Here is a 54604-nt window from a genome sequence, read left to right on the forward strand (position 1 = left end):
TCCACTGGGCGAGGAACTCCGCCAGCACTGCGGGATTTCCTGGGCGATTTCCCGAAAGGTCCGCCAGGAACCGACCCACGATGCCTCGTCGTCGGAGCGAGGGTGAACAGCGAGCCGCCCGGAGCCCTGATCGCACGGCAGCCGCCGAACAGAAGCAAGGCTGGGATCGCCGCGACGTACGCGGGCTACTTGACCTGCCTTGCGGCCGAAGTTTCCGCCAACGTCATCATGGCAAAGACCGGCCACAAATCCCTGCGCAGCGTCGCCCCCTACGTCAACCCGGCCTCGCCGCCATCCACCAGGCTACCGAACACTCTCTCCAGCCCACGACGCTGCGGGCTCTGACCAGCCGCTCAGGACGGAATCGTAATCTCCGGTGCTCTGGCATGCCCATCAGCGGAGTGCGCTGAGACAAGGTTAGGTCGAGGTGTTCCCAGGTGGCCTCCAGCCGGCCCATTGGGTCGCGTCGACAGCTTGGATGAACAACTCCGTGCATTCTGGCAAGGCAAGCGGAGCGCCGGGTTTCATATCGCCGAGGAAATGCACGATTCCGACATCGTCGAGGGCTCGCTCCGCGTAGTGGTTCCAGCCTGAGGGCAATACCGTCCAGCGATGCTGGAGTACGACATTGAAACCGTACTGATCGTGCTGATTCCACCGGTTCTGGATGAGCAGCCGGTGCCGGTTCTCCTGACATTGCCGGAGAACCCGCTCACCGATGTTCTCTGTCCGCCAGCGCGCCAGGTCGATCACCATCACACCGGCATTGAAATATGGGGCGTCGGGATCGAGTCCGATCTCCTGCCAGTGACTGATGGCATCGCTTATCACCGACACCAGATCACCCACGGCAGCGATCGGGTTCCCGTTGAGTGGCCAGCTCCACAGCGATCTGAGGTCCTTCAGGATCACGGTATCGGAGTCGATGTAGACGGCTCGCTCAACCGTTTCAGGATAGATCCTCGCGAGCAGACAGCGAAAATAGTGCGGGTCAAGAATCAGCGGTTCCGGCTCGACTCCCCAACGCCGGTAATTATCCGAATGCATCGAGACCCACCGTACGGTGATTCCGTCGGTGACGGCTTCGACGCGGGCCCGGTCTGCGGCTGATACCCCCACATGCATGATGGTGAGCTCGAGTTTGGTTCCCGGGTCCCGTCGCGCGGCAAGCGACCAAGCCATGGCCGCCACATATGGCAGGTACGCCTCATCCGTCGCGGTCGCGATGTGGACGACGGAATCTGCGAGGTGATCGCCGCCGTCTCGGCGAGCTTCCTGTCGAGCTTGCGCCACTATCGGCCTTTCTGAACTGCCGAGGTCGGACCAGGACGATCTTCCACACTTCTCGGCAATGGCGCAACAGTCGATCTCCAAGGGGCCTTCGCAACGGACATGGTCGATTCCCTCCAGAACACTGTGACGTGAGGCCGGCAGGTCCCGCTTGAGGTTCCGGGATCCGCGCGCTGCCGCGAGGCGGCAGCAAGGTGCCGTCTTCCGCCCAGGCTCGACTGACGCGGCCGACCGGCTCCGGCTGACTGTGTCCCCGCCATCGCGCCGCCGTCACCGAGCACCTTGTACTCCCTGTCGGCCGGCTCGCTTCGCCGGATTCAAAGCCAGCCCGGATGAGTGCAGGGTCGAGCTGCGCCGCACCCGGCCGGCTTGGCATCGCAAGCAGGCAGGTCGCAGAGCCCTCCGGCGAGCGGGCCTTGCCCCGCCGTCACCGTGCTCGGCCACCAACTCGCGGCCATACCCGATCCTGCGCCTTCAGCCCGAAAACCGTCAGCACCGGACCCGGTGAGCCTGGCAAAACACTCGCCACGACCAGGACCCCCTCCCATCAAGCCGACAAGGCCCGATCGCTGATGGTCAGGCCCTACTCGAGCATCTCGGCCGGCTCATCTCAACGATCTACGCATCCGCCGTTATCACGCTGGAAAACTGGCGACACTCGAATACCCGACTCAACAGTCGGCAACCCTGATTCAGGTGTGCGTGAACCTCACGACGGCCTTCGATCCCTCGAGCGCGACCACCTCGAACGATAGTTTGTTGAAGGTGGACGCCCCACCCTGGTTCGGGGTCTGCCCCGTGGCTGACATGACCATCCCGGATGGCGAACTGGACTGAAAATCGACGCCGGCGGGCGAGACTGCGGTGATGTCCAGCGAACTCATCCCGAGGCCCTTGGTGAGGCGGATCGTCACCGGCCCGGTCACCAGGATTTCGCAGTCGCCGTCGGCGCAGGCGCGCAGGTTGGTCCCGTCCGCCGCCGCTGGGAAAGGCTTGAGCGCCGTACTGGTTTTGGGGACGGCGCTACTCGATGCCGCGCTCGCGCTGGTGCTTGCCGGGACCGAAGACGACGGCGGCGTAGCCGACGGTGCGGTCGTCGAGCCACCACACGCGGCCGTGGCCCCGGCCACGGCCAGTACCGTGAGGGCCGTCCTGCCCATCATGTGCCGCATACGGGGATGCTAACCCGATCGGCAAGGGACCGGTCCCGGAAAGACCGTGAACCCATCACCGAAGCATTGACTTCGTTCCTGTGCTACGCCGCCAAGCCGGGCAACGACACCACACCCGCACACCAGGAAAAACCTTGGACGGCAACGGCTACAGCTCCCTGCACAACGCCCCCGACGACCATTCCCGCCTGGCCTACAGCGAAATCCTGTCCGACGAGAAAGAGACCGCCGTCGAGTTCTGGCAACGAGCGCAGACCTTCTTCGCCAGCAACGGAATCACCGTCCAGCGAGTGCTCACCGCACCCTGCTCGACGAATGGGCCTACGCCCAGCCCTACACCAGCGAGACAGAACGCCGCAACGCCTACCCACGATGGCTAGCCAACTACAACCACCACCGCGGCCACACCGCACGCAACGGCCAACCACCCGCCAGCCGCGTTTATAGCACCGCACAGCTTCCCCGGGTGGCCGGCCGCCACCTTGGGTCTCCAACATCCGGCGAGCGGCGCGGGCCTTCAGGTCAGCGTGTGAGTGGGACAGCGATCCGGCCGGGGAACCGCGGGTTCTCCGCTTCGTCAAGCATCGCGGCGGCAACGGTGTCCCGGCTCACCATGATGCGGAAGATGCTCTTGGGAGAGGTATCGAGCCCCACGGTGCGCCGGTCCGGGCTGATCGGTTTGTTCGTCAAGGGTCCGGCGTGGAAAACCGTTCCGCCGGCTTCGGTGACCACGGCGTCCGACTCGACCTTGTCGGCGACCTCCGCTCCGAGTCCTTTGAGGACCAGCCGGTTGAGCGCGCTTGCCACCGCGGCCGAGGGACCTGTGCCGTAAGCGCCCAGCCAAATGACGCGGGCGCCCGACGCCACCGCCGACCGAGCGCCCGCGGTCAGCACGCCCGGCTTCGTCCCCTTGGGCACACCCAGTCCGGACAGCACCAGTTCACTGCCTTCGAGCGCCGAGTCGATTTCGTCAGTGTGGAACACGTCCGCGACGATCTTGGTCAGCCCCGGGGTGTTCGGAACGGTGATCCGGTCGGGATTGCGGGCGATGGCCCTGACGATGTGGCCCCGTTCGAGTGCCTGCCGGGTGAGGGAGAGTCCGGTCGGGCCGGACGCGGCGAGAACAGTGAGGTGCATGACAATCTACTCCTGAGGTCGAGGGGTGAGTCCTTGCACGTGCGGAGTCCCACCGCGGCAACTCCCAGTCGTCCAGCGGAGCATCGGGCGTAATCTGCCGAGCCGGATTTCAGTCGAGGATGTTCAGCTGTGCCGATGTATCCGGGGCATCGACCGGATCGAGGTAGAAGCGGACCGCTCCGGCTCGGCCGTCCTCGACCCGGATGATGACTGTGCCGCGGATGGTCTCGACGACCCCGTCGGCCCGCGTGCCGATCATCTCCCACTCCGTCCACACCCGGTCACCGTCCACCACGGAGTCGATGACCCTGGCGTCCAGGCCGTTGGAATACCGGGCGAAGATCGTCGTGTAGTTCGCGCGAACCTGGTCGGCACCGCGGAAGGAACGATCGGGGTGCAGCGGCATCACGCAGTCGAAGTCGTCGGTGTAATTGGCCACCAGCTTTTCGACGTCACGATCGGACATCGCCGCGGCCATTCGAAACGGAACGGCGCGCACGTCGTCAGTCGATGCACTCACTTCTCGCCCGCCTTTGCCTGCGGACCCCGCAGCGATCGCGTAAAGCTCGGGGTTGCCCGCGAAAGGGGCCTTCCGTACCACCCGGATGCGCCTCAGCCGCCATTCATCATCGACCCGATGCAGGTCGACGTGCCAGAAAGCGCGCACGACGAGCCAGTCGAGCTCGTCGGTGGGAACGTGGTGGTAGGCCAACACGAAACTACGGTAGGTAGCGCGGTCGCCCTCAAGCTCGACGATGACGTTGGAGGTCGAATGGTGAGTACTCTGAAACCCTCCCAGTACCGCCCGGACGGCGGCCACGAAATCATCGGCACTCATTTCTTGCGGCGGCGCGCCCAAGTGTTCGGAAACGTCCATTGTGACGGTGTCGGCGAGGATCGCACGCAGTCCGTCCCAGTCCTTGAGATCCTGCGACCAAGCGAAACGGGCCACGGTCTCGGCGACCGCGACCCGGTCGGCGAGGTGATTCATATCAGTCATGAAAATTCCTTCATCGAGAACACGATCGGTAAGAAATCGAAAGAGGAGCGCGTGTCAACACAGCTTCGCGCGCGCTGTCTCCGCCTTCCTGGTACTCATTCTTCCGGTTCTCGGCCGCCGTAGCAGGGGCCAGGATGTCCCCTCCTGGCGGATGCCGCTGATATTCTTCGGTCATGCCGGACGCGAGCACTTTGGGAACCGTGTTGCGGGAGCGACGTGAACGCACCCGACCCGAACAAGTGGGTGTCGTCGGTCACGGCCGCAGGCGCACGGGCGGCCTGCGACGGGAAGAGCTCGCCGAATTGGCCGGCGTGTCGACGGATCACCTGAAACGCATGGAGCAGGGTCGTCGGCACCCCTCGCCCAGCGTGTTGAACGCCTTGGCCCGAGCACTCCGGGTGAGCAGGGCGGAGTACGAGCACTTGTGCACGCTGGCCGGTTACGCGCCAGTAGAAGGACAGGTGCCACGGCGGCTCAGTGATGGCGCGCGCCGGCTCGTGGACCGGGTAGAGAGCACGCCGGTGTGCGTGCTCGACGCCACGTGGACGGTCGTCGGCTGGAACCGGGCTTGGGAAGCGCTGGCCTGCGGGGTGCCCTCGCTCCACCCGCGCGAGGGCAACATCCCCTGGCGGGTGTTCGTTGGCCAGGGCGGCCGGGTGAGGCGGTCGCCGGGTGACCACGCGCGCTTCCAGCGCCTGCTGGTGGCCGAGCTGCATGCGGCCTCGACCCGCTACCCCGCGGACGAAGACCTGGCGTCGTTGACCGCCGACCTCCAGCGCGCCAGCGCCGCCTTCGCCGAGCTCTGGGCGAGCACGCCCACCGCCGGGCAGCACGACAGCCAGATGCTGCTGCAGCACGAGGACCTGGGACAGATCGCACTGGACTGCGACACCGTCCACATTCCCGACGGCGATCTGAGGGCGGTGGTGTTCACGGCAGACCCTGGCTCGGCCGGCGCGGACGCCGTTGCCGATCACGAACACTTCGGCCGGTGATCACTTCCCAGCGCTGCTTCGCCCCCGTGGCGGGTCTATCCCGTGATCGGTGTTTCCGGCGTTGTTGATCAGTAGGTTTCGGCTCCCGGCCAGCGATCACCGAATGTGATGGCGAAGGCGTTCAGTACGGGCTTCCAGCGCATCGTCCATCGGGCGCGGCCTGCCCCGGTCGGGTCCAGGCTGCGGGTCACAAGGTACAGACACTTCATTGCGGCCTGCTCAGTCGGGAAGTGCCCTCGTGCGCGGATCGCCCGCCGGTAGCGAGCATTCAATGATTCGATCGCGTTGGTGGAGCAGATCATGCGCCTGATCTCGATGTCGCAGTCGAGGAATGGCACGAACTCGTCCCAGGCGTTACGCCACAGTCGAATTATCCCTCGATATTTCGCACCCCATTTCCCTTCGAGTTCATCCAGCGCGGCCATCGCGACGTCAGGATTGGGGGCTGTGTAGATGGATTTGATGTCTCGTTTCACCGCGTCCCAATCCCGACGAGAAGCGAGCCGGAAGGTATTGCGGATCAAATGCACGATGCACGTTTGGACGATGGTTTGCGGCCACACGTTTGTCACGACTTCCGGCAGCCCCTTGAGGCCGTCGCAGACGAGGAAAACACATCCCGGACGCCGCGGTTCTTCAGATCGATCAGCACGCTCATCCAGAACTTCGCGCCTTCACCGCCGACGCCCATCCACAGTCCGAGCACGTCCTTCCGCCCGTCCACGGTGACACCGATAGCGGCGTAGACAGGCCTGTTGGCGACCTGCCCGTCGCGGACCTTGACGTGGATCGCGTCGATGAACACGGCCACGTATACCGCGTCGAGCGGCCGTCCGGCCCAGTCCTGCATCTCGGCGACGACCTTATCGGTGATTCGCGAGATCGTTGTCCCCGGCCGTCATTCCCTTCGCATATAACGACAACACGATCTCATCCACCTCGGTAAGCCGTCGTTGCCGTTTCTTCACGATCTGCGGCTCGAACGTGCTTTCTCGATCCCGAGGCACGTTAATGCCAACCTCGCCCGCGGCATCCGAAACCACCGTTTTAGGCCGAGTTCCGTTCCCGATATTCGTCGAACGCGGTCCGGCTCGACCTGGTTCTTCTCGTGCCCGAGGTGCTCGGTCATCTCCTCGTTCAGTGCGCTTTCCAGCACATTTTTGGTGAACAGCTTCAGCAGACCGTCCGGGCCGGTCAATGCCAACCCTCGTGCCTTCGCCTCGGCCACCGTCGCCGCCGCGGCGGCCTGCTCCGGCGACAGCTCCCGCGCCGGCTTGGACTCACGCTTGCGTGGACTCACAAGGTCCGATGTCATCACTCACAGTGCCCATCTCGCCGGACCTCAGCCCGGCGTGTCGGGCCGGGAAACACCGATCTTGGAACAGTCCCGTGCGTTTGGCGCGTCCGTCTATCGGTGTTCGTATCGACGTGACCGGCGTTCGCTCGTATGCATGAGTCATGCATGATTTGCGGACTGGGAATCTGTTGGGGTGCCGCGACACTGGCGGTCGCTGACTGTCGATGTTCGAAGTCGACTGCACGAATGTCCGAAGTCCTGTGCACTGTCTGCCGAGTACGCCTGGTCTTAAAACTGCTGGTCAGTGGACTCTGTCCGACCTATGCGGCATGAGCGTGGTAACGCCTGAGCACCGTGTTCGAGGCACGGGCGGGAGTCAGCGCCCTCGACGTCGCCGTTCCGGCTTCGATCCAGCTCCATCCCGGCCCGTTGCGCCGGACCTGGTTGGTGGTTTGAGGTCGTCTAGGCCGACCGCGATCGCTGTGGGAAGCGCATTTGTATCGGTGCCGGCTTCGAAGGCCCGCAGGAGGTAGGCGGTAAGCCGCTCGCAGGCCGCACGGGGATCCGGGACTGCCGCAGCCACACCGTCGTTGGCGAGAATGGTGAGAATGATGTCACCGGGCTCGAAATCCGCGCGCAGTCGTCCGGCCACCTGGGTTCGCCGGACGAGTTCCTCTAGAAGCGTCTCGACCGCCCTCCGCCCGGAGCGGACCGACGACTCGTCGGTGACCCGGGTAGTCAGGACCACGGCGAACGAGCGGTCCGAGGAAAGGGCCATCGCCATCTTCCGTACGACCGTGCAGAACCCACGCCATGGATCGGGATCCCTGAGACCGGCGGAGACCATGTTCACGCAGTGCTCCACGTGATCGGCGAAGACCTCGTCGATCAGCGCCTCCTTGGTCGGAAACCGCCGGTACAGGGTTCCCTGGCCGACCCCGGCCCGCCTGGCGATCTCGTTCATCGGTACGTCCAGCCCGTCGGAGGCAAAGGCCGCCCGTGCCGCGGCGACGATGCGCACGCGGTTCTGGATCGCGTCCGCTCGCAGGTGTGGCCCCCCGTCCGTGTTCATGTGGAGGAGTGTAGCGGAAGTGGACAGCCATGTCCGGTTCGAGTAGCCTTCGTAAGTGGACAGCGAAGTCCGCTTACGAAAGGGGACCGCAATGACGCACGCACACGACACCGTCGACCACCCACTGCCAGAGCGCGCCGAGGGCCAGATCCTCGCGAATGAACACTTCGTCGACCGGCTCAGCGAGGGCAGTTACCAGGCCGTCCCGGGTTTCGACGGCCTGGAACAGCGCACGTTCGGCATCTGGAAGGGCACCGAGGGCCGGTACGGGATGTACAGCATGCGTGTGGTCGAGGGATTCACCGGCACTGGTGAAGTGCCCTGGCATACGCACTCGTCGGACCAGATGGAGTACATCGTCGAGGGGTGGATCGTGGCCGAGTACGAGGGCATCGGCACGGTCCGCCTGGAGAAGGGCGACGCGATCTTCGAGCACTCCGGCAACCGCCATCGCCAGCTCGAGGTGTCGCAGGACTTCGTCAGCCTTCAGGTGCTCATCCCGGCCGAGATGTCGACCACGTTCTACCGGTGGGATCAGGCCGGGGGATGCTTCCAGCACGCGACTGTGCCGCACCCTGAGCTCACACCGGGTAAGGACACTGCGGAATGAGCTCAGCCAGTCCGCAGCTCGGCTGCGTGCGCTACCGGGTCGCCGGGCCCGACGGGAACATCCCCACCGGACCCGGCTCCGGTGTCACAGTCGATGAGCCACCGGCCCGCGAGCCCCCGACGGCCAGCCCGACCAGCAGCAGAGCCACGTTCAGAAGCAGCGCACCGGTGTAACTGCCGGCCGCCGCACGGATGGCGCCGGTCAAATAGGACCCGACGAACCCGCTCACGTTCCCGACGGAGATCACCAGCGCCAGACCCGATGCGGTCGCCGCACCGCTCAACCCGACGGTGACGATCTGCCAAAACTGAGGCATCGCCGTGTAGACGCCGGCGACGCTGATGCAGACGGCCGCGCCGACCAGCGGTCCGCTGGCCGTGAAGGTGGCGGCCAGCAGAGCCAGCGCGCCGACCGTCATCGGTACGGCGGTCGCGAATACGGGGCTGCGCCTACGGATGCAGCGTGGCCCACGCGATCATCGCCACGACGGCGGGGATCGCGGAGAGCAGCGCCTGCTCTACGACAACCTGTTCACCCTCGACCCGAACGAGACGGTCGCGGACGAACCGACCGGCGGTGAGCTGCTCGTCAAATTGATGCACGTTGCGCATGCCGGCGGCTGGCCGAACTTGCCCGCGCAGATCGACGCGACCGACTCCCGCCTGACGACGACGATGGGCTGGCTCGACGCGCTGAGCTGCGATGAAGAGCTCACTCCGCAGGCGGCGGCCCTGCTCAGCATGTCCAGCCAGGGATGAAATCGGCCGGGATGCCGAGACTGACCATGTAGGCGCGTTCCTCTTCGAACCGGGTGAGGCTGCGATGGCTGAAGGTCAGCAAAGTCAGAAGCTGCCGGGCGGTGGCGCGGTCGCGCCGCGCCTCGGCAAGGACCTCGTCCATGCCGCACCGCACCGTCGGTCGAGCAGACTTCGAGCATGCCCCTCCCTGGAGCCTCAACTTCCGCCTGATCCCGTTACTGCACCTTCGGCCGCGCGCTCCCCCGGTGAAGTCTTCACATCCCGGCGCGGTCGAAGATGGCCACCCGGACCTGTGGGGCGCGTGGAGACCCGCTGCGGCCTGTCAGCCCCACAAGTTCCCCGATGTTGAGCTGGCTCGATCCGGAATCGGCACGCCGGTGAAAACGGAGACGAAACGGAGCCCAATGACGCCGCAGAAAATATGAATCCGACTCGGATAATGCGAAATATCACCAGGTCAGCGCTTGTGTTGATCTTGAGCCGCCAAGGGGGCTCGAACCCCTGACCTTCTGTTTACAAGTCGCCTCCTCCGCCATGTCAGCGAGTGTCGCGCGATGCCGGATTCTGACTATTCGTGCAGGTCAACGCGCACCTCCTGGCCTGTCCGAGTGTCAGGCTGTGCCGGGCCGTATCAGGCTCTACTTCGGCAACGGAGCCCAATCGGAGACGGCACTGGCCATATTCAAGCGCCGGGCCAGGCGGTAATCACGGCGGAGCGCTTCGCGATGCATCGGCCGCTCGGCGTCGAAGCGCCAGGTGTGGGTCTTCGGCTTCCGGGTCTGCTGCGCGATGAGCCACCGCAGCACGAGCAGGCCCAGCAGGACTCGTGTTCTACTCGCTGTCACCCGGCGAACGGGTGCCGTTTGACTCAGGGGCCGCGGGCCCGGTGAGGAGCGCGGCGAGAGCCGTGGTGAACCGGTCGGGGTCGACGTCCGCCGGGGGGCCGCCGAAGTACTCGGCGGTGAGGAAGTAGCCGATCATCGCCGACTGCATGACGGTGGCGGTGGCGGCCGGATCGGCGTTGAGGTGTGGTGGTGCGGTCCGCGCAAGGTCTGCGATGCCAAGGGTGATACCTGCCTCGGCCATGGTCTCGCGTACGCGGTGGGCGACGTCGGGGGCGCGGTCACGTTCCCAGATCAAGAGCGCGATCAGTGGTTGAAGGAGGCGAAGAAAGTCCAGATCGCCGCGCAGTTGCGCGGCAAGCGCCGTGCTGGGGGGCGTGCCGTGCGGGGCTGCCGCGAGCTGCGCGGACGGGTCTTTCCGTGCGCGCTCCAGCTCCCGGTCGACCACTGCCTCGAGCAGCTGATCTTTCCCCGCGAAGTGGCGATAGAAGCTGCCGCTGCCAGGGGACAGTCCGGCCTCGGCCTCGATCGCCGTGACCGTCGTCGCGGCCACACCTTGCCGCGTGAACAGCCGCAACGCCACGTCCATGATCCGTTCCCGCGTCGCGCCGTGCCCCATGGCACAAGCCTACCGTTGCAAGAGCAGGAGTCCATCGAGCGCCGGTCACCGCAACGCCGCCGCGAGCCGTTCGCCGAGGTTACGCTGACCGAGCGCGTTCGGGTGCACTGGCGTGGTCGGCGCGGCGGGTAGTACCGGCTCGACCCAGCGTGTTCCGGGTGCCGTGCAGGTGTCGTGGCCGGTCAGTGGCATCGTGTCGAAGCCGATCACGGTGCCGCCGGCGTTATCGGTGAGGGCGTCGATCAGTTTCTGCTGCACGACGTTGAGGTAGGGCACGTCGCCGGCGGCGATCGGCATGGCGGGCCAGCAACCATGCCGCTCGGGCAGCGCGCGCAGGTACCCGACGAGAAGGATCGTCGCGCGCGGTGCGCGCTTGGTGACCCCGCGGACCACGGCGGCGACTTTCGGCGCCACCTCCTGCTCGATCTTCCGGAGGAACTTGTCGCTGCCGTCCGGGTTCCGGTTCGCCCGCTGGCACGGGTTCCCTTGTGGGTCGGTCGCGCTGAGCAGGCCGCATTGGCCGAGGATGGATTCGAAGCCGAAGTCGTTGCCACCGATGGTGAGGGTGACCAGGTCGACGTCCGAGGTCAGCGCGTCGAACTGCGGCGGGTTGACACCGAACGTCGGGGTCTGTTGCGCGGTGGTCATGTGATCGGTCTTGGCGCTGCTACAACTCACGTCGGTGAATTTCTCGACGGCGAGTGTCGCGGCCAGTACGTGCGGGTAGTTTTCCTTCGACCTGAAACAACCCACAGTGTCCTCAATGGACAGCAGCGAGCCGATCGCGGCGTAGGAGTCACCGAGCGCGACGTAGTTGCGGTATCTCGGCTCCGCCGAAGCGGATCCGGCCGTGAGCTGTGCTCCGACGACCGCGGAGAAGGCGACCGCCACGGAGAGAACCTTCCTTGTACGCCGCATGTGGATGACCTCGATTTCTTCTGGTCCGAAGGGAATGGCTAGGCGGGTGCGTCGCCGACGGCGGTGATGACCGGCGCGAACAGCAGGTACAGCGGTGGCCCCGGTGAGCGCCAGGTGTGCTGCGCCATGACCCGTAGCTTGTCGTGAATCGCGGCGGCGAGCTGGGCTTCGGTCTGCCGGCTCTCGTCACACCACAGCTTCAGTTTCGAACCGAGGTTCGACCGGTTTTCGGCTTCGGAGAGCCGGTAGCCGTCGACGAAGACGCTGGGATCCCAGGTGTCGTACATGAGTGGTGCGGGCACGTTGAACGGCGCGGCCCAGCCGCCCGCGGTGTGATGCGTCGGGGTGAACGAGCCGTTTTGGACGGTGTAGCCCATGGCGATTAGCTGCTTGCCGGTATAGGCGGGGCCGAACCACGGCGGCGGACCGCTTTGCGACCAATGCTCGATGACGATGTCCTTGTCGACCGCGATCGTGGCGTCACCTGGTTTGAGTCCGTCGTTGTAGGCCCGTGCGGTTTTGCCCGCGCCCCGCACGATCGCGTTGGCCCAGTTGAAGTAGTGGTGGTAGACGTCCTTGCCGGTGGCGTTCGGTCCGAAGCGGGCTTTCGCGTAGGCCTCGAGTTGCGGGTAGTCCGCGTAGTCGGTGACGTACTCGTCGGCGCCGATATGCCAGTACTCGCTGGGGAACAGCGGAAGGAATTCGACGATCAGGTCCTTCATGAGCGTCCAGGCCGCCGGCTTGGACAGGTCGATATTGCTCTTGTGCGCGGCTCCGGTCTTGCTGACCAGGCGCAGATCGGGGTGTGCCGCCAGGATCGGGTCCATATGGCCGGGAAAGTCCAGTTCCGGGATGACGTCCACGTGGTACTTCGCCGCATAGGCGATCAGGTCGCGGATCTCCTGGTCGGTGTAGTGCTGCGCGGAGACGACCTCGGGATGCGTTCGGCTGGCCAGGCGAAATCCGGTGAAGTCGTTGAAGTGCAGGTGTAACTGGTTCATCTTCAGGTACGACATGTCCCGGATGTGCTCGCGCAGCCAGTCCAGCGAGAAATACTGCCTGCCGACGTCCACCATGAACCCGCGTTCGCGGTACAGCGGCCAGTCCTCGGCGACGCCGCCGGGAACCACCCAGCTTTGCTTGAGCAGCTGCAGCACAGTCCGTGTCCCCAGGAAGACGCCGCGGTCCGTGTTGCCCTGCAACAGGATCGTCGACCCGACGGTGAGCCGATAGCCTTCCTCGCCCCCACGCGCCGACCCGGTGCGCAACTCGAGATCGCCAGGGCGGGCGTCGCCGCCCGAGGTGCCGACCGGAACACCGGTGAGCGAACGCAGATCAGCCGCGAACGTGCCCGCGGTGCCGGCCAGCTCCGGCGGCGCCACCACCCTGGCACCGGCACCGAAAGCGAAGCCTGCTCCAGACACCGCCCAATGCCGCAGTGCCGGGATAGTCGTCGGCGCCGCTGCCGCCCCCACGCCGGCAGCGGTGCCCGCAGCCCTCCCCGCAGTCGCCGAGGACGCCGCCACGACCAGTGCGACGAGGAAAACGATGACCCTTCGCATGGACGGCCCCCACTCGCGGTGATCAGTCTTGTCCGAAACGCGTACCTAGCATGCAAGATCCATCACCATAATGCAAGAACCTTCTTGCACGTGATTTCGCTGGTGGTGCCGACCGTCCGCTCGGCCAGCTTCCGGCCGATCCCGTCGATGGCCACCAAAGTGTGACCGCGCTTGTGCGCATCCACCCGACCACGACCACGCTCGACCCGAATTCCCTTTCCTCGCCTCACCAATGGACACCACCGGGCGAGGCGGGCACGCATCAATCGAGCACGTGGCGCACTCCTATCGAGCCACATCCCCATCCAGCAGGTGCCCGGCGGGCCGCACATCAGGACAAGCGACCGCCCGGCAGCACCTGGCTCAGCCGCGCTTTCGCCGGACGTAGGCGGTCCGGTCACGGATCCTGCGCGATCGGGTCCTGCTCATCCACAGGGGTGCCGCTTAGGGTCAGCCGATACCACAAAGACGTGTGGAGGGCCCACGGATGATGGCACGCTCGAACACCGCGCCCTTTCCCGGTGCCGCCGTGTTCGAGCAGTTCGGCCGGATCTCCGCGTTATTCCTCGACGTCGTCAAGGGCACGTTCCGGCGGCCGTTCCAGTTACGCGAATTTCTTCACCAGTCCTGGTTCTTCGCCAGCGTCACCATTCTGCCCACCGCTTTGGTATCCATGCCTTTCGGCGCCGTCGTCGCCCTGCAGCTCGGCTCGCTGACGACCCAGATCGGGGCGCAGTCGTTCACCGGCGCCGCGGGCGGGCTCGCGATCGTGCAGCAGGCGAGCCCGCTGGTGACAGCACTGCTGGTCGCCGGGGCGGGCGGCAGCGCGGTGTGCGCGGACCTCGGCTCCCGCACGATCCGCGAGGAGATCGACGCGATGGAAGTGCTGGGCGTCAACCCGATCCACCGGCTCATCGTGCCAAGGGTACTGGCCGCGATGCTCGTGGGAGTGTTGCTCAACGCGCTCGTCAGCGTCGTCGGCGTGGTGGGTGGTTACACCTTCAACGTGGTCGTGCAGGACGGCACGCCCGGCGCGTATCTCGCCAGTTTCGGGGCACTCACCCAGGTTTCCGATCTGTGGATCTCTTCCATCAAGGCTCTCTTGTACGGCCTCGTCGCCGCGGACCGTGGCCTGCATCCCAAAGGCGGGCCGAAAGGCGTGGGTGACGCGGTGAACCAGTCGGTGGTCATCACGTTTCTCGCGCTGTTCCTGATCACGTCGTGCTGACGGGGATCTACCTCCAGATCGTCCCGCCGAAACTGGGTTGAGCCGATGGCCACCAAGCACTCCGTACCCGTTCCGCCGCTCGTCGGGCGCGCCAGGCGGCTCACCGAGGGTGTGGTCGCCAAGCCGGGTGACGCCTTGGCCGATATGGGCAGGCAGTTCGCCTTTTACGGCAAGGTGCTCGCCTGGGCGCCGCGGACCCTGCGTCGCTATTTGCGTGAGACCTTGCGGTTGCTGGCCGAGGTGTGTTTCGGCAGCGGCGCGCTCGCGATCATCGGCGGCACGCTCGGGGTGATGATCGGGATGACGATGTTCACCGGCACGATCGTCGGGCTGCAGGGCTATTCCGCGCTCAACCAGCTCGGCACCAGCGCGCTCACCGGGTTCTTCACCGCCTACTTCAACACCCGCGAAGTCGCGCCGCTCGCCGCCGGACTCGCCCTGTCGGCCACCGTCGGCTGCGGATTCACCGCGCAGCTGGGGGTGATGCGGATCTCCGAGGAGATTGACGCGCTGGAGACGATGGCCATCCCGAGCCTGCCCTACCTCGTCACGACCCGGGTGCTCGCCGGTCTCGCCGCGGTGATCCCGCTCTACGTCGTGGGCCTGTTCACCTCGTACTTCGCGTCACTGACCGCGGGTTATGCGGTGCTCACGGTGGCTCTGCACAACCTTGGCTCACTGCAACGGTTTCCGGATTTTCTCGCGTTCTATCTCGTGTTGGTGGTGATCTGGCTGGCTGGCACCGGCATGCGTCGATGGCGCACGGAAGAGGCCGAACGGAGACGGCTGACGGCCGAAGTGGCCGCGGCCACCGAGCGGGCACGCATCGCCCGGGACCTGCACGACGTCGTCACCCATCACGTGACCGCGATGGTGGTGCAGGCCGACGCGGCGCAGTTCCTGCTCGACTCCGCGCCGGAACGAACCGGGGCAGGCCTGCGCGCCATCAGCGACACCGGACGCCGGGCGTTGACAGAGCTGCGGACCCTGCTCGGCATTCTCGAGGCGACCGGCGAGTCCAGAACCGCGGACCGGACACCGGCCATGGGAAAGGTCGCTGATCTGGTCGAGCAGGCCCGGCTGTCGGGTCAGCCCGTCGAGTGGACCGAGCAGGGCCAGCGACTACTGCGGTCCGTCGACGTGGAGCTGGCCACCTACCGCGTGGTACAGGAAGCGCTCACCAACGCGCTCAAACACGCGACCGGAAACCCGACCAAGGTCCTGGTCCGGCACGGCGACTACCACCTCGAGGTCGAGGTGATCACCTTCGGTCCCGCGGTCGGCAGCGCGGCCACCCCATCCGGTGGCCGAGGCTTGACCGGACTGCGGGAACGTGTGCGCATGCTCGGCGGGGACCTGGTGTCCGGCGGCCTGCCCGACGACGGGGGCTTCCGTGTCTGGGCCATGATCCCAGGGGGCCCGCATGACCGAGTCGATCCGGGTGCTGATCTGCGAGGACCAGGAACTGGTGCGCGCCGGGTATGTCACGATCTTCTCCGCGCAGCCCGATATCGCGGTCGACGGCGAGGCGGCCGACGGCCACGTGGCGGTGGAGGCCGCGCGGCGGTTGCGCCCCGACGTGATCGTGATGGACATCCGCATGCCCGTCCTGGACGGCATCGAGGGCGACCCGCCAATTGACAGGCCCGGCGTCGAGGCACCGGTGAAGGTATTGGTCGTCACCACGTTCAACGTCGACGAGTACGTGTACGAGGCACTACGCGCCGGCGCCAGCGGGTTCTCCTCAAGGACACACCGCCCTCGCAACTGGTCGACGGCGTCCGGACGATCGCCCGCGGCGAGTCCCTGCTGGCCCCCGCGGTCACCCGAAGCCTGATCGGCCACTACGCCGAACGCCTCCGCCACACTGACACCTCCCACCCGGCACGAGACACCGTCGTGCGGACACTGACACCCGGCGAGCTGGAAGTGCTCGAACACCTCGCCGCACAGTCGGCGCGGTGGAAATTGCGGACCGCAAGCAGCCGGGTGTAGCACGATTTCCGTGACCAGCAGCTCGGCTTTCGGCTCGGTGGCGGCGGTCTTGACCCGTCCCGGTCTCGCCGTTGATCGCAGCGCCGACCAGGCAGGATCGTGGCCTGCCCGTTCGATTGGCCTCTGGTCGTTGCCGTCCCTGAATGCGGTCGAGCCTCCCGGGCGTTCACTTCGATCGTCTCTTCGGTCGTGCGGCGACCGGACGTAGAAATTGCTTCAGCTCGCTACGGCGCGGTCGAGATCAGCAAAACGACATCGAGGACCGCGATCATGATGGTCAGCCGGAACGCGACAGGGCTTTGTGGCGCGCGGACCGCGACCACGGCGGTCGCGGCGGCCAACGCGATCCCGGCTGTCGACGCGGTCAGCGCGAGCACTGCCGACGTGGTCGCGGGAGCGGCGCCGAGGACTACCGACGCGGCGGCCAACGCGACCGCCATGACGATCACGCCGGCTCTGGCGCCAAGCCGGTGCGGAAGGCCGCGTATGCCGGTTTCCTCGTCCGCCCGCAGGTCGGGTAGAACGTTCGCGAAATGCGCGCCGAGCCCGAGGAGTGCTCCGGCGACGGGCACCCACCACGGGGGCCATGGTTGTGCGGGCAGGGCGACGTACGGTGCGACGGGCAGGGCTCCGAAGGCCAGCAAGTAGGTCGCGCCGGACCAGATCGTGGATTTGAGGCCGAGGTTGTAGGCCCATCCGGCCGCGACGCCGATGAGCAGGGCCGCCGCGGCAAGCGATCCGAGCAGCACGGACAACACGACCGTCGCCACCAGGGCGGTCGATGCCGCGACGGCGATCAAGGTCATCGGGACGGTCCCTGCGGCGACCGGTTTGTCGGTACGGCCGACGGCGCGGTCGCGAGCGGCGTCGATCCAGTCGTTGGACCAGCCGATCGACAACTGGCCGGTCAGCACCGCGGCACCGACCAGCACCACCCGGCCCGGGGTGAGACCGACACCGGCGGCGAGGACCATCGCCACCACCGTCACCGCCAGCCCGGGAACGGGGTGGCATGCCCTGACCAGACCCCGGAGCAGCCCTCGCCGTCGCGGTGTCGTCGCCGTCCGGCGTGACGCACCGTCCGGTGTGGTCGGGAGGCCGGTCATCTGCCAAGTGTAGGCGGAGGTCGTACCGTGAAAGAGGTGACGACAATTTCCGCGGTCCACGGTGTGCTTCCCCCGCACCGGTACCCGCAGGCGCAACTGACCGAATTGTTCGGACGGTTGTGCCTGCCGGACAAGGCCGCGCGAGCCGTGGCGAACCGGTTTCACACCAGTGCGCGGGTCGCGACCCGTCACCTGGCTTTACCCATCGAACACTACGACGCGATCGACGGTTTCACGGCGGCGAACGACGCGTTCCTGACGTCCGCGGTGGATCTCGGCTGCGAAGCCGCGTTGGCCGCGCTCACCGACGCCGGACTCGCACCGTCCGATGTGGACCTCGTGATGTCGACAACGGTGACCGGCATCGCGGTTCCCTCACTGGACGCGCGCATCGCCTCGCGGATCGGGATGCGACCGGACGTCAAACGACTGCCGATCGTCGGCCTGGGCTGCCTCGCGGGCGCCGCAGGCATCGCGCGGCTGCACGATTTCCTGCGTGGCTGGCCGACGGCGGTGGCGATGCTGGTGTCGATCGAGCTGTGCTCACTGACCGTCCAGCGCAAGGATGCCAGCGCCGCCAACATGATCGCGTCCGGACTGTTCGGCGACGGTGCCGCGGCGGTGATCGCGGTCGGCGAAGATCACCCGATCGCCGCGACAGGTCCCCGCGTCGTGGATTCGGTCAGCCACCTGTACGAGAACACCGAACGCGCGATGGGCTGGGACATCGGCAGCACGGGCCTGAAAGTCGTGCTGGGCCCGGAAGTTCCGGACCTCGTGCACAAGTATCTCGCGGACGACGTCGGGCGACTGCTCTCCCCGCACGGCCTCGATACCGGTGACATCGCACGCTGGATCTGCCATCCCGGCGGGCCGAAGGTGATCGAGGCTATCCAGACGGAGCTAGGTCTGGACGAGCACGACCTCGCGATGACCTGGCGTTCCCTGGACCGGATCGGGAACTTGTCGTCGGCCTCGGTACTGCACGTGTTCGCCGACACGCTCACCGACCGGCCCGCGTCCACCGGTGATTGGGGTGTCGTGATGGCGATGGGCCCGGGTTTCTGCGCCGAGCTGGTGTTGCTGCGATGGTGAGTCAAATCTGGTACTCGGTCCTGATCGGACTGGTCTCGGCGGAACGGCTCGCCGAATTGGTCATCGCGAAACGCAATCTCGCCTGGAGCCTGGCGCGGGGAGGACACGAAACGGGCTTCGGGCACTACCCCTTCATGGTGGTGCTGCACACCGGGCTTCTCGCCGGGTGCCTGGTCGAAGTGTGGTTCGCCGATCGTCCGTTCGTCGGCGCGCTGGGCTGGCCGATGCTCTTCCTGGTGATCGCGTCGCAGGCCTTGCGATGGTGGTGTATCCGTGTCCTGGGCCGCCAATGGAACACCCGCATCGTGGTCGTTCCCGGGCTCTCCCGCGTCACCGACGGTCCCTATCGTCTTTTGCCGCACCCGAATTACGTCGCCGTCGTCGTCGAGGGCTTCGCCCTGCCGCTCGTCCACGGCGCGTGGCTGACCGCCGCGGTGTTCACCGTGCTCAACGCCGGACTGCTGACAGTCCGGATCCGTGCGGAGAACCGGGCCTTGAAGTCGGCACATGCCTGACCGTCTGCACGACGTGGTGATCGTCGGTGGCGGCCCCGCCGGGCTCGCCGTCGCACTCGGCTGCACGCAGGCGGGCTTGGACGTGGTGGTGTGCGAGAAACGCGCCGGTGTGATCGACAAAGCGTGCGGGGAGGGACTGATGCCGGGCGCGGTGCGCGCGATGACCGCCCTTGGAGTCGACCCACCGGGGCACCCGATCCGCGGCATCACCTACCGGCAGGGCTCCACCTCCGTGCACGCCGCGTTCCGGGCCGGGCAAGGCAAAGGCGTGCGCCGCACCGCGCTGCACGACGCCTTGCGCACAGAGGCGCACCGGCGAGACGTGCCGATCGTGGCGACCGCGGTCACGGACGTGACCCAACACGACGACCACGTACGCGCCGGTGAACTGCGGGCGCGATATCTGGTCGCGGCCGACGGCTTGCACTCCCCGCTCCGCGCGCTCGCGGGTCTTGCCCGGCCCAGCGCCGCGAGTCCGGCAGGTACGCCTCGCTGGGGACTGCGCCGTCACTACGCACTCGCCCCGTACACCGACGCGGTCGAGGTGACGTGGGCGGCACGGTCCGAGGCCTACGTGACGCCGGTCGGGCCGGACACGATCGGCGTCGCGATACTGTCCTCAGTCCGGGGCGGTTTCGCCGAACAGCTCAGGGCCTTTCCCGAACTCGCGGCACGTCTGCGCGGGGCGGAACCGGTGTCGTCGGTCCGGGGCGCCGGCCCGCTCCGCCAACGCACATCGGGCCGGGTCGCCGGGCGCGTTCTGCTCGTGGGCGACGCGGCTGGTTACGTCGACGCCCTCACCGGCGAAGGCCTCGCGGTGTCGCTGTCCACCGCGGCCGAGCTCGTCCGCTGCCTGCGCGCGGATCGTCCCGCCGACTATGAGCGTGCCTGGCGGCGGACATCGCGACGGTCCCGATGGTTGACGGAGACCTTGCTGTGGGCGCGCGGACGACCGGCGCTCTCGCCGCGGATCGTGCCCGCTGCCGCCAGGATGCCGCGATTGTTCACCGCCGTCGTCGACCAGCTCGCGAAATAATGCGCGGCGAAACCGAGTGGGACCTCGTGATCGTCGGTGCTGGGCCCGCCGGATCGGTGGCGGCGACCGCGGCGTTGCGAGCCGCGCCCGCGGCACGCGTGCTCATGCTGGACACCGCCGACTTTCCCCGGGACAAGGTTTGCGGCGACGGTGTCGCGCCGCACGCCATGGACGTGCTCGCCGGACTCGGTCTGGCCGTGTCCGAGCTCGCGGCGGGCACCGAGCCGGTCGCCGCATTGCACCTCACGTCACCTCACGGTGTTCAAGCCCACCGGAACTTCGCGCGGCCGGCCGCCGTCATTCCCCGCGCCCTCTTCGACGCGAGGCTCGTGCACGCCGCCAGGGACGCCGGCGCGGTCCTGCGGCGACACCGCGTCCGCACACTCGTCCAGCACGACGACATGGTCTTCATCGACGACACGATCCGCGCTCGGACCGTCATCGGCGCGGACGGTGCGGAATCCGTCGTGCGACGCCACTGCGGCGCCGGGCGCATACGGGTTGGCAGCCTCGCGATCGCGCTGCGCGGTTACATCAATGCCGATCCTTGGCCTGCCGGTGAGCAGCGGCTCGTCATGGCCTCCGCGCACTGGCCCGCCTATGCCTGGGTGTTCCCGATCGGCGACGGCAGGGCGAACGTCGGGTATGGAGAACTCATCCGTGCCACACCACCGTCCCGCGCCGAGCTCACCGCGCGGCTGCACGGCCTGCTGCCCGACCTCCCTCCGCTGGCGTTGCGAGGGCACCGCCTGCCTCTGTCTCCGGGCAGGCCCACCGTCGCGCACGACCGTGTCCTGCTGGCGGGCGATGCCGCATCACTGATCAACCCGCTGACCGGCGAGGGTATCTACTACGCGGTCCTCTCCGGCTCCCTGGCGGGTGACGCCGCTATGAGACCTGACCCTGCCCGGGCCTACCGCCACGCGCTGCGACAGCGTCTCGGCAGGCACCTCCGGCACACCGACCTGCTCGCCCACCTCACCCGGCAGCCGCGGCTGGTCGACATCGCCACAGCGGCCGCTCGCGACCACCCACGTGCTTTCGACAGCCTCGTCGAAATCGGCCTCGGAGCGGGCACCCTCGACATCTCACTGGCCACGGCGATGATCACGCAGACGGCACGCCGGCTGCGATCCATGCGAAAGACGACGCCCGTCGACGGCACCGATCACCACGATCGGTGATACCCGGCGGACGACCGTTTCAGCGCCGGGGTATCCCACGTCCGTCACAGGCGAAGAAATCGACGCATAACCGTTTCAACATCGTGAGCCGGGTAGCCGGTAGAGCCTTGTCCCGGCTACAGCTAGGTATGGCCTTCGATGACCACGACGACCGAACAGTCCCTCCGGCTCCGGCTTCGCGGACCGCGATGGGCCGGTCGGTCTCCAGTTTGAGTTTAACCTTGACCTGGTCGTAGACGTTCTGGAATCCCGGGCTGTGCGCTTTGCAGCCCACCGCTTCGATGCACACGTCCGGGCCTCGACCGCCGCTCACTTCACCCAGCGCGGCGCCGATATCGATGTTCTCGTAGTTCAAGGTTCGACCCCGAAGACACATTCCGCCTGCTGGAGCCGGTAACCGAACCGGTCGATGACGATGACCCGTTCCACACCGAGCAGCTGAGCCGCGCGAGCCGCCATCCGCCCGACCGCGCCACAACCCCACACCGCGACCACGTCGCCCGCCCCCAAGTCGCGGTGAACTGCACCGTCCGGCACATGAATGGGCCGCGGCACGGTGATGACGACGGAACGGCACCGGATCACGGTTCTTTCGAGGACATCGGCTACAAGATCCTGGACCAGTCGACCATCGACGCCCACGACCTTCTCGCGATCGACGCTATCGGCGGCTGATCGCGCCGGGGCGCGAAGCGGCCGGCTGCCCGGATCCGGGCAGCCGGCCGACGCGCGTACTCAGCGTGAGCCGTTCGACTCCCGGTCATAGTCCCGCCGCTGGCCGATCTTTCCGTCACGGTTCCGGACAATGTGTTCGACTTTCCGTTTCCGCGCCATTTCGCGACCCTTGGCGACCGCGTCGGTCTTGGTGTCGTGGGCGTTGGCGGCCCGTGAACTGCCCGCGATCCTGTTCTTCCACTGACCGTTCTCGAAAGAGGTCTCGATCGCACCCTCGACAGCGGGCTCGTCCTCCTCGGCCGCGACGGCTTCCACCCGAGGGGACGTCGTCGTCACGGTTCCCGCGGTGTCTTGGAGGGGTGCGTAGGTGCCGTAGAGGGCGGGGTCGGGTTTGGGTACCGTGCCCGGTCCGCCGAGGGGTTCGGGATCTTGGAGGTACTCGATCCCGTTCTCACCGAAGCTCCAGCCGCCCTTCGCGCCGTCCGGACCGTCGGAAAGCCGCCAGATGGTGTTGTTGTGCTCCTGGTTCTCCTCCTCGAACAACGCCGTCGGCGCGATATCGCTCTCCAAGCCGTCGGCCTTGAGTTCCTCGATCGCGGCCAGCCACTGCTTCTGATGGACCGTGTCCCGTGCGAGGTTGAACTGCAGCATCGCCTTCACACCCGGATCATCGGTCATGTTGTACAGGCGCGCCGTCTGCAACCGGCCCTGCGCCTCCGCCGCCACGTTCGCCCGGAAATCAGCAAGCAGATTACCCGAGGCCACGATGTACCGGCCGTTCCACGGCACACCATTGGAATCCGCGGGCAAGGCCCCACCACCGGCGACGATCGCCTGCTGGACGTCCATGCCGCCCAGCACCGCCGCCATCGCCGGATCCTTCACCGCTTCCGCCGTGACAGTGGCCGGAGCACCATCCAGCAGACGGGCGACCATGGTCGCGAGCATCTCCACGTGCCCGATCTCCTCGGTCGCCGTATCCATGATCAAATCCTTGTACTTGCCCTCCACCCGGCAATTCCAGCCCTGGAACAAATACTGCATCGTCACCGACATCTCACCGAACGCACCCCCGATCAACTCCTGAAGTTTGCGGGCGTACGCCGCATCAGGCTTCTCAGGCTTTGCCTCGAACTGAAGCAACTTGGTATGACGGAACATCGGCCCAGCCTTTCCTCGCACGACGGCCGGTCCCCTTACCCGGCGCTGATGTTCGGGGATGCCCTTCGAAGCGCAAAGTAATCATCCCGGCGGGGTTCGCCCGGCTGGCTCGTTTACCTCTCCCCTATCCGGGTACGTCCCGGGTATGCCGGACGTCATCACCACACTGAGCCACCCGACCGCGCGTGCCATCTGGCGAACGAGCCGTGTCGACGATTTTCGGTACCGGGCCGAATACTGCCGCCGGGGCCACGCACCAGGTGCGTTCGACGTCCTGTTCGGTTCCCGGCTACGCGAACGAGTGAATCCACCCGCACACGCCACGGATGCCGACATGGCATTGTGCGCCGTGGGATTAATCCTCGACAGCGTACCTCCGAAGGCTGTTGTCTTTCCTTCGGAAATCGACCTGGAGGTCTTGGCCTCCACGGATGCGTCGTTCGTCTCAGAACTACGGCGTCGCCTGCGGTGTCCGGCGGGATGAGCCAGGTGAGCCGGGCGGCGATACTGCTGGGCCTCGGCCTCGGGGGATTCGTCGACGGCATCGTCGCCCACCAGATCTTGAACTGGCACCACATGCTGTCGAGCTGGTACCCACCGGATACCGCGGAGAATCTGCATCTCAACATGGTCGGCGACGGGCTGTTCCATCTACTGTGTCTCTTCTTCGTGCTCGTCGGCATCGCATCGCTCAACCGCGGCCCTCGATTGACTTCGCGAACCCTCTGGGGCGGCACGGCGGTCGGCTGGGGTGCGTTCAACCTCGTCGAAGGCACTGTCGACCACTTACTCCTCGGCGTGCACCACGTCCGCTCCGGTCCCCATCAACTGGGGTACGACCTTGGTTTCCTCGCACTCGGTGTCGTACTCGTGATGGTCGGCCTGCTGATGTCCCGGCGTGTAGCCGACGCGGACACGGGTAGCCCTCACGTATGAAACCCCGTGAGATCCTCCGTGCAGTTGAATCCCTCCAGGCGGCGGACGTTCCTTCAGCAGCCGTGGCGTCGGCGGTTCACCGCGCGCTGCGCGCGACCCGAACCGGCAGGCTCCTGCGCGGAGCGTGGCTCGGCCACCCCCTGCACCCGTTGATCGTCACCGTCCCCTTGGGAGCGTGGATCTCCTCGGCCGTCTTCGATTTGGGCTCCCGCAACGAAGACGCGGCTCGGAAACTGGTCGCGATCGGGCTGGCCTTCACTCCCCCGGCGATTCTGGTCGGCCTGGCCGACTATGCCGAGCTCGACGAGCGCCAACGCCGGGTCGGCGCCGTCCACGCCGTAGCGAATACTCTCGCCGCGGCCGTCTTCACCGCTTCCTACCGCGCACGGTGGAAGGGCAGCCACCGAAAGGGAGCGCTACTGGGCGTGGCCGGGCTCGCCATGGTCGGCGCGGGCGGAGCGCTCGGCGGGCACCTGTCCTACGCACAGGGAGCAGGGGTGCGGCGCTGGCCCGAAGCCACCGACACCGGCCCGAAAATGGTCGGGGAAGGTCGCTGACCCGCTCCCCCGCGAAGCCCTTTCAACTGGGGCCGCGACGGCGTGCCAGATCGACCATCTTCTCGGCCCCTTCGGTCCACGGAGGGCCGTGCCCGACGAGGACGGTGCCCACGCCGGTTTCGGCGATGAGCCCCAAGGTCTCGAGTGCCCGCTCCTCGTCCGCCGTCGCGGCGCCGGAAACGATCTGCGGACCGACGGTCCCGCGGTACGGGTCGAGGGTGACAACAGCGTCCCCGGCGATGACCACGTCCCGATCCGGGAAGTACAGGGCGCAGTGTCCGAGCGTGTGTCCGGGGGTGAACAGCACACGGGGCCTGCCCGGAACGGGCAGCACCTCGTCCCGGATCCGCTCGACGTGACCGACCGGTTTCGGCCACCACGCCCTGCGGACGAGCAGGCCCGCCACGATCGGTATCGCCCTGAACTGGGTCAGGAGATATCTGCTCAACGGGCGAGCACGCGCGTACTGACGGGGGTGCCGGGTCAGGGGCACGTCGTTCTCGTGGACGTAGATCGGCACCTCCAGTTCCGTGCGCACCCGCTCCGCGATACCCAGGTGGTCGAAATGACCGTGGGTGAGTACGAGCGCCTGGATGTCGCGCGGGTGCCTGCCCAGCGCGGCGAGCGCGGCGACGAGGAGACGCCATGATGTGGGCAGTCCCGCGTCCACGAGCAGCAGCCCGTCACCGTCTTCGACGACGTAGAAATTGACGTGTGACTCGGTCACACAATGAATACCGGGTGCGACGTTCGTGGTCAGCATGGGTGACGAGTACCCCCGCTTCCCCTGGTCATGCCCGCACGGAAATTCGCCTCGCCTGGAAACGACGCTACCGCGGCCCGTTAAGGCCGATGGCGTCGAGCAGTTTCGAGATCGTCGAAGGCGCCGGCATCCGCCGCGCGTCGTTCTCACGGAGCTGTTCGGTGACTTCGTCGATCCGGGCCCGGTCCCGCCTTGCCTGCGCCTGCGACCACCGGGAGTGGCGGTAGGCGACGACGGCGACGCGCAGGGACACGCCGGCGATCACGACGGCGAGCACACTGATGATCAACGCCGCCGTGATCATGTGCGACCGAAAGAGCCGGCGATGAATTTGTCCGAAGGTGAAGTCACTCTCCATCCATAGCCCGCCAGACGGTTCCGCAAACCGAAGTCCCGTATGGCGTTCGGCTCAGCGCCCGTCGGTGATTTCGGCGAGTACGGTATAGCGGCTGAGGTTTCTCGATCGCGCCGATGTGGCGACGCGCCACGATTTCGCGGTACTACTCCACCGGGTCTGCGAAGGTCACCTTCGCCGAGGCCCGGCGTTGCTAGCCGATTTTCGCCCGTGATTCCGCCGCAGCGATCGCGCTCGTCGGCGCCCAGGCCGAAGCCGGACTGCATGTCGCGCTTGAGAACCGCGACGTCACCGGCATGGCCAAAGGCCTGCTGATGGGCCATCACAGCGTCGACCCATCCAGTCTTTCCAGATGCTGGTGGAAGCCTCCCAAGCCACCAACATGAACTGCCAGGTCGCCGCCTGGCTCGCCGGTGTAGTACTGCCGTCGCTGCTGGTCCTCGGCGATCCGGCGCATGAGCCGGTAGGCCTCGGTCGGCTCGAAGTAGCTGAACTAGCCGTGGCTTCCGAGTCCCTGGTAGGACTCGTCGATCCGCTTGCTCCAGACCTCTTCACCGGCCTTGCTCTTCTCCTTGGCGTAACCGGTCATGCCGTCCAGGGCGCCTTGTTTGATGTACCTGGATTGATCTTGAAGGGCAGCAGGTTCCAGTCGCGTGGGATGTCCCGGTTGGGCAGCATTCGGTAGGCGATGACGGCTCCGGTGTGCACGACCCGCAGCGCGAACACGTCGGCTGTCTCGGACTGCACCAGGGCGTAGTCGGTGTTGGACGGGACGAATCGCCGTCCACCGTTCTCGATCATCACCTGTTTGCCGTTTTCTGACCTCGGTTCGGCCTCACAGCCGCCGCTGAGCCCGACAAAGGTGGACCGGCTGGTCTCAGCAATTTGGGAGACATTGATCTGGTTGCCCCAGCTGGTGGACCATTCCAGTTCGGCGCCGAGCCCGAGTTCCGCCTCGCATTCCACCAGCGGCATCGATATGCCGATACCCAGTGGTGCGTTGATGAACTGGTGCCTGCCCTTGACCTTGGCGCCGCATTTCAGCGCCAGCGAGTAGTCCCGGCTTCCCTCATCGCCGGAGGACAGGGTCTGCTCGATTTGGTCGGCCTGCGTGAACTCCCCCATGGTCGCGTTGATCTAGCTCTGCGAGCCGACCCGTCGGGTGGCGACCAGGTTCTCCCTCGGGATGGGTGGTGCGCCCTCGATGTGGCCGATCAGCTGCGGGTCGAATGGCCGGTGACAGCACGGATCCCCGGTACCCGCGGCGCCGCAGCAGAACCGGGGTGCGCGCAGAACAGGACCACTGGTGGGTGGGTGGGTGGGTGGGTGGGTGGGTGGGCGGCCTCCGGGTCACCTGATTGAAACCCGGAGGCCTTGATCGCTGCCGGTGCGCGCCACGACCGCGACACGTTACCCACCCGCATACCACCACCCGGCCATCGGTAAACCTGGTCACGCTCACTGATGGTCGCCGTGACCGGCCAATGCCGAGACGAGATCGGTGCGCATGGTGAATGACGTGAGCAGTCCCCTGATGTCCACGGTGCGCCGAACGTTGCGGATGCCGGGAACGAGCAGCAGAGGGATTCCGCAGGCGATGGGCGCGGGCCCGCCGTCGTGTGCTCGAACAATCCAGCGGTGTGTGCGTCGATTTCCCCGTCAGACGCAGGAGATCAGGTCGCCACGGGGCGGGCCGGCGTCTGTCACCCGGCATCGTCACAGGCCTGTGCGGTAGCAACGCGATGTTCATTTACTCGACGATGCGCAGAAGGCGACGTCGATAAATGGGTGACGCCACGGACCTGGTTGCTGGTCCGGTTCCGCTATCGGCATGAGAGGGGGCATCGACGCCGGCGAAGGTGGCGGCGTCGATGTGCTGGCGGATCCGGCGGGCGAGCTGGTAAGGCCGCTCGGGAGTGATCGTGATCTCCCGTGGGGTCGCGGCATTCCAGCCAGGGATGCCGGGGGCCGGGCCGGACACGACGATCCGGACCCGGCGTCCTTGCCCGGTCACCATGGTGAGCCGCCGTGGCGACCACCACAGACGGGGGTGGCGGCGGGTGCCGTCGCGGACCTGGACCGCGGTCAGCGACGCCACCGGGATCCGTGCTGTCCACCGCGAGAACCGCAACCACAGGTATTCATCGTCGACCACCACCCACGCCGACTCCGGCCGGACACCGACACGCCGCAGCAACCGCTTCGATCGGCCCTGGAACGCCAGGGCATGCCGACGGACATCGGGGCGGCCGCTCGGTGACGGCGCGCACGCGGACGACGGCCCGCAGACGCGGCGGTTCATCGCCGCGCACCGGATACGGTTCCGGGGTCACCAGGGACAGGAGTATCAGCGAACATGGCGGGCATCTCCTCGGCTCACCGGCTTTCGGGGTGGTCAAGTCGTACCCGGTGCGACGATGATGAAACGGATTGCGCGGCCGTGCTGGCGCGCCGGACAGTCATGCGCGACGGTCATGACTTGATCGATCAGAGGAGATGGCCGGTGTCGGCTTCTGACAATCCCGCAGGCGAGGGCATGGGTACCGTGCTCGGCGCGATCGCACGCACGCTGCAGTCCGAACCCGACGTCGAGACCACCCTCACCGCGATCGTCACCGCCGCCCTGAACCAGGTGAACGGCGCCGAGCACGCCGGGATCTCCCTGCTCGAACGCGGCCGCCGGATCCGCACCGTCGCGCCGACAGGTGAGGTGGTGATCAGGATCGACGAGGTGCAGTACCGCACGGGGCAGGGCCCGTGCGTGGACGCGATCGCCGAGCACGAGGTCTTCCGCACCGGCGACCTCACCACCGAATCCCGGTGGCCGGCGTTCACCCCGGAGGCGGCCGCGACCGGGATGCGGTCGATGCTGGCCTACCGGCTGTTCGTCAGCGACACCACCCTCGGCTCGCTCAACCTCTACTCCACCCAGACCGGCGCGTTCGGCGACGAGACCCAGCGCGACGGCAGTGTGTTCGCCTCCCACGCTGCGATCGCCCTGGCCAGTGCCCAGACCGAGGCCGGCCTCCAGGTTGCGTTGGGGAACCGCGACGTCATCGGCATGGCCAAGGGGATCCTGATGCAACGCCACGACCTCGACGCCATCGCCGCGTTCCGGATGCTGGTCGAGTCCTCCCAGTCCACCAACATGAAACTGCATCAGGTCGCCGCCTGGCTCGTCGAGCACCGCCGCGACCTGTGACCACACCCCGCCCGCGTCGCCGTGTCGCTCTCATCCGATGGGCGGGGGCGTGGGTCGCTACTGTGGAGGACGGAACCGGAAGTCGACTGCATGGTTGAGGCGGAAGCCCAATGCATCACGTCCTGACTTCCACCAGCGAGAGCTCGCTGTTCGCGGTCACCGCGGCTCCCTACCTAGTGTTGGACACCGAGCTGCGCATCGCGGCGGCCAATCCCGCCTACCTGCGGGCCACCGGACGAGCAGCGGGTGAGCTGGCCGGGGAGTTGATGTTCGACGCCTTCCCGGACAACCCTGCCGACCCCCGCCGCGACCGGCGTAGCGAACCTGACCGCGTCTTTCACCCACGTGCTGCGCCACGCCACGGCCCATGAAATGGGTGTGCAACGCTACGACATCCCCACCGACCACGCGCCGAGCGGGTTCGCCTCCCGGACCTGGGTTCCGATCAACTCACCGCTGACCGACCCGGGCGGCCGCGTGGTCGGGGTGCTGCACCACGTCGAAGACGTCACCGCCGTGCACGACACCCTCACCGGCTCCCTGCCTGCGGACACCACCGCCCCCGTACTGTCCACGCTGCGCGACGTGCTGCTGCAGGCAGCCCGCTACCGCGGCGCGCAATCCACCCAGCCGGGCACGGCGGACCCTGGTGGACCAGAGATCATGCGGCGGGACCGGCTCTGGCATCGCGTCACCCACACCGCCCGCGACGCCCGCCCCGGGGGCTGCGCCACCGCACTCTGCGCCGCCGCGGCGGACGAACTACCCGGCGCCGAGATCGTCCTCACCGTCTACGGTCCTGATGCCGCGCCTCACCAGCTCGCCGCCAGCAGCGCCTGGGCCCAGCATCTCGAGGAACTGCAACAGATCACCGGAGAAGGCCCCTCACTGCAGGCTTACGCCACCGCCGTCCCCGTCCACGCACCCGACCTGGCCGGCCACACCGGTCGCTGGCCCGGTTTCGCCGACGCCGCCCTCGGTCACTCAGCCGCCGCGGTCCACGCCTTCCCCCTGCGCACGGCCTCCGTCACTCTCGGCACACTCACTCTCTACCGGCGTGAATCCGGCCCCCCGCCCGCCGCGCTGCTCGACGACGCCCGCGCGTTCGCCGACATGGCCACCGTCGTGCTGCTCGCCGACACCGACACCGACATCGCCGAGGCCATCGCCACCAGCTCCGACGATCTGCACATCGCCGTCGGAGTCCTCGCCTCCGCCTTGAACATCAGCACCGATGACGCCTACGTCCGCCTGCGCGTCACCGCCTACACCACCGGCCACACCCTGATCGACAGCGCCCGCGCCACCCTCGCCCGCTACTTGCGCCCACCCGACCAGCCTTAACACCGACACCGTGCAGGGTCGCGACCTCCGGGCGGGTGACCGGCGCGCCGAGCGACCCTGTGGGCACACGACGCATCGATGGTGAATCGGTTTGCCGCCCGGAATGGGTGGGTAACCACGAGCGATCGCACACCTGTGGTGCGCCCCCGGGGTGAAGGAGCTGACTTTCTCGCGATGAGCACGATCACCAAGACCGTCGACGTGCACGCCCACGTCGCCACCGTCTACAACCAGTGGACCCAGTTCACCGAGTTCCCCCAGTTCATGGAAGGGGTAGACCGTATCGATCAGCTCGATGACACTCACACCCACTGGGTCATCAGCCTTGGCGGGGTGACCCGCGAGTTCGACGCCACCATCACCGAACAGCACCCAGACGAACGCGTCGCCTGGAAATCCGATTCTGGGCCGGACCACGCCGGGGTGGTGACGGTGCACCGCATCGACGACGACACCACCCGCGTCACGGTGCAGATGGACATCGACCCCGAAGGTTTCGCCGAGAACGTCGCCGACAAACTCGGCCTCCTCGACCGCCGCGTGCAGGCCGACCTCGACCGCTTCAAGAAATTCCTGGAGAACCGCGACCGCGGCGAGACCGGCGCGTGGCGCGGGGACGTCGACGCCGCACCCCAGCACGACAGCTGACACCTCGAGACCTGACCGCGTGGTGTGGGGCACCCCGCGCGGCCCGGAAGAGGGAAGCGGCGGCCGGGGACGACTTCTCCCCTTCACCGGCCGCCGCACTCCTGCCCCCACCGCGTCTGCTCTCGGCGGGTGTACTGATCGCCCAGGTCAGCAGATGCGAGGGGGCCGCGCTACAAGCCGGTGGTTCCCAGCCGTCCAACAAGCCGCCTTTCCCGGCTACTCCTCTGGGGATATCGCGGTCAACGAGGGCATTGTGAACCCTGCGTAGCCGGGCGCGCGCCGCTGTGGGTGATTCTCGGAGGGCATCGATGTCCGCTTGAAAAGGCGCGAACCAGCGTGACGCCAAGCCATCAAAGCTGCCGGGATGAGCTTGAACGGACCATGCCTTCGGCTCACTCCACTCGGGCCAACCTCTGCTCAGTCAGCTACGCCGATGTGGATCACGCCCCCGCCCATCATCGACGGCGCGGATTTCCCCCGAATGACTACAACGATGCCTATCGGGAGGCTATTCACGAGATAGCCGCACACCCGAACCCACGCCGGCGACGACGTCGCTATCCCAGAGTTGTCAAACGACGGCAAGTAGGCACAAGCTAACCAAACGAGCCTGCCACACCCAGACACGACACAACGCCGACCCGCAGCTCACACTGAGGTTCCCCCTGCGGACCGGACACTCTCATCCTTGGCTTCGGCCTGGGGAAGGATGTTCCTGTGTCTCATTCATCGAAGTATCCCGAGCAGTTTCGTCAGGACGCGGTCGCTTTGGTGCGTTCCTCTGCTCGTCCGTTGGCTCAGGTGGCTCGCGAGCTGACGCCTGACGCCTGTCCCGCCGACCTCCCGCTCTCACACCGGAGCCCGAATGATGACCGCTCGGCGAACCGCCACCGCGACGTCGTACCCACCGACCTTCTCGCCCACCTGCGCTCCGCCCGGGCGGCCTGATACGACGCGCTGGCGCCACGCTCGACGAAAACCGGCTGCGGGCCCTAGACGGGGGCCGCAAAACGACGTCTTCGCCTGGACCACAGGACCACGCCGATCTGCATCAAGCTCTACAAGACAACCGACCGACAGCGCGTCGAGCGCGAATGGCACGGACTCACCCACGCAGCCAGGACACGCCGCCGCCCCACTGTCGCGGTCCGCCGTGGCTCAGTCCATGCCCGCGCACACTGTTCTCGGCCTGTCGCAGGTGTCCTTCATCGGCGTGGCGCGTCTGCGCGTTTCTATGTTTTCCCTACGCAGGTGGCTTGACCCGTTGCCGGGTCGACCGTCATGTTCGATTCCGGCCGATGCGGCGCATGATGGGTTTCCACGCTGACGTATGCATACCGGTCCACCTCGCCCGGTCCCGTCCCGCGAGTGGGGCGGCTTTCGAGTACGGGCGATCGACAGAACCGTGAAGCCGGCGATAAAAATCAGAATGCTTTCTTCATGCTGGATCTCATTCCGCCACCCCGGGTCGCCTGGGAGCAAATGACCGCATCGTTCCCTATGATTTCCGGGAAGCGGTGGAGTAGGACAGGTCACTGCCCGATTGCGGGCTTATCACGGTGTCCCGCCACGGAAGATGGTCCAGTAGCCGACCTCGTGCCGCGCCGCCCACAGGGGTATATCGGTCGTATGAGGCTGGCTTGGTCGTCCTCATCGTGGATGAGGAGCGGACGAGAGCGGTTGGTCACAGTGATTCACGGCGGCGCAGAAACACTCAGACGAAGTCGGCTCCCACCTCGACCGTGCTCCGTTACCGCGCCCTCGCGGTGATTCTTGGACCGATGGTGGCGCCGCGTGGGTGAGGCACGGGATGTCCTCACCCACGCGGCTTGGCAGGCCGCGATCGCTGCTGTGGCTCAGGCGTTGCGCGGCGCGGTGCGGGGGCGGGCCGCGGCGACGGCGCCCGCTCCTAGGGCGATCATGCCGACGCCGAGGCCGAGGTGCAGCCAGTTGTCGGCAGTGTTGACCGGTACGAAGTTCGCGGTGGACTCATGGTCGATCACCAAGCCGTAGAGCCACAGCACCAGGTAGATCACTCCACCGCCGATGAGGTAACCGACCGCGCCGCGCGGAGTACGGGCGAGGATCAGTCCGGCGACACCGAAGAGAAGGTGCACGATGTTGTGCAATATGGACACCATGAAAATTCCCAGCAACAAAGCCGTCGAATGGTGCCCGGCGAAAGAGAGCTGTTCGTAATTGGTCGTCACGCCGGGAATGAATCCGCCGATCCCGACGACAAGAAACACCACTCCGACCGCCGCGGCGATCGTTTGCGCGGAGGTGCGGGCGGCCCGGGTGGGCCCGGTGCTACGGGTCATGATCAGTCCTCCTGCAACGTTCGTCTTGCCTGTATCGGTCGAGACGATGAATCAAGATCACGAAAACCGTGCTTGATGCCAAGTGATACCCGGCAAAAGGACACCCAAACAGAACAGTCGTCACAATGAGGTCACGCTCGGTCTACAGAAAAGCGACACCGCTCGTCATCCCTCTTCGGGAGGTGCCCGCGGAGATCTGCGGTCCAGCAAGGATCGGCACTCGGAGGAAAGAGTTCTGCTGATGTAAGGCACAGCGAACCGCCGCACCGGCTCGCCGCGAGCGCAGAACTTCCCAGGCCGTCGGACCGAACGGCGACCTTGCCGTGAACGCGCTGCTCGACGGAGAGAGCCAGGAGCGCATCAACACTATTTGGCATCGGTCCGATAACCCAGACGAGACGAGGGCAATCGGAGCACCGGCGAAGCGGGCAGGCGCGCCACTCTTTCGATGTACTCGAAGCGGCGAGGAAACAGCAGACGGCCATCGAGGGTGTGGCCGAGGCGTGAAAAATCGATCCCCTATCGATCCGCGCCTGGTCATAGTTTCGCAAAACCCTTGTGGAGAAGCATCGAACGGCGTTACGGTGATCGTGCGTGGGGTTCAAGCCGCAGCTTCGCGTCACCAACGCCGATTTCCGCCTGCCACACCCTCGACTGTTTCGGGTGTGGCCTGGCGATGCGTCCCGCGAAGTGCCTTGTGCAGGCCCGTTGCAGGTCCCGTGTCGTCCCGCTTCCCCGGGAGACCAAAGATGCCTCCGTTTCCGTTGCCCTACCGCAACAATGATCACGCCGCTCACGTCCTGAGCGCCGTCAGGGGAGGGCTGCGTTCCTACCAGCGGCCTCTTTCCCCGGCGTCGACTCGCGTCTGGGAGAACTCGCTCGGCACCGATCTGCTCATTCTCACCGTGTCCGGCGAGCTGGACAAAGCGACCTCGCCCTTACTGGAGCAGAATTTGGACCGGCCGTTACCCGCCGTCACGGTGCTCGATTTGTCGCGAGTGACGTTCCTGGGCGTGGCCGGGCTTCGCGCCCTCGAGATCGCCGCCGCCCGTGCGGTCTCCGAACGCCGTCGGATAGGTGTGGTCACCGCCGCCGCACCTGTGCTGCGGATCTTTCGGCTGTTCGCGCTCGACGTGCGCGTCCCGGTGTATCCGCTGCTGGCCGATGCCATCCGGGAATTGACACCGAAGCGCCCTGCGGACAGCCCCGGCCGCTGACCCGCCGCCGGACCGGCACACGACGTCCCCGCCTCGGCGCCGCAAGATCCTTCTGGTCGATACATGACGACCGGACAATGTGGACGATCGCGCGAACCCTTCCGCGCCCGAGCGGCGCGCGGTGTGTGTCAATCGACCCGATGTCCGGATCGGCGGGGACCCGAAACCATGCCGACCGCCAGCGAAACTCCTGCGAGTGCCGGGGTTGCGGGACCGGTTGGCGGGTAAACGCTTCGCGACGCCGCTGAATGGAGACCGATGGACGCCCGTGAAGTACCTGCCCCCACCCGTGGAGCCGGCCGGGGACGGCGCGCCCTCGGCAGTGCGGGCGAGTGGGCGGACGACCGTCTGCACGCCGCGGGCGGGTTGCGCCGCCAACTCAACAAAGTGTTTCCGACGCACTGGTCGTTCCTCCTCGGAGAAGTAGCGCTCTACAGCTTCATCCTCCTGCTGCTGTCGGGCGTGTACCTCACCCTGTTCTTCGACCCCTCCATGCAAGAAGTCGTCTACAACGGTAGCTACACCGGTCTGCGGGGCGTCGAGATGTCACGGGCGTTCGCGACCACGCTCGACATCTCCTTCGAGGTTCGCGGCGGCCTGTTCGTCCGGCAGCTGCACCACTGGGCCGCTCTGGTTTTCGTGGCCGCGATGACAGTGCACATGCTCCGCGTTTTTTTCACCGGTGCGTTCCGGCGCCCGCGTGAGGCGAACTGGGTCGTCGGTGTACTGTTGCTGGTCCTCGGAATGTTTGAAGGGTTCTTCGGCTACTCATTGCCCGACGACCTGTTGTCCGGAACCGGACTTCGCGCCACGTTGTCCGGTATCGTCCTTTCCATACCGGTCATCGGAACGTGGCTGCACTGGGCACTTTTCGGCGGTGAGTTCCCCGGAGACATCATCATCCCGCGGCTCTACACGATTCATATCCTGGTGCTGCCAGGCATCATGCTGGCGTTGGTCGCGATACACCTGGCGCTGGTCTGGTACCAGAAACATACTCAATTCCCTGGCGTGAAGCGCAAGGAAACCAACGTCGTCGGCGTCCGCATCATGCCCGTTTTCGCAGTGAAGGGCGGAGCGTTCTTCGCCGTGGTCACCGGGATCCTGGCCATAATGTCCGGGCTTTTCCAGATCAACCCGATCTGGCAACTCGGTCCTTATCATCCGGCGAAGGTGTCCGCCGGCTCGCAACCCGACTGGTATATGGGCTGGGCCGACGGCCTGCTACGGCTGTATCCGCCGTGGGAGCTCTACCTCGGTGATTACACCGTGCCCCCGGTCTTCTTCGCTGGAGTCATCGGCATCACCCTGCTCATCGGAGCGCTGATCTCTTATCCATGGCTGGAACGGCGACTCTCCGGCGACACCGCGCACCACAATCTCGTGCAGCGTCCACGTGACATCCCCGTCCGTACCGGCATCGGCATGATGGCACTCGCCTTCTACAGCGTCCTGACACTTTCGGCGGTCAACGACATCGTCGCCCTGCAATTCGACATCTCGCTCAACGCCACGACCTGGGCCGGCAGAATCGGGCTCTTGATCGCCCCGCCGGCGGCATACCTCATCACTTACGCCGTATGTCTCGGGTTGCAACGCTCCGATCGCGAAGTCCTGGAACACGGTATCGAGACCGGCATCATCACCCGTACCCCGGCGGGCACATTCCTGGAGATCCACCAGCCACTCGCTCCGGATGACGGCAGCGGCCATCACCGCGAGCTGGACTATCAAGGCACAGCCGTGCCGAAGAAACCGAACAAGCTCGGCGCTGCCGGGCATGCCGTTCCCGGCAGTTTCCTGCGGCCCGACCCGCCCGAGGAGATCGCCGCGCTGGAAGCCGCTGCCCGCCACGGCCACGTGCACCGCGGTCTCGGCGGGGACCCCGGGGGCGCCGCCGACCGCGGCGAAGACCCCTCGCGGTGAGCCGCGACCGACATCGCTGCCCGAGGAGAAACGATGCGCCAGTCACTCCCCTCTCGCTGGCAACTGGAAGTCATCGTCTACGGCGAATGCGACCCCTACCCGATACTGCTTTTGCAGCCATCGAATCACCATGATCACCGGGCGCTGTCCGCGCTGCTGGCGGCGGCGGGTATGAAGACGCCGTCACCGTGGGAATGGGAGTACGGACTGTGGCCACTGGCCGCGGGATGCTCGGTCGAGCTGACGGAATCGCCCCCGTCAGTGAGCATGGTGGTCGGCGGTGACAGATTGTCCGTCGGAACCGGAACCTTCGACGCTCCCGCGGCGTGGGTCCGCGCGGCCCGACGTCAGCGGCGAGTGTTGTTCGCCCTCGTGCCGGCACGCTGGTCCGCGAGTGACGCCCAAGTCGTAGACCACGACGTCACCGTCCTCGGGACCCGAATCGGCCGGCACGCCTGCCTCGTCGGGATCATGCCACTCAACCCCTGACTCAAGGCCCAGCTCGGTGGTGCCTCCACCTTCGGCCCGGCTGCGGGGCGCGATCCCTAGGCTCCGCGGCCGGCGTGACTTGTCAGGGGTCCCGAGGTGGGTGGAGGTGCCGAGCGAGAATGTCGCGGGCGATGTCGGTGAGGGTACGGCCGGTGGAGTAGGCGTTGGCGCGCAAGCAAGCGTGGGCCTCATCGGTGCTGATGTTCAGCGCGGCGGCGAGGGACGCCGACGGCGATGTGGAGGTCGTCGGTGCTGGTGGCGATATGGTCGGTGATATCGGTGCCGGCATCGGCTAGCAGCACGACGGTGGCCATGTCGGCGGACGCGCGGGCGTCGGCGAGATGCGCGGCGGGCAGGGGGCCTGGTCCTCGCCGGTAGAGGGTGAGGGTGCCGAGGGTGACGGTGGCGGTGCGCAGGGGAAAGGCGTCGACAGCGCCGACCTGACCGCAGGCGGCGTCGGTGAAGCCGGGCCAGCTACCACTGTGGCAGGCGAGGTCGTCCACGTGGACCGGGCTGGCGGAGGTATAGGCGTCCAGTGAGGGGCCTTTACCTCTCAGCGTGCGCCACCAGCTCTGGCCCGCTCTGGTTCTGGCCGACTTCCGGCGGGGACCACAGTGTCCGCCCCTGCCCGGGGGTCGGTGCGGCCGTCGCCATCGTGCGCCCTGGGCTGGGCGATCGAGCAATGCTGGATCGGTGAATCGATAAGGCAGTTCGGCGGCAGCTACCTCGGCCTCACCCAGTGGGCGATCGTTGACCTGCCACCGCAGGTTGAGGCGACGTTCAGCTGGGGATCATTCTCGCCGGTCAGGAACGCCGGTGGGCGGTACCGCACCAGTTCGCCGGAAGCGGCCCTGTCACACTGTCGCTCGAAGACGCCCCTTTACCGGCGCCTTCGGGAAGGCGCTCGGCTGTTCAAGGGGTGACGGCGGAGGGACGCGTCCAGCGAGCTAGCAGGACGGTGGCGTCGTCCTGCAGCGCGCCGTTCTGGTGACGGAGGACGGCTTTCGTGAGCCGGCGGGCGGTTTCGGGTGGTGGATTGCCCGCGGCGGCCTCCCTGCGCAGGAAGTCCCGGAGGCGCGGTTCGCCGAAAAATTCGCCGGTGTGGTCGCGGGCTTCGGTGATGCCGTCGGTATAGAGGATCAGCCAGTCGTCCGGTTCCAGGATCTCCTCGCCGACTTCGAGGTCGCCCAAGCCGAGGCCGAGCGGACGGCAGCGGCCCGCAGTCAAAGGCTTCACGATCTTCCCGGCGCGCATGACCAAGGGATGGGGATGTCCGGCGCTGATGTAGCGCAGGCGTCCCGTGGCGAGGTCGAGTTCGACGAGCACGGCGGTGGCGAACGCGGCGTCGCCGAAGTGGCTGCTGATGGTTTCGTCGATCGTCCGGGCTTGTTCGAAAAGGCCATGGCCTGCGTGGCGTGCACTGCGGTAGGCGGATAGTGCGGCGGCGGCGATGAGGCCGCTGCGCAGGTCGTGCCCGACCGCGTCCAGCACGATCAGGCTCGCCGTGGTCTCGGACAGAGCGTAGTCGAAGGCGTCACCGCTGACACTGTCTCGAGGTTCGACCACACCAGTCACGACGAAACTGTCTACTCCGGCGGTCAATGGCGGCAACAACGACCACACCAGTTCCGCGTTGACCGTCCGGCGGGTCCGCAGCCGGACCCGGTCCAGTTCGTCCCCGTACTGCGACAGCAGGGTGACCATGTGCCCGAGCAGCATGGACAGCCACCGGCATTGCACGCGCAGTCCGGGGTCATAGAGGTCCTCGACCTCGTCCACCTCGACCTCGAGGACGCCGAGACGTTCCGCCCCGTCCAACAGCGGCACCCACAGGCAAGGTCGCCCACGTGCCTCCGACGGCAGAATCTGGATCTGCCGGAACGCACGACCGGCGAGCGTGGCATCGATATCGAGCGTTTCCCGCCCCGATGACGGTGTACCGAGCGGCGCCGGGCGATCCGAAGTCTCGCCCTGCCCTTCAGGTGAGGCGCGGCGAAAGTGCTCCGCGGAGGCTCCGTCCTTCGGGGCGTCCAGGGGATGGAGGCGCAGTTGGTCGTAATCGACGAGGTAGATGCCGACCCGCACGCCGAGCGCGGTGGCGGCGGTTTCCGCCACGGCGGCGAGCCGGTCGGGCGGAGCGAGTTCAGTGCCTTCTAGCAGTCGCACCAAGGCCTCGAACGGAGCGCTTCTCGGGAGGCTGTCCCGGATCCGACGGCTGAAGCTGGCCCGGTGCGCCCAGGTCAGCTCGTCCAGGCGTTCGTTCAACGCGAGGGCCAGCGTGTCGCGTTCGAGCGGTGGCAGGTCGGACAGCCCGTGCACATAGCCGTCAATGTCGATAAGCCCGGCCTCACCGCCGGCTCCGAAGTACCGCAGCCATAGGTCCTCGAGTGATAAGTCGGCATGCTTGAACGCCAAAGCCGCGCTGCGCTGTTGCTCGGCTGCACGGTCACCGGAATGATTCTTTTTCACCGCAGTTCACCGTGCAACTCAGCCCGCGTTGTCGAACAGGGTTGGCTGCTCATCGCAGCCGCCGCACCGTGGATTGGGCCAGCCGCTCGGCGGTCTCGCGGAGCGTGGTGCGCTGTTGCTCAGCCATCTGAGCCAGCGTGAGAAACGCTGCACGTTCGTCGACGCCGTCACGAGCCATGACGATGCCCTTGGCCAACTTGACCACCTCGCGACCGTGCAAAATCTTCGCCGCTTGGGCGCTGATCCGCTCGGCGTCCCGCGCGGTCCGCAGATTGCTGATGAGCATGGCCGCCTGAGAAGCGAACATGGTGAGGAGGTGTTCCTCTCGCTCCGCATAGGCATGTGGCTGAGTGGCATAGACCTTCAGCGCGCCCAGCGGCTCGGAGCCGGCCACCATCGGCGCGCTCAACGCCGACCGCAGTCCCAGCGCGGCCGCCGGACGCGACCAGGACGGCCACCGCTCGTCCTGCGCGAGGTCGTCGACTCTCACGATCTTGCGATCCGCCCACGCGGTCAGGCACGGGCCGCGGCCGAGCTGGTACTGCAACGCGTCCGCCCGCTCGACCACCTCGTCCGTCGCTGCCGCGGTCTCCCGCTGACCCCGTCGATCCAGCACGCTGATTCCCGCTCCGGTCGTCCCCGGCACCATCTCGACCGCCAGCGCGGTGATCAGCTTCAGAGCCGTGTCCACCTTCTCGGACGACAGCAGCAAACCGGACATGCGCGCGAAGACAGTCGCCAGATGATCCGCGGTCAACTCGTCGATCACCGGCCCGTCACCCGACGGCTCACCCGTGCGCGGGAAATCAGAGGACATCTCCGGCACACCTCCCTTGGCACTTGGTCCGATGACCGGGTCAACTTTGGCATACCCGATCTGCTGACGTTCAACCCGACGACCGCCCGAGAACACCATAGGGAGCCTCGCCGACTCGCGCTCCACCGCCCATCCACTTCTTTGGGCCGAGGCCGCGGCGCCGGTTCATCGCCTGGCAACCTTCAGCTCGATCGTTGTCGAGAGCTCCGGCCGGTGGAACGGATCGGCGCCCATCTACAGAGGACACTGCTCCTGCGAATCGTCCTCCTCCGTGGCTCGGCCGTTCTTCCGATGACCACGAGTCCGGCCGTCGCTCATGGGTGGCACTCTCGGTTGCTTCTGGCAGGGGCGCGACCGCACCCGGAACTTTTCGTAGAGCGTGGATAGACCTGGATGGGACGGGTACTCGGCCTCGCCGAGCCGATCGCATCGAGTGCTCTTTGGAGCAAAATGATCACGCGCGCCGAGAAACGTGCTTTACGGGCCATCGAACGCACAATGCGCAACGCTGACGCCGCATGGGTCCGTGAAACTTTCGGTGAAGTGGCCCTTCCGCTACGGGATGGCTGGTTGATCGCCAGCCTTGGCGCTGACCTGCTGGCCCTAGTTCTCGTCGTGATCGGACTGATCGTCCAGCTGACAGTGATACTTCCGGGGTTTCTCGTGGCCGGGATCGCCTTGTGCATGCACCTCGAGCGCGCAAACCGACGCGGCGTCGTCAGTAGACAAGACAGGCTCTAGCCCGGTAGTACGCTTCTCGGTCGTCGAAGTGACGACGATAGGGACAGTGTTCTGATCAAGCAGCTCCTCGCCCGGCACGGCGGCCAGGGAGTGCGACAGGAACGGTTCGCCCGCGGAGGTCCCTGCTTCGAGAAGATGGATTCGCCGATGCCTTACGACTCGTGCGCGGCTCACCGCGAACGGTGGGACACCGTGCGGGGACGGCGAATACGCAGCTTCGAACCCGGGTTCGACCGCGCCGAAGGTCAGATGGTGGTGCTGGTACCGGGTTGGGCACGCCTGGATATCTGGGAGACGCTTCAACCCGGATGTGCGGCTTGGGACCGGGCTTTCTTGGTCGAGGTCCTTGGCTTTGGGCGCGTCGGCACAGACGCCCGTGAATCCGAGTTGCCGCTGTTGCCGAGACGGTCGTCGCGTGGCTGATCTTGTCCCGGGCCCCTCCGTCCTGCTGCCGAACATTCGACCGGTGCACAAGGCCCAGCACGGATCTTCGGGTCTCGGTCAGCACCGCCCGCACCGCTTTCGCGGTCGGGCGGGGACGGCTCGACGCGTCCCCGGGTTCCAGCCCTGGGGGACGTTCACACTGGCCCTCCCGCAGCGTCACGCCAGAAACTAGAGTCACCCCTTTCGATTCCTCCCCGGTTCCGGCGGCTCGTCGGCGGCAGGTACGGATACGGCGGAAAGCGGCATCCGCAGCACGCCCGACCGATCACTCCTGGCGGCCTGGAAATAAGGATTGCGCACGTCCGTTCGTTCAGCTTGTGACGGGGACGGGCGGATATGACGCGGTGCACGGCGACAGCGATTTCGCAGGTTTGGTTCATCGACTGATTCCGGTATCGGACTGTACTGCTGTCGTGGTTCGGGAGCCGGGACTTTCGACGTGCTGGTGATCCCGTGGCTACGCGAGGGGTGGACTCGCCTGCATCCGGTCAGCGGCCGCGGGCGTCGGTGCTGGGTCCTTGGTCGTCGGGCTGGGTGGCCGCGGCGGCGAGTTCTGCCGGATCGGCCATGCCGTCGGGGTGGCCGGGACCGCGGTGGGCTTCGTCGCGCATGCGTTCGATCATGTGGGGGTAGTGCAGTTCGAAGGCGGGGCGTTCGGAGCGGATGCGGGGCAGTTCGTAGAAGTTGTGCCGGGGTGGCGGGCTGGTGGTGGCCCATTCCAGTGAGTTGCCGAAACCCCACGGATCGTCGACGTCCACCGGTTCACCGTAGCGGTAGCTTCTGAACACGTTCCAGATGAACGGCAGCACTGAGAGGCCGAGCAGGAACGAGCCGATCGTCGAGGCCATGTGCATCCCGGTGAACTGGTCGCTGTGCAGGTAGTCGGCGTAGCGGCGGGGCATGCCGGCGTTGCCGAGCCAGTGCTGGACGAGGAACGTCGCGTGGAAGCCGATGAACGTGGTCCAGAAATGCCATTTCGCGAGTGGTTCGTTCAGCATCCGTCCGGTGATCTTGGGGAACCAGAAGTAGATTCCGGCGAAGGTGGCGAACACGATGGTGCCGAACAGCACGTAGTGGAAGTGCGCGACCACGAAATAGCTGTCGTGTACGTGGAAGTCCAGCGGCGGCGACGCGAGGATGATGCCGGTCAGCCCGCCGAGCAGGAACGTCACCAGGAAACCGATCGACCACAGCATCGGTGACTCGAAGGTGAGCTGCCCCTTCCACATCGTGCCGATCCAATTGAAGAACTTGATCCCGGTCGGCACCGCGATGAGGAAGGTCATGATGGAGAAGAACGGCAACAGCACCGCGCCGGTGGCGAACATGTGGTGCGCCCACACCGCGGCTGACAAGGCGGTGATGCCGACGGTGGCCCAGACCATGAGCTTGTAGCCGAACAGCGGTTTTCGGCTGAACACCGGGATGATCTCGCTGACGATGCCGAAATAGGGCAAGGCGATGATGTACACCTCGGGGTGGCCGAAGAACCAGAACAGGTGCTGCCACAGGATGGCGCCGCCGTTGGTCGGATTGAACACGTGCGCCCCGAGGTGCCGGTCGGCCATCAGCCCGAACAGGGCCGCGGTGAGGATCGGGAACGCCATCAGGATGAGGATGCTGGTGAAGAAAATGTTCCAGGTGAAGATCGGCATCCGCCACATCAGCATCCCCGGGCAGCGCAGGCACACGATCGTGGTGATCATGTTTACCGCCCCGAGGATCGTGCCCAGGCCCGTCACGATCAGCCCCGCGATCCACAGATCACCGCCGACCCCCGCTGAGTGCACCGCGGTGGACAACGGCGTGTAGGCGGTCCAGCCGAAGTCCGGCGGCCCACCGGGCGTCAGGTAACCGCCGAGGACGATCATCGCGCCGAACAGGTACAGCCAGTAGGAGAAGGCGTTCAACCGGGGGAACGCCACGTCCGGCGAGCCGATCTGCAACGGCACCAGGAAGTTCGCGAACGCGAACACATTCGGCGTTGCGTAGAGCAACAGCATGATCGTGCCGTGCATGGTGAACAGCTGGTTGTACTGCTCCGGCGAGAGGAACTGCAGACCAGGACGCGCGAGTTCTCCGCGCATCAGCAACGCGGTCAGGCCGCCGATCAGGAAGAACCCGAACGACGTGACCATGTACATCACGCCGATCGTCTTCGGATCGGTCGTCCTCATCAACTTCAGCAGGGCGTTTCCCCGCCTGGTTGTCCGACGGGGTGCGTGCTGGATCGGTAGTGGCCGTGCCGGCGTCTGGGTCATCGCGCTACCTGTTCTTCTCCCCGGGGGTGACGCAGGCGTGTACCCGGCTTCTTGGTTCCCACACCTTCCGCGGTGAGGTGTGAAGCACGGCGATGCGGGAACCCAGTGGTAACCGAATACCGTCGCCGGACAAGAGGGAAGAATCCGTGGCCGACAATCACAACGAAGACGTCATCGCCCTGCTGCACCGCCAGCACGACGAAATCCGGCTGTTGTTCACCGAATTGGAGATCGCCGAGGGCGAACGGCGCCGGGACTTGTTCCGCGATCTGGTGCGATTGCTGGCGGTGCACGAGACCGCCGAAGAAGAGGTGGTCCATCCCGAAGTGCGTGACCTTCAGGGCGGTGAACACGTCGTGGACGCCCGTATCGGCGAGGAACACCGCGCCAAGCGACTGCTGGTCACCTTGACCGAGATGGGCCCGGAGGCCGAGGGCTTCGACACGTTGCTGGTCCAGCTGCGCGAGGACGTTCTCGCGCACGCCGAACACGAAGAGCAAGAGGAGTTCCCGCTGCTCCGGGCGGCGCACGGGCCGGAGAGGCTGCGTGCGATGGCCGCGACCGTCCGCGTGGCGGAGGCGATCGCGCCGACCCGACCCCATCCCGGGGTCGAGAGCGCGACGGCGAACCTCCTGCTCGGCCCGCCTGTCGCGATCATGGACCGGGCCCGCGACGCCATCCGCGACGCCCTCGGCCGCTGACCCCTCACGTCGCGAAAGGAGAACCATGTCCGAGAACGACCAGTCCTACGCCGCTCCACAGGACACCGGCGCCCCCGACCAGGTCGAAACCGATCCGGCGGCGCTGAGCAGCGCCGAGGATCTCGACGAAGACCGCCTGCGCGTCGATCCGCTGGAAGAAGGCATGGACCCGCCGGAGCACTGGACCGGGGTGACGAAGTACGGCATGACCCCGTGGGAGCAAGCCCATCCCGCTCCGCTCGGTGAGCGGTTGGCTGAGGAGCGGCCAGACGCCGATGAGCTGGCGGAGAGCGCCGACCGTGAGCGGGAGGAGCGGTCCGGCGATGCACGTCCGGACAGCATCGACTACGCCGAAGGGCTGGGCATCTCGGCCGATTTCGCCGGCGGTTCCGTGCCCGACGAGATCCGCACCCCACCGCCGCCGGACTGATCGGGTCCGCCGGCGACACCACTGCTCCAGGAAAGCAGACGAATGAGCAAAGCACGAGCAGCCACCGCGGCCGTCGTCGGAAGCGTCGGGGTGGTCGCCTTCAGCGTCATCCGCAGACTGCGCCAGGTGTCGCGCGGCCGGGCAGCGGACCACGATGAGCATTGGCTCGCCGTGACGGTCAACCGCTCGCCCGAAGACGTGGGCCCGGTCGCCTCACTGCCGGCCCCGCTGGCCGGATTGGGCGACGGGGTCGAAATCCGCATCGTGCCCGCCGCCGGGGACAAGGGCACCGAATTACGTGCCCGCCCGACCGGGGACAAGGTTTCCCGCGCGGATCTGCGTTCCGCCCTGCGCAAGGCGAAGTCCCTTCTCGAAACCGGAATCGTGCTGGAGGCGGATCCCCCGTCCACTCATCCCGGCCCGGCGGGCAAGGTCCTGCAACTAGTGACGCGCAACGCGCAGAAAGGTGGCCGGCTGTGAAGGCACTCTGCTGGGAAGGCGTCAATGACGTCCGGGTTCAGAACGTCCCGGATCCGCGTATCCAGAACGACAAGGACCTCATCCTGAAGGTCGGGCTCAGCACCTCCTGCGGCTCCGATCTGCATCTGCTGACCGGGCACATCCCCTTCATGCAGGCCGGAGACGTGATCGGGCACGAATTCATGGGCGAGGTCGTGGAGACCGGGCCGGGAGTGACCCGGCACAAGGCGGGCGACCGGGTGGTGGTGTGCTCGTTCATCGGCTGCGGTGAATGCTGGTACTGTCGCCGGGACCTGTGGTCGTTGTGCGACAACACCAACACCAACCCGGGCATCACCCAGGGCCTGTGGGGCGCCGACCCCGGCGGCATCTTCGGCTATTCCCACGCGATGGGCGGGTTCAAGGGCAGCCACGCCGAATACGTCCGGGTACCGTTCGCCGACCACACCGCCATCCCCATCCCCGAAGGCGTCAGCGATCTGAGCGCGTTGTTCGCCTCGGATTCGGTACCGACGGGCTGGATGGGAGCCGATCTCGGCGGCGTCCGGCCCGGCGACGTGGTCGCCGTATGGGGCTGCGGCGCGGTCGGCCAGATGGCCGCCCGCGCGGCCCAACTCCTCGGCGCGGAGCGGGTCTTCGTTATCGACCGGTTCGGCTACCGGCTCGCGCAGGCCGAGCGGGTCTTCGGGGTGGAGACCCTGGACTACGAGAACACCGACGTCGGCGCCGCGTTGCGCGAAGCGACCGGTGGCCGCGGCCCGGACGTGTGCATCGAAGCGGTCGGCTGCGAAGCGCATAGTTTCGGCCCGCAGCACGTCTATGACCAGGTCAAGAGCAAACTGAAGCTGGAGACCGACCGGCCCATCGCCGTCCGCGAAGCCATCCACAACTGCCGCAAGGGCGGCACGGTCTTCGTCCTCGGGGTGTTCGCCGGTTTCGTCGACAAATTCCCTCTCGGCGCCGTCATGAACAAGGGACTCACCCTTCGCGGCGCGCAGCAGCACGGCCAGCGCTACATCCCCATGTTGCTAGACCGCCTCGCGAAGGGCGAACTCTCGACCGGCCACCTCGCCACGCACGTGCTGCCGCTGGATGACGCGCCCCATGGATACGACTTGTTCAAAAACAAAAAGGACGGCTGCGTACGCGCCGTTTTCCGGCCTTGACGCCCGCCCGCGGCCGATACCCCGCATGAAGGCCACCTCGAGAGCTTGCCTTTCTCAAGGTGGCCTTCATGCGCTCAACGAGCTACTTGGCGAGTTTGTCCTGCGCCGTGTCGTAGGTGCCGTAAAGGGCGGGATCCGGCGGAGGCGCGGTGCCGGGTCCGCCAAGGGCCTCGGGATCCTTCAAGTACTCAATCCCCTCAGGACCGGCACTCCAGCCGCCCTTGGCTCCGTCCGGGCCGTCGGAGAGGTGCCAGATGGTGTTGTTGTGGTCCTGGTTCTCCTCGTCGAGCAACGCCGACGGGGCGATGTCGCCTTCGATGCCGTCGGCCTGCAGTTCCTCGATCGCGGCGAGCCACTGCTTCTGGTGCACGGTGTCTCGGGCCAGGTTGAATTGCAGCATCGCCTTCACACCCGGATCGTCGGTCATGTTGTACAACCGTGCGGTCTGCAACCGGCCTTGGGCTTCGGCGGCCACGTTGGCGCGGAAGTCGGCGAGCAGGTTCCCTGACGCGACGATGTACCGCCCGTTCCACGGGTAACCGTTCGAATCCGCCGGCAGAGCCCCACCGCCCCCGACGATCGCCTGCTGGACATCCATCCCGCCGAGCGTCGCGGCCATCACCGGGTCTTTCACCGCTTCCGCGGTGACCGTGGCCGGAGCACCATCCAGCAATCGGGCGACCATGGTCGCGAGCATCTCCACGTGCCCGATCTCCTCGGTCGCCGTATCCATGATCAGATCCTTGTACTTGCCCTCGATCCGGCAATTCCACCCCTGGAACAAGTACTGCATCGTCACCGACATCTCACCGAACGCGCCCCCGATCAACTCCTGAAGCTTCCGCGCGTACACCGCGTCCGGCTTCTCCGGCTTCGCCTCGAACTGCAACAACTTCGTGTGCCGAAACATCACTGAACCTCTCCGTCGGGACACCGGCCGGTCACGACCGGCGGAACCCCTTGGTTGCCCGCTGCACCCAGGACTAACCATCCACGGCCGCTCCGAACTCGCCGGTATCCACAGGGGCTGACGAACGGGCACGAGGCCAGTGCGGCACCCGGTCGGCAGACAGAGGGAGGTTCGCGGATCGCACCTGACAGGTACGCGTGCGCAGCACCGTCCGGTTCCCAGCGACGACCCCGATGCCGCGCCGTTCGAGCCTCGCACGGGACTTGCGGATTCGAGGTCACTGATTCCGGCTCTGCCGCGAAAGGAACCTGGACAAATCCAGCACGGTAAGTACGGCGACGTGTCCCAGAGAGCACGTTCAAGCCGTCGGCCGAGCCGATGTCCCCGGACACGGCGAGCCCCGAGGAGGTTGGCACCGTGCAGTGTCCATTTCACGTGCGCAGTCGCGGCGACGACAGGGGAACGGGTCCGGTCGGAAAGGGAAAATCGTTCCGGTCATGCCCGCATCGAGGCGTTGTGGCGAGGCTGTCGTAATACGAGTGCTCAAGACGCGAAGGCCGACACAGGCTCAGCCTTCGGGGAGAGGAAATTCGTCCCGCCGGACGCAGGGCTGCACCGGCGGGACCAGAGCGCCGCTCTCCTCTGAACAACACCCGCGTCAAGAATATCCACTCCCGGACCGGGCTAAACAGATGCGCGTCCTTCAGGCTCGTCGTCGAGCGCTCATCCGGGGACGTTGCGAGGGTCATGACCGTAAGTGTTGCGCTCGCCGACCTGGCCGTTCTGGTTGCGGATGAAGTGTTCGACCTTGCGTTCCCGCGCCATGACGCGGCCCTTGTCGATGGCGTCGGCCTTGGTGTAATGCGTACTGGCCGCGCGAGTGCTGCCCTCGACCTTGTTCTTCCACTGGCTGTGGCTGGCTTTCCAACCGCGACCGCCCCTGGAAACCTGCTGCCAGGCCGACGTCGACGCCTGGCACGCCGGACGCAGTGAGCAAGAACGGGGCCGGCTTCGCGGGTTCCTGCTCTGGGCCATCGCCAGCAAGCTCGCCAAACCGCTGCGGCTGCCTGCTCAAACGGTCACCCGCAAAGCCCCGCTGCCCGAACCTGAGCGGATCGCGCTGCTGAGCCGCCTGCTCACCGGACACGACCTGCCACTGCGGTCCCGGGTCGCCGCTGTGATCGTGCTGCTCTACGCACAACCGCTCAGCCGAATCGTCCGGCTCACCGTCGACGACCTCACCCGCGACGGCGACCAAGTCCTGCTCCGCCTCGACGAACCGCCCTCACCGGTCCCGGCGCCGGTCGTGAAACTGCTCCTGGCCTGGATCGGCCAACGGGACAACATGAACACCGCCACCAACCCGAACTCTCACTGGCTGTCTCCCGGCCGACGCGCCGGTCAACCGAGGCACCCCAGATCGCTCGGCGCGCTGGTGACCAAGCTCAGCGTCCTCACCACAACCGGGCGCACCGCAGCCATCCAGCAGCACGTGCTCACCATGCCCGCCCCAGTCGTCGCCGACGCCCTCGGCTACCACCCAGTCACCTCACCAAGATCGCCACCAGAGCCGGAACCACCTGGAACCGCAACGCACCGGGCGACCACATACCGTTATCTCCCCGACGGGGGGACTGTAGCGCGAACGGTCCTTCCGGCCGTGGTTGTCAGTAGGTCTCAGCGCCCGGCCAGCGGTCACTGAAGGTGATCGAGAAAGCGTTCAGCGCGGGTTTCCATCGCTTCGTCCACCGGGCTTGCCCGGTGCCGGTCGGGTCCAGGCTCCGGGTGACCAGATACAAACACTTTAACGCAGCCTGCTCCGCCGGGAAATGACCACGTGCCCGCACCCACGACGGTACCGCGAATTCAACGACTCAATCGCGTTCGTGGAACACAACACGCGACGAATCTCAGCCACCCCTATCCCGACTGGGTCAGTCCTGATGAGACAACTCCCGTAAGGTGGTCGACCGTCCGAGTGCACCGAAGACGACAGCTTGAGAAGCCGGTGCCGCCAGCCGGCTGACCGAGCTGCCTAAATCGTTGCGCATACGATGCACTTTGGGTTACGGTGGCGGTTGCGCGAGGTTCAGTCCCAGCCCGCGTGAGCGATCGCGCAGCCCGTACGCCACCTCAGATCCTGTGCCGCCTGGCAACACGTTGACGCATTCCGTCCGTTCATGTGCTGGGTGGATTCTTTCTCCGGACAAGCGGCGTCCAAGCCTTCCCCAGGAGTTCCCATGCCCAGCGCGTCCGCACGTCCAGAACGGACTGTGCACACACTCCCGCACCCGGCACCGAGCGCCGAGGATGCCCCTCGGGTCTCGCCCCGCCCGTGTGCCGCTTCCTTACGGATCGCCGAGCATCGTCATTCTGCCGGTCTCCTTGTCGTCACCATCGTCGGCGAGTTCGACCACCTCAGTGTTCCCGCCGCACAGCACGTATTGGCCGGGGCCCTGCCACCGATGATCATTCTGGATCTCGCCGACGTGTCGTTTCTGGGCACCTCAGGGCTACGGGTGCTGATGGCGGCGGCGGGCAGGGCTGACGCCGAAGGGCGCTGGCTGGGAATAGTCGCCGACACCGTTCCAGTTCTGCGCCCGCTGCGGCTGTTGGCGGTCGACCTCGCCGTACCGGTCTATCCGCGACTGGACCAAGCCATCCAGGAACGTCCCCAGCGGCCGTTGCCGACTTCGCGTTCCATCGTGGCGTGACCGAATCACGACGTTTCGGTCACGCGGCCGCCGCTGCACGGCAATCTCCGTAGCGGGATTCCTGCCCGTGACAGCATGGAAGCCTAGGACTCAACGACCCCGCGAGGCGGTGGACCGAGATGGTGGATACCGTTGAGCATTCAACGCTCGCCGGTAGACAACGCCGCCAGCACCCCGCGGGGCCGGCAGGATCGCGGGAACCTTGCACACATCGTCTGAGCGGCGGACGACGGCGGGACGAGTCCTACTCTGCAGGCGAAGGCGCACAGCGCAGCCGCTCAGAGCTCGTTCGTGCATTCCGATGCGGCGGCCAGCACCGCGTCGTTGGCGGCCCGGTAGCCGTCCGGTTCGGCCAGGGGAACACCGCCGCTCATTCGTCCACCAGGGACATCGCGTCCCGGAGTTGCCCGACCGTCGCGGAAAAACCCACTGGGTCGTTGGTTCCCACGTAAATGTGAATGTCGAGTAATGAATCAGACCACCGCCCTATCGTCGCCAAAGCCTGATGTCCGGCCAGAAGACGGGCAACCCACCTCTTGGCTGACGCCGCCGTCAAGCGATTTTCCGAAGACCGGCTCCGCGTCGCCGCCGACAGGGTTTCCTTCCGTGATCGGTGGTTCCGGTCATCACGCTGGCCTCCTCGCCTTAAGTGTGCCCGGCTTCTTCTTTCCCCTGGGCCAACCAGATCGGCCAGAACCCCTGTGGACCTTCGGCCCGGCCGGGATGCTCGACGTCATCCGAGGGACCACCGCGCTCGCCGTTTCCTCACGCCTTCGCTCGACTCGTCGGTCGTTGTGTCAGATGGTGACAGAAGTCGAGCCGGCCAGGACTTGAGCCAGTGCGCCACGAGAATGGACGGGTGATTCTTCGAGTAGTACCGCGGCGGTGAAGTCGGCGGCCAATCCGTCGAAGACACGGTGGCGGCGCAACATCGCGTGCCCACCGTGTTGTACCCGGATCGTTCCGACCCGAGCAGTGCGGGACAGGCGATCGGCCGCAGCCAACGCTCGTTGCGGGCTCGCGACGCGGTCAGCCGAGCCGTGCACGAGCAGCATCCGGCGGCCGGACGCGTCGACGTCGCCATCGCGCGGATGAATCCACGGCGCCAGCGCGACAACACTACGCACGTTGTCCTCGCGGGAACTCAAGATCGCCGCCCGTCCTCCGAGCGAGTGTCCGATCAGACCGATCGGAGCCCCCGGTGACAACTGACCGCGAACCTGTTCCAGTGCCCAGCGGACGTCGTCGAGCGGCGTGCGCGCCCCGCCCCATCCGCGCGCCGAGTTGAGCAGCCGCCACACCGCCAACCGTCCGCGCCCGAGCCGGGCGACCCGATACGCGATGGGGATCAGGCGCAGCACCGAAAGCTGTGTGGGGCTCACCGGAATCGAGGCGCCGCCTCGACTGCCTCCACCATGCAGCACAACGACTCCCGCCACCGCGGACGACGGGACGCGAACGGGAACCAGGCGTGCCTTGGGATTCACATCGACCTCCACGATGAGAGCGGCATTCCAGTCATCGGATCAGCCGTCGGCGTTTGACGGACGGGGCCTCTTGACACGAGAACGAGTGGGAGTTTCCGCTTAAGGACGGTCAGCGCCCGGTCCAGCCACCCTGCTCCTCGGCTGCTTCGACATCGGAATCCGCGGCGGCGGTGTGCGCCAGAGCTGCAACGGTCTCCTCCAGGCCACGTCGAACTTCCTCGTCCGCAGCCTCCCGGACGCTGCTCAAGGTGACGGTCAAGCGGCATTCGTTAGGACCGAGGTCCTCGATCGACAGCGTGCCCCGGTAATCGTGCGACCCTTGGGCCCCCCAGCTCAACGAGCGATTTTCCTCATCGACCTTGAACCACGCATCACCTTCCACATGCTCCCCGTGCACATCCGCTTCGACGTGCACGGTGTCACCGCTCTGCGGCTCGACCTGACTCATCTGCGGGAAGTAGCGCGGCAAATTGCGCGGCTCACGCAAATAGGCGAACAAATCACTGGCCGGCATGTCAATCTCGGCAGCGTGGCGGTAATCACTCATAGCCTTGACTACCCTGTACGCAGGCCTGGGAAACTCGGCCCGCTTGCCACTCTGCCGATTTAGTGATCGGCCGACGGTTTTGCTCTGACAGACGCACGTCGCTGACGGCATCCGATTTCCCAGGGTGAAATGGCCCGAAGCCCGATCCCACCCTGGCGCCTGCAACGAACATGATCGCCGACGCCGCCCAATGAGTCGCGTTGGTCGAGAGGAGAAGGTCTCATGCAGCGACAGACGGTTGTGCCGCCGGGCACGGGCGACAAGGTGGCATCGACAGGAGCCGATGTCATGATCGAGCGCAGATTCCCCGCTCCGTCCACGGTCAGCGAGCAGGCGCGGACATGGCTCGCCGTCGACGGCGGCGAGCTGTCCTATCCGGCCGCCGAGGACACCGAGGCGTGGCTCGCGATGGCCGAGCGGGCGAATCGATCCACGGCCCAGCGGTTCCCGATCTCCGGACTGCCGGTCACCGTCGAGGACCTCGACGTGGACGGCGCCACCGTGTACGCCGCGAGGCCCCACGGGGTCGAGGAGAAGGCGGACGAGCCGGTGTTCCTCTGGATGCACCCCGGAGGTCTCCTGGTCGGCGGCGGGGACGCGTGCCGCGCGACGACAGCCAGAACCGCATTGTCCATGGGCATGCTCGTGTGGGGCCTGGACTACCGGCTACCGCCACTGCATCCCTACCCTGCCGCGCTTGACGACGCGATCGCCGTGTACCGGCGCGTCGTCCGGGACCGCGATCCATCGCGGGTGTTCGTCGGAGGCGACTCCGCAGGAGGGAACATCGCGGCGGCCCTCCTGATGCACGCCAAAGACGCCGGGCTGCCGATGCCCGCGGCCCTGGTGCTCAACACCCCGCAGGTCGACCTCACCGAGGCCGGCGACACCTTCCAGACCCTGGCAGGCGTGGACAACGTTCTCCGCAGCCTGCGAGCGACCAACGCCCTCTACGCGGCAGGGGCTGACCTGCGGGATCCGTCTCTCTCCCCGCTTCTGGGTGAGCTGTCCGGCTTCCCACCCACGTTCCTCCGTAGCGGGACCCGCGATCTGTTCCTCTCCAACACCGTCCGGATGCATCGCAAGTTGCGCGGCGCCGGCGTGGAGGCCGAACTGCACGTGTTCGAGGCGATGCCGCATGGCGGGTTCGGAGGCGACAGCCCGGAGGACCGGGAAGCCGCTGCCGAACAGCGTCTCTTCCTCGACGAACACGGCGCCTGACAGCACCGCGCTCGGGCAGCGACCGTTTGCGAGAAGAGGGACTCATGGAGGCGGTCGAGTTCAGTCCTACAGGGCCGCGCTCACCGGGCGCGATGACACGAACCGGCAGGCCGACTGCCAGGCACAGAGCCGCCACCATGGAGGAGCAGCACGGGGCGCTCGGCGGCGGTCGCGGTTGCTTAACGCACGAACGGCATGCCGTCGTCGACGCCAACGCAGGCCAGTACGGCGGCACCAGCTGTTGCCGGCAAAGGCAGGTCACCGGCGGCAGCCACCGATGTCTTGTAGATCAACAAGCTTCGTTCCCTTTCAACTGCTGGTCGGTCGCCTCCGAGCGTCCGACTGCGAAAGTCGGGAAGTCACCTCATAACGAAGAATCGGCGCATAACCATTTCAAGTGAGAACAGCCGGGCAGCCGCCGGACCGAAGCAATCCGCGCGATGACGAGTAACGAATACCCGGCGACGGAAGTCAGCAGTCGACTCATGCCCACGAAGCGTCACCACGAAGCCGCTCAGGTCGAACGACAGGACGGAGCACGCGGATGTCCACAGCCACCAACTGGTTTGACGACTCCCTCACCTCCACGATCCGGGCGCACGGCCGACGACCCGTGCTCACCGTGCGAGCCGCTGGCGAGCTCAGCGACATCGCGACGATGGCCAAAGCACTTCACCCGGCGATGCCCGCCCCGCCCGGCGCCGTCGTGGTCGTGGACCTGTCCGCCGTTACGCACCTGTCCTTCGAAGCCGTCCCGCCGCTGATGGCGCTGCTGCGCCACACCACCACCCGCTACGTGCGACTGTGTGTCATCACCTCCGGGCCCGTGCGGCGCAAACTGATCCTGCTGGGCCTCGACACCGTGATCCCGCTTGAATTCCCAGCTGACGCCGCACGCGGCGACGATCAGTGTGCATCCGCCGAGGGCACCGGTTCTCGCCCTTCATGATGCGCACCGCCGTTTGACATCCGATCGGGCGATACGGCGATGGGCAAGGAAGTGCCTACGCGGACCAATGCCCTGTCCGGAGGTGCACGCGTGCGGCTGACGCCGAGGGACGTCTCCGACGATTTGAGTCAGCCCTGATTGATGCTTCAGGTCCCGATCGGCGGCCCGGGCGGTCCCGGCGGGCGGTTCTCCTCCTTCTCGGGGATCGGCGGTGCCTTTTCCTCGCCGGCGCGTTCGTTGAT

55 protein-coding genes and 8 pseudogenes (1 of these 63 cut by a window edge) are annotated in these 54604 nt (G+C 66.5%); 31 read left to right on the forward strand and 32 right to left on the reverse strand.

Features of this window, described 5'->3' with window-relative positions; all coding sequences use genetic code 11:
* Positions 1–417: 417 nt before the first annotated feature.
* Together ACLJQ7_RS29355 and ACLJQ7_RS29360 are read right to left on the reverse strand one after the other, a co-directional pair.
* Entirely contained in the window at positions 418–1293 is an 876-nt protein-coding gene (locus ACLJQ7_RS29355) for a glycosyltransferase family 8 protein (protein ID WP_410651407.1), read from the reverse strand.
* A gap of 689 nt (positions 1294–1982) precedes the next feature.
* The gene (locus ACLJQ7_RS29360; RefSeq protein WP_410651408.1) at positions 1983–2462 is read right to left on the reverse strand and encodes a hypothetical protein; all 480 of its coding nucleotides are present in this window, start codon (positions 2460–2462) and stop codon (positions 1983–1985) included.
* A 146-nt stretch (positions 2463–2608) separates the two neighbouring features.
* Here ACLJQ7_RS29360 and ACLJQ7_RS29365 point away from each other — a divergent pair.
* Positions 2609–2904, forward strand: a pseudogene (locus tag ACLJQ7_RS29365) (integrase core domain-containing protein); the annotation flags it as partial.
* A gap of 80 nt (positions 2905–2984) precedes the next feature.
* On the opposite strand, the gene ACLJQ7_RS29370 reads toward ACLJQ7_RS29365, so the two are convergent.
* Positions 2985–3599 (reverse strand): NAD(P)-dependent oxidoreductase, encoded by a 615-nt coding sequence (locus ACLJQ7_RS29370; protein ID WP_410651409.1) that lies wholly within the window; start codon positions 3597–3599, stop codon positions 2985–2987.
* Positions 3600–3708: 109 nt separating this feature from the next.
* Positions 3709–4590, reverse strand: coding sequence for a nuclear transport factor 2 family protein (locus tag ACLJQ7_RS29375; RefSeq protein ID WP_410651410.1), 882 nt, complete (start codon positions 4588–4590; stop codon positions 3709–3711).
* A 182-nt stretch (positions 4591–4772) separates the two neighbouring features.
* On the opposite strand from ACLJQ7_RS29375, the gene ACLJQ7_RS29380 reads away from it, so the two are divergent.
* On the forward strand, positions 4773–5594 hold the full coding sequence (locus ACLJQ7_RS29380; RefSeq protein WP_410651411.1) for a helix-turn-helix domain-containing protein: 822 nt from the start codon (positions 4773–4775) through the stop codon (positions 5592–5594).
* A gap of 68 nt (positions 5595–5662) precedes the next feature.
* On the opposite strand, the pseudogene ACLJQ7_RS29385 reads toward ACLJQ7_RS29380, so the two are convergent.
* Positions 5663–6909, reverse strand: a pseudogene (locus tag ACLJQ7_RS29385) (IS256 family transposase).
* A 358-nt stretch (positions 6910–7267) separates the two neighbouring features.
* The gene (locus ACLJQ7_RS29390) at positions 7268–7963 is read right to left on the reverse strand and encodes a TetR/AcrR family transcriptional regulator (protein WP_410651412.1); all 696 of its coding nucleotides are present in this window, start codon (positions 7961–7963) and stop codon (positions 7268–7270) included.
* Positions 7964–8018: 55 nt separating this feature from the next.
* On the opposite strand from ACLJQ7_RS29390, the gene ACLJQ7_RS29395 reads away from it, so the two are divergent.
* Positions 8019–8573, forward strand: coding sequence for a hypothetical protein (locus ACLJQ7_RS29395; RefSeq protein ID WP_410651413.1), 555 nt, complete (start codon positions 8019–8021; stop codon positions 8571–8573).
* A gap of 31 nt (positions 8574–8604) precedes the next feature.
* Here the strand turns inward: ACLJQ7_RS29395 and ACLJQ7_RS29400 are convergent, their stop codons facing one another.
* A complete protein-coding gene (locus tag ACLJQ7_RS29400; RefSeq protein ID WP_410651414.1) occupies positions 8605–8991 on the reverse strand; it encodes a hypothetical protein in 387 nt (128 codons plus the stop codon).
* A gap of 37 nt (positions 8992–9028) precedes the next feature.
* On the opposite strand from ACLJQ7_RS29400, the gene ACLJQ7_RS29405 reads away from it, so the two are divergent.
* Positions 9029–9331 carry a hypothetical protein gene (locus ACLJQ7_RS29405; protein WP_410651415.1) on the forward strand — a complete coding sequence of 101 codons (303 nt, stop codon included), beginning with the start codon at positions 9029–9031 and terminating at the stop codon, positions 9329–9331.
* Here ACLJQ7_RS29405 and ACLJQ7_RS29410 read toward each other — a convergent pair.
* The 5 genes from ACLJQ7_RS29410 to ACLJQ7_RS29430 form a co-directional block, all read right to left on the reverse strand.
* A complete protein-coding gene (locus ACLJQ7_RS29410; RefSeq protein ID WP_410651416.1) occupies positions 9309–9473 on the reverse strand; it encodes a hypothetical protein in 165 nt (54 codons plus the stop codon). The genes ACLJQ7_RS29405 and ACLJQ7_RS29410 overlap by 23 nt on opposite strands.
* Positions 9474–9969: 496 nt before the next feature.
* The gene (locus tag ACLJQ7_RS29415) at positions 9970–10176 is read right to left on the reverse strand and encodes a hypothetical protein (RefSeq protein ID WP_410651417.1); all 207 of its coding nucleotides are present in this window, start codon (positions 10174–10176) and stop codon (positions 9970–9972) included.
* Positions 10163–10792, reverse strand: a complete 630-nt coding sequence (locus tag ACLJQ7_RS29420; RefSeq protein ID WP_410651418.1) for a TetR/AcrR family transcriptional regulator — start codon at positions 10790–10792, stop codon at positions 10163–10165. Before ACLJQ7_RS29420 ends, ACLJQ7_RS29415 begins: the two co-directional genes overlap by 14 nt.
* Positions 10793–10837: 45 nt before the next feature.
* Positions 10838–11683 carry an SGNH/GDSL hydrolase family protein gene (locus ACLJQ7_RS29425; protein WP_410651419.1) on the reverse strand — a complete coding sequence of 282 codons (846 nt, stop codon included), beginning with the start codon at positions 11681–11683 and terminating at the stop codon, positions 10838–10840.
* A gap of 65 nt (positions 11684–11748) precedes the next feature.
* Positions 11749–13272, reverse strand: coding sequence for a family 20 glycosylhydrolase (locus tag ACLJQ7_RS29430; RefSeq protein ID WP_410651420.1), 1524 nt, complete (start codon positions 13270–13272; stop codon positions 11749–11751).
* Positions 13273–13759: 487 nt separating this feature from the next.
* On the opposite strand from ACLJQ7_RS29430, the pseudogene ACLJQ7_RS29435 reads away from it, so the two are divergent.
* From ACLJQ7_RS29435 to ACLJQ7_RS29450, 4 pseudogenes are all read left to right on the forward strand, one after another.
* A pseudogene (locus tag ACLJQ7_RS29435) lies at positions 13760–14541 on the forward strand (MlaE family ABC transporter permease).
* Positions 14542–14545: 4 nt separating this feature from the next.
* Positions 14546–15193, forward strand: a pseudogene (locus ACLJQ7_RS29440) (MlaE family ABC transporter permease); the annotation flags it as partial.
* Positions 15194–15247: 54 nt separating this feature from the next.
* Positions 15248–15493 (forward strand): annotated as a pseudogene (locus tag ACLJQ7_RS29445) (histidine kinase); the annotation flags it as partial.
* Between the two features lie 430 nt (positions 15494–15923).
* Positions 15924–16450, forward strand: a pseudogene (locus tag ACLJQ7_RS29450) (response regulator transcription factor); the annotation flags it as partial.
* A gap of 269 nt (positions 16451–16719) precedes the next feature.
* Here ACLJQ7_RS29450 and ACLJQ7_RS29455 read toward each other — a convergent pair.
* Entirely contained in the window at positions 16720–17601 is an 882-nt protein-coding gene (locus ACLJQ7_RS29455; protein ID WP_410651421.1) for a UbiA family prenyltransferase, read from the reverse strand.
* A gap of 36 nt (positions 17602–17637) precedes the next feature.
* Between ACLJQ7_RS29455 and ACLJQ7_RS29460 the strand changes: the two genes are divergently transcribed.
* From ACLJQ7_RS29460 to ACLJQ7_RS29475, 4 genes are read left to right on the forward strand one after another with little or no spacing between them, the layout of a single operon-like run.
* The gene (locus ACLJQ7_RS29460) at positions 17638–18696 is read left to right on the forward strand and encodes a type III polyketide synthase (protein ID WP_410651422.1); all 1059 of its coding nucleotides are present in this window, start codon (positions 17638–17640) and stop codon (positions 18694–18696) included.
* Complete coding sequence (locus ACLJQ7_RS29465) at positions 18690–19211, forward strand: isoprenylcysteine carboxyl methyltransferase family protein (RefSeq protein ID WP_410651423.1); 522 nt, start codon at positions 18690–18692, stop codon at positions 19209–19211. Before ACLJQ7_RS29460 ends, ACLJQ7_RS29465 begins: the two co-directional genes overlap by 7 nt.
* Complete coding sequence (locus tag ACLJQ7_RS29470) at positions 19204–20247, forward strand: NAD(P)/FAD-dependent oxidoreductase (RefSeq protein WP_410651424.1); 1044 nt, start codon at positions 19204–19206, stop codon at positions 20245–20247. Before ACLJQ7_RS29465 ends, ACLJQ7_RS29470 begins: the two co-directional genes overlap by 8 nt.
* A complete protein-coding gene (locus tag ACLJQ7_RS29475) occupies positions 20247–21431 on the forward strand; it encodes a geranylgeranyl reductase family protein (protein WP_410651425.1) in 1185 nt (394 codons plus the stop codon). The genes ACLJQ7_RS29470 and ACLJQ7_RS29475 overlap by 1 nt, the downstream gene beginning before the upstream one ends.
* Positions 21432–21450: 19 nt before the next feature.
* Here ACLJQ7_RS29475 and ACLJQ7_RS29480 read toward each other — a convergent pair whose 3' ends face one another.
* Together ACLJQ7_RS29480 and ACLJQ7_RS29485 are read right to left on the reverse strand one after the other, a co-directional pair.
* The gene (locus ACLJQ7_RS29480) at positions 21451–21786 is read right to left on the reverse strand and encodes a hypothetical protein (RefSeq protein ID WP_410651426.1); all 336 of its coding nucleotides are present in this window, start codon (positions 21784–21786) and stop codon (positions 21451–21453) included.
* On the reverse strand, positions 21783–21941 hold the full coding sequence (locus tag ACLJQ7_RS29485) for a hypothetical protein (RefSeq protein ID WP_410651427.1): 159 nt from the start codon (positions 21939–21941) through the stop codon (positions 21783–21785). The genes ACLJQ7_RS29480 and ACLJQ7_RS29485 overlap by 4 nt, the downstream gene beginning before the upstream one ends.
* A 27-nt stretch (positions 21942–21968) precedes the next feature.
* Here ACLJQ7_RS29485 and ACLJQ7_RS29490 point away from each other — a divergent pair, with 27 nt between their 5' ends.
* Complete coding sequence (locus tag ACLJQ7_RS29490) at positions 21969–22106, forward strand: hypothetical protein (protein WP_410651428.1); 138 nt, start codon at positions 21969–21971, stop codon at positions 22104–22106.
* 60 nt (positions 22107–22166) lie between these two features.
* Here the strand turns inward: ACLJQ7_RS29490 and ACLJQ7_RS29495 are convergent, their stop codons facing one another.
* Both ACLJQ7_RS29495 and ACLJQ7_RS29500 read right to left on the reverse strand, forming a co-directional pair.
* A complete protein-coding gene (locus tag ACLJQ7_RS29495; protein ID WP_410651686.1) occupies positions 22167–22442 on the reverse strand; it encodes a DUF2188 domain-containing protein in 276 nt (91 codons plus the stop codon).
* A pseudogene (locus tag ACLJQ7_RS29500) lies at positions 22440–23267 on the reverse strand (manganese catalase family protein); the annotation flags it as partial. The gene ACLJQ7_RS29495 and the pseudogene ACLJQ7_RS29500, both read right to left, overlap by 3 nt.
* Before the next feature lie 480 nt (positions 23268–23747).
* Between ACLJQ7_RS29500 and ACLJQ7_RS29505 the strand changes: the two are divergent.
* Positions 23748–24203 (forward strand): DUF2243 domain-containing protein, encoded by a 456-nt coding sequence (locus ACLJQ7_RS29505; RefSeq protein WP_410651429.1) that lies wholly within the window; start codon positions 23748–23750, stop codon positions 24201–24203.
* Positions 24200–24760 carry a DUF2231 domain-containing protein gene (locus tag ACLJQ7_RS29510; protein ID WP_410651430.1) on the forward strand — a complete coding sequence of 187 codons (561 nt, stop codon included), beginning with the start codon at positions 24200–24202 and terminating at the stop codon, positions 24758–24760. Before ACLJQ7_RS29505 ends, ACLJQ7_RS29510 begins: the two co-directional genes overlap by 4 nt.
* Positions 24761–24782: 22 nt before the next feature.
* Here ACLJQ7_RS29510 and ACLJQ7_RS29515 read toward each other — a convergent pair whose 3' ends face one another.
* From ACLJQ7_RS29515 to ACLJQ7_RS29530, 4 genes are all read right to left on the reverse strand, one after another.
* Complete coding sequence (locus tag ACLJQ7_RS29515) at positions 24783–25487, reverse strand: MBL fold metallo-hydrolase (RefSeq protein ID WP_410651431.1); 705 nt, start codon at positions 25485–25487, stop codon at positions 24783–24785.
* A gap of 103 nt (positions 25488–25590) precedes the next feature.
* Positions 25591–25827, reverse strand: coding sequence for a hypothetical protein (locus ACLJQ7_RS29520; RefSeq protein ID WP_410651432.1), 237 nt, complete (start codon positions 25825–25827; stop codon positions 25591–25593).
* Positions 25828–26463: 636 nt separating this feature from the next.
* Positions 26464–27003, reverse strand: coding sequence for a hypothetical protein (locus ACLJQ7_RS29525; protein WP_410651433.1), 540 nt, complete (start codon positions 27001–27003; stop codon positions 26464–26466).
* 625 nt (positions 27004–27628) lie between these two features.
* Positions 27629–28180 (reverse strand): hypothetical protein, encoded by a 552-nt coding sequence (locus ACLJQ7_RS29530; RefSeq protein WP_410651434.1) that lies wholly within the window; start codon positions 28178–28180, stop codon positions 27629–27631.
* Between the two features lie 201 nt (positions 28181–28381).
* On the opposite strand from ACLJQ7_RS29530, the gene ACLJQ7_RS29535 reads away from it, so the two are divergent.
* The 4 genes from ACLJQ7_RS29535 to ACLJQ7_RS29550 all read left to right on the forward strand — a co-directional run bounded on the left by ACLJQ7_RS29535 (position 28382) and on the right by ACLJQ7_RS29550 (position 31072).
* The gene (locus ACLJQ7_RS29535; RefSeq protein WP_410651435.1) at positions 28382–29080 is read left to right on the forward strand and encodes a GAF and ANTAR domain-containing protein; all 699 of its coding nucleotides are present in this window, start codon (positions 28382–28384) and stop codon (positions 29078–29080) included.
* Between the two features lie 110 nt (positions 29081–29190).
* The gene (locus tag ACLJQ7_RS29540) at positions 29191–29451 is read left to right on the forward strand and encodes a PAS domain-containing protein (RefSeq protein WP_410651436.1); all 261 of its coding nucleotides are present in this window, start codon (positions 29191–29193) and stop codon (positions 29449–29451) included.
* A 1-nt stretch (position 29452) separates the two neighbouring features.
* Positions 29453–30424 (forward strand): GAF and ANTAR domain-containing protein, encoded by a 972-nt coding sequence (locus ACLJQ7_RS29545; protein ID WP_410651437.1) that lies wholly within the window; start codon positions 29453–29455, stop codon positions 30422–30424.
* A gap of 174 nt (positions 30425–30598) precedes the next feature.
* Positions 30599–31072, forward strand: a complete 474-nt coding sequence (locus ACLJQ7_RS29550) for an SRPBCC family protein (protein ID WP_410651438.1) — start codon at positions 30599–30601, stop codon at positions 31070–31072.
* A 1856-nt stretch (positions 31073–32928) separates the two neighbouring features.
* Here the strand turns inward: ACLJQ7_RS29550 and ACLJQ7_RS29555 are convergent.
* Complete coding sequence (locus ACLJQ7_RS29555) at positions 32929–33393, reverse strand: DUF4383 domain-containing protein (RefSeq protein WP_410651439.1); 465 nt, start codon at positions 33391–33393, stop codon at positions 32929–32931.
* 749 nt (positions 33394–34142) lie between these two features.
* Here ACLJQ7_RS29555 and ACLJQ7_RS29560 point away from each other — a divergent pair.
* From ACLJQ7_RS29560 to ACLJQ7_RS29570, 3 genes are all read left to right on the forward strand, one after another.
* Positions 34143–34610: an STAS domain-containing protein gene (locus ACLJQ7_RS29560; RefSeq protein ID WP_410651440.1), complete on the forward strand. Its 468-nt coding sequence runs from the start codon at positions 34143–34145 to the stop codon at positions 34608–34610.
* Between the two features lie 258 nt (positions 34611–34868).
* A complete protein-coding gene (locus tag ACLJQ7_RS29565; RefSeq protein ID WP_410651441.1) occupies positions 34869–36536 on the forward strand; it encodes a cytochrome b in 1668 nt (555 codons plus the stop codon).
* Between the two features lie 33 nt (positions 36537–36569).
* Positions 36570–37025, forward strand: a complete 456-nt coding sequence (locus ACLJQ7_RS29570; protein WP_410651442.1) for a hypothetical protein — start codon at positions 36570–36572, stop codon at positions 37023–37025.
* Between the two features lie 188 nt (positions 37026–37213).
* On the opposite strand, the gene ACLJQ7_RS29575 is transcribed toward ACLJQ7_RS29570, so the two are convergent.
* The 3 genes from ACLJQ7_RS29575 to ACLJQ7_RS29585 form a co-directional block, all read right to left on the reverse strand.
* A complete protein-coding gene (locus ACLJQ7_RS29575; RefSeq protein WP_410651443.1) occupies positions 37214–37528 on the reverse strand; it encodes a hypothetical protein in 315 nt (104 codons plus the stop codon).
* Between the two features lie 409 nt (positions 37529–37937).
* Positions 37938–39494: a PP2C family protein-serine/threonine phosphatase gene (locus ACLJQ7_RS29580; protein ID WP_410651444.1), complete on the reverse strand. Its 1557-nt coding sequence runs from the start codon at positions 39492–39494 to the stop codon at positions 37938–37940.
* A gap of 49 nt (positions 39495–39543) precedes the next feature.
* On the reverse strand, positions 39544–40437 hold the full coding sequence (locus ACLJQ7_RS29585) for a GAF and ANTAR domain-containing protein (RefSeq protein WP_410651445.1): 894 nt from the start codon (positions 40435–40437) through the stop codon (positions 39544–39546).
* A 267-nt stretch (positions 40438–40704) separates the two neighbouring features.
* Between ACLJQ7_RS29585 and ACLJQ7_RS29590 the strand changes: the two genes are divergently transcribed.
* Positions 40705–41052, forward strand: coding sequence for a DUF3040 domain-containing protein (locus ACLJQ7_RS29590; RefSeq protein ID WP_410651446.1), 348 nt, complete (start codon positions 40705–40707; stop codon positions 41050–41052).
* 932 nt (positions 41053–41984) lie between these two features.
* On the opposite strand, the gene ctaD is transcribed toward ACLJQ7_RS29590, so the two are convergent.
* On the reverse strand, positions 41985–43757 hold the full coding sequence (ctaD, locus tag ACLJQ7_RS29595; protein ID WP_410651447.1) for a cytochrome c oxidase subunit I: 1773 nt from the start codon (positions 43755–43757) through the stop codon (positions 41985–41987).
* 146 nt (positions 43758–43903) lie between these two features.
* Between ctaD and ACLJQ7_RS29600 the strand changes: the two genes are divergently transcribed.
* Genes ACLJQ7_RS29600 through ACLJQ7_RS29615 form a run of 4 tightly spaced genes read left to right on the forward strand, consistent with a single transcriptional unit; the run spans position 43904 to position 46534 of the window.
* Positions 43904–44458 (forward strand): hemerythrin domain-containing protein, encoded by a 555-nt coding sequence (locus ACLJQ7_RS29600; RefSeq protein WP_410651448.1) that lies wholly within the window; start codon positions 43904–43906, stop codon positions 44456–44458.
* A gap of 25 nt (positions 44459–44483) precedes the next feature.
* Positions 44484–44888: a hypothetical protein gene (locus tag ACLJQ7_RS29605; protein WP_410651449.1), complete on the forward strand. Its 405-nt coding sequence runs from the start codon at positions 44484–44486 to the stop codon at positions 44886–44888.
* A 42-nt stretch (positions 44889–44930) separates the two neighbouring features.
* A complete protein-coding gene (locus ACLJQ7_RS29610; protein ID WP_410651450.1) occupies positions 44931–45368 on the forward strand; it encodes a hypothetical protein in 438 nt (145 codons plus the stop codon).
* On the forward strand, positions 45365–46534 hold the full coding sequence (locus ACLJQ7_RS29615; protein WP_410651451.1) for a zinc-dependent alcohol dehydrogenase: 1170 nt from the start codon (positions 45365–45367) through the stop codon (positions 46532–46534). Before ACLJQ7_RS29610 ends, ACLJQ7_RS29615 begins: the two co-directional genes overlap by 4 nt.
* A gap of 82 nt (positions 46535–46616) precedes the next feature.
* Here ACLJQ7_RS29615 and ACLJQ7_RS29620 read toward each other — a convergent pair whose 3' ends face one another.
* Both ACLJQ7_RS29620 and ACLJQ7_RS29625 read right to left on the reverse strand, forming a co-directional pair.
* Positions 46617–47444, reverse strand: coding sequence for a manganese catalase family protein (locus tag ACLJQ7_RS29620; RefSeq protein ID WP_410651452.1), 828 nt, complete (start codon positions 47442–47444; stop codon positions 46617–46619).
* A 723-nt stretch (positions 47445–48167) separates the two neighbouring features.
* Positions 48168–48434: a DUF2188 domain-containing protein gene (locus ACLJQ7_RS29625; RefSeq protein ID WP_410651687.1), complete on the reverse strand. Its 267-nt coding sequence runs from the start codon at positions 48432–48434 to the stop codon at positions 48168–48170.
* Between ACLJQ7_RS29625 and ACLJQ7_RS29630 the strand changes: the two genes are divergently transcribed.
* Positions 48325–49146, forward strand: a complete 822-nt coding sequence (locus ACLJQ7_RS29630; protein WP_410651701.1) for a hypothetical protein — start codon at positions 48325–48327, stop codon at positions 49144–49146. The genes ACLJQ7_RS29625 and ACLJQ7_RS29630 overlap by 110 nt on opposite strands.
* Here ACLJQ7_RS29630 and ACLJQ7_RS29635 read toward each other — a convergent pair.
* Positions 49112–49356 (reverse strand): annotated as a pseudogene (locus ACLJQ7_RS29635) (transposase); the annotation flags it as partial. The gene ACLJQ7_RS29630 and the pseudogene ACLJQ7_RS29635 sit on opposite strands and share 35 nt — an antisense overlap.
* A gap of 328 nt (positions 49357–49684) precedes the next feature.
* On the opposite strand from ACLJQ7_RS29635, the gene ACLJQ7_RS29640 reads away from it, so the two are divergent.
* Positions 49685–50158 (forward strand): STAS domain-containing protein, encoded by a 474-nt coding sequence (locus ACLJQ7_RS29640; RefSeq protein ID WP_410651453.1) that lies wholly within the window; start codon positions 49685–49687, stop codon positions 50156–50158.
* 797 nt (positions 50159–50955) lie between these two features.
* Here ACLJQ7_RS29640 and ACLJQ7_RS29645 read toward each other — a convergent pair.
* A complete protein-coding gene (locus ACLJQ7_RS29645) occupies positions 50956–51657 on the reverse strand; it encodes an alpha/beta hydrolase (RefSeq protein WP_410651454.1) in 702 nt (233 codons plus the stop codon).
* 97 nt (positions 51658–51754) lie between these two features.
* Positions 51755–52192 carry an SRPBCC family protein gene (locus tag ACLJQ7_RS29650; RefSeq protein WP_410651455.1) on the reverse strand — a complete coding sequence of 146 codons (438 nt, stop codon included), beginning with the start codon at positions 52190–52192 and terminating at the stop codon, positions 51755–51757.
* 288 nt (positions 52193–52480) lie between these two features.
* On the opposite strand from ACLJQ7_RS29650, the gene ACLJQ7_RS29655 reads away from it, so the two are divergent.
* Complete coding sequence (locus ACLJQ7_RS29655) at positions 52481–53413, forward strand: alpha/beta hydrolase (RefSeq protein ID WP_410651456.1); 933 nt, start codon at positions 52481–52483, stop codon at positions 53411–53413.
* Positions 53414–53957: 544 nt separating this feature from the next.
* Complete coding sequence (locus ACLJQ7_RS29660; RefSeq protein WP_410651457.1) at positions 53958–54362, forward strand: STAS domain-containing protein; 405 nt, start codon at positions 53958–53960, stop codon at positions 54360–54362.
* A gap of 146 nt (positions 54363–54508) precedes the next feature.
* Here ACLJQ7_RS29660 and ACLJQ7_RS29665 read toward each other — a convergent pair whose 3' ends face one another.
* Positions 54509–54604 carry the end of a hypothetical protein gene (locus ACLJQ7_RS29665; RefSeq protein ID WP_410651458.1) on the reverse strand. 921 nt of this gene lie beyond the right edge of the window, so only the last 96 of its 1017 coding nucleotides appear in the window; its start codon lies off the right edge, out of view; it ends in the stop codon at positions 54509–54511.

The sequence above is a fragment of the Amycolatopsis sp. cmx-4-54 genome, assembly GCF_046548895.1.
Taxonomy (GTDB): Bacteria; Actinomycetota; Actinomycetes; order Mycobacteriales; family Pseudonocardiaceae; genus Amycolatopsis.

Bases quoted from the DNA above. Each gene is read 5' to 3' on its own strand.
- ACLJQ7_RS29360 (WP_410651408.1), bottom strand. From the start codon at position 2,462: ATGCGGCACATGATGGGCAGGACGGCCCTCACGGTACTGGCCGTGGCC.
- ACLJQ7_RS29370 (WP_410651409.1), bottom strand. From the start codon at position 3,599: ATGCACCTCACTGTTCTCGCCGCGTCCGGCCCGACCGGACTCTCCCTC.
- ACLJQ7_RS29375 (WP_410651410.1), bottom strand. From the start codon at position 4,590: ATGAATCACCTCGCCGACCGGGTCGCGGTCGCCGAGACCGTGGCCCGT.
- ACLJQ7_RS29380 (WP_410651411.1), top strand. From the start codon at position 4,773: ATGCCGGACGCGAGCACTTTGGGAACCGTGTTGCGGGAGCGACGTGAA.
- ACLJQ7_RS29390 (WP_410651412.1), bottom strand. From the start codon at position 7,963: ATGAACACGGACGGGGGGCCACACCTGCGAGCGGACGCGATCCAGAAC.
- ACLJQ7_RS29400 (WP_410651414.1), bottom strand. From the start codon at position 8,991: ATGACGGTCGGCGCGCTGGCTCTGCTGGCCGCCACCTTCACGGCCAGC.
- ACLJQ7_RS29405 (WP_410651415.1), top strand. From the start codon at position 9,029: ATGCAGCGTGGCCCACGCGATCATCGCCACGACGGCGGGGATCGCGGA.
- ACLJQ7_RS29410 (WP_410651416.1), bottom strand. From the start codon at position 9,473: ATGGACGAGGTCCTTGCCGAGGCGCGGCGCGACCGCGCCACCGCCCGG.
- ACLJQ7_RS29420 (WP_410651418.1), bottom strand. From the start codon at position 10,792: ATGGGGCACGGCGCGACGCGGGAACGGATCATGGACGTGGCGTTGCGG.
- ACLJQ7_RS29430 (WP_410651420.1), bottom strand. From the start codon at position 13,272: ATGCGAAGGGTCATCGTTTTCCTCGTCGCACTGGTCGTGGCGGCGTCC.
- ACLJQ7_RS29455 (WP_410651421.1), bottom strand. From the start codon at position 17,601: ATGACCGGCCTCCCGACCACACCGGACGGTGCGTCACGCCGGACGGCG.
- ACLJQ7_RS29465 (WP_410651423.1), top strand. From the start codon at position 18,690: ATGGTGAGTCAAATCTGGTACTCGGTCCTGATCGGACTGGTCTCGGCG.
- ACLJQ7_RS29470 (WP_410651424.1), top strand. From the start codon at position 19,204: ATGCCTGACCGTCTGCACGACGTGGTGATCGTCGGTGGCGGCCCCGCC.
- ACLJQ7_RS29475 (WP_410651425.1), top strand. From the start codon at position 20,247: ATGCGCGGCGAAACCGAGTGGGACCTCGTGATCGTCGGTGCTGGGCCC.
- ACLJQ7_RS29490 (WP_410651428.1), top strand. From the start codon at position 21,969: ATGAATGGGCCGCGGCACGGTGATGACGACGGAACGGCACCGGATCAC.
- ACLJQ7_RS29505 (WP_410651429.1), top strand. From the start codon at position 23,748: ATGAGCCAGGTGAGCCGGGCGGCGATACTGCTGGGCCTCGGCCTCGGG.
- ACLJQ7_RS29510 (WP_410651430.1), top strand. From the start codon at position 24,200: ATGAAACCCCGTGAGATCCTCCGTGCAGTTGAATCCCTCCAGGCGGCG.
- ACLJQ7_RS29520 (WP_410651432.1), bottom strand. From the start codon at position 25,827: ATGATCACGGCGGCGTTGATCATCAGTGTGCTCGCCGTCGTGATCGCC.
- ACLJQ7_RS29525 (WP_410651433.1), bottom strand. From the start codon at position 27,003: ATGGGGGAGTTCACGCAGGCCGACCAAATCGAGCAGACCCTGTCCTCC.
- ACLJQ7_RS29530 (WP_410651434.1), bottom strand. From the start codon at position 28,180: ATGAACCGCCGCGTCTGCGGGCCGTCGTCCGCGTGCGCGCCGTCACCG.
- ACLJQ7_RS29540 (WP_410651436.1), top strand. From the start codon at position 29,191: ATGCATCACGTCCTGACTTCCACCAGCGAGAGCTCGCTGTTCGCGGTC.
- ACLJQ7_RS29545 (WP_410651437.1), top strand. From the start codon at position 29,453: ATGGGTGTGCAACGCTACGACATCCCCACCGACCACGCGCCGAGCGGG.
- ACLJQ7_RS29550 (WP_410651438.1), top strand. From the start codon at position 30,599: ATGAGCACGATCACCAAGACCGTCGACGTGCACGCCCACGTCGCCACC.
- ACLJQ7_RS29555 (WP_410651439.1), bottom strand. From the start codon at position 33,393: ATGACCCGTAGCACCGGGCCCACCCGGGCCGCCCGCACCTCCGCGCAA.
- ACLJQ7_RS29560 (WP_410651440.1), top strand. From the start codon at position 34,143: ATGCCTCCGTTTCCGTTGCCCTACCGCAACAATGATCACGCCGCTCAC.
- ACLJQ7_RS29565 (WP_410651441.1), top strand. From the start codon at position 34,869: ATGGACGCCCGTGAAGTACCTGCCCCCACCCGTGGAGCCGGCCGGGGA.
- ACLJQ7_RS29570 (WP_410651442.1), top strand. From the start codon at position 36,570: ATGCGCCAGTCACTCCCCTCTCGCTGGCAACTGGAAGTCATCGTCTAC.
- ACLJQ7_RS29590 (WP_410651446.1), top strand. From the start codon at position 40,705: ATGGGACGGGTACTCGGCCTCGCCGAGCCGATCGCATCGAGTGCTCTT.
- ctaD (WP_410651447.1), bottom strand. From the start codon at position 43,757: ATGACCCAGACGCCGGCACGGCCACTACCGATCCAGCACGCACCCCGT.
- ACLJQ7_RS29605 (WP_410651449.1), top strand. From the start codon at position 44,484: ATGTCCGAGAACGACCAGTCCTACGCCGCTCCACAGGACACCGGCGCC.
- ACLJQ7_RS29610 (WP_410651450.1), top strand. From the start codon at position 44,931: ATGAGCAAAGCACGAGCAGCCACCGCGGCCGTCGTCGGAAGCGTCGGG.
- ACLJQ7_RS29620 (WP_410651452.1), bottom strand. From the start codon at position 47,444: ATGTTTCGGCACACGAAGTTGTTGCAGTTCGAGGCGAAGCCGGAGAAG.
- ACLJQ7_RS29640 (WP_410651453.1), top strand. From the start codon at position 49,685: ATGCCCAGCGCGTCCGCACGTCCAGAACGGACTGTGCACACACTCCCG.
- ACLJQ7_RS29650 (WP_410651455.1), bottom strand. From the start codon at position 52,192: ATGAGTGATTACCGCCACGCTGCCGAGATTGACATGCCGGCCAGTGAT.
- ACLJQ7_RS29655 (WP_410651456.1), top strand. From the start codon at position 52,481: ATGATCGAGCGCAGATTCCCCGCTCCGTCCACGGTCAGCGAGCAGGCG.
- ACLJQ7_RS29660 (WP_410651457.1), top strand. From the start codon at position 53,958: ATGTCCACAGCCACCAACTGGTTTGACGACTCCCTCACCTCCACGATC.